This is a genomic window from Corynebacterium sp. H128 (assembly GCF_037482625.1).
Taxonomy (GTDB): Bacteria; Actinomycetota; Actinomycetes; order Mycobacteriales; family Mycobacteriaceae; genus Corynebacterium.
The window spans coordinates 344,394-402,064 of sequence record NZ_JBBHKW010000001.1; the positions used below are offsets into that span (position 1 = coordinate 344,394).

A 57,671-nucleotide genomic window follows, 5' to 3' on the forward strand; every position below is an offset into this window, starting at 1 on the left:
TCGGCCTGTTGCTGATCCTGCCTCCGACCCGGGCCTTGTTCCGGGGCATGCTCGCCAAGAAGCTGCGCGTCAAGGTGGAGAACTTGGGCATGCGCGGCTTCGAGGCCACCAATCGCTACCGTCAGGAGGCGAGTTACGGTAGCTTCAAGGACCCTAACAAGTCGGTTATCGACGAAGACGAGATCCAGCAGTGGTCCGACAATCTCGACCCCGAGGACTTTAAGTGAAGCTCCTGATTCGTCTTGCCCTCGCCGCCGGCGGGGGCTACTTGGGTTATGCCTCCTTCGAGCCTCTCGGCTGGTGGTGGGCAGGAATCCTCGGCCTCGCCCTGTTGTGTGTATCTCTCGCCCCGTGGGGGGATCACGAACCCCGCAAGCGCACCGGCGCCCTCCTTGGGCTTGTCTATGGGCTAGCGCTCTACCTGCCGTTACTGCCCTGGGTGGGCGAGTTCGTGGGCACGTTGCCGTGGGTGGCGCTCGCGGTCACGGAGTCGCTTTATTTCATCGTCTTTGGCGCCCTAGCCATCCCGATCGCTCGCTGGCGTCGCTGGGGCGGGCCGGGTCTCGCTCTCTGGTTCGTCGCCGCCGAATACGTTCGCAGCAACTGGCCCTTCGGGGGCTTCGCCTGGGGTCGCCTGGCATGGGGACAGATCGAGGGGCCGCTGGCGCACTGGGCGTCGATAGGCGGTCCCGCGTTGGTCACCTTCGTGGCCGTCCTCGCCGCCGCCTTGCTGGCTAGTCGACGACCAATCCAAGGAGTACTTGCCCTCGGCATCATCCTGTCGGGCCTGCTCATCCCTGCTGGCGGACACGATGTTGGCGACGTGAAGGTCGCCGCGATCCAGGGCAACGTGCCACGAATGGGGTTGGACTTTAATACGCAGCGGCGCGCGGTGCTCGCTAATCACGCACGAGAGACGGGCGAGGTCAAGGAACCTGTTGACTTGGTGATCTGGCCGGAGAACTCCTCGGACGTCAATCCTTTCGCCGACCCGCAGGCGCGGGCGCTCATCGAAGGCGCCGTGGTCAAGGTGGGAGCCCCCACGCTCGTGGGCACCATCACTGTCGACCAGGTCGGGCCTCGCAACACGATGGTCGTGTTCAATCCGGACGGATCGACAGGGGAGTACCACCACAAGAAGTTCCTGCAGCCGTTCGGCGAATACATGCCGTACCGGGACTTTTTCCGGAAGTTCTCCGAGTTTGTGGACCAAGCGGGCAACTTCCAGCCGGGCACCGGCAATGGCGTGGTGACCATGGGGGATGTCAAGGTGGGCATCGCCACCTGTTACGAGGTTGCCTTCGATGCGGCGGCGCGGACGGCCGTCGATAATGGCGCGCAGATCCTAACCACGCCGACTAACAACGCGACTTTTGGTTTTACGGACATGACCTACCAGCAGATGGCGATGAGTCGACTGCGCGCCATCGAGACCGATCGCGCCGTGGTCATCGCGGCGACATCTGGCTCCTCCGCGCTGATCCGGCCGGACGGTTCGATCATCTCCCAGACGAAGATCTTCCAGCCCGCAGTCTTGCAGGACACGCTGCCACTGCGAGATACGAAGACACTAGCGGTGCGTTACGGGACCTATCTGGAGCTGGCACTAGCCTCCTTCGGGGCAGTGTGCGCCCTCCTTGCTTTCCTGCGCAGCCGGAGAGCCGGGTAGACTGTTAACCGCGTTGAGAATCAATTACCAACTTGGGAGAAAACCACTGATGAGTAAGCCAAGCGACCTAACACTGGTCATCATTCCTACCTTTAATGAGCTGGAGAATCTGCCGCTCATCACTGGGCGTGTGCGCAAGGCAACGCCCGAGGTAGACATCCTCATTGTGGACGATAACTCCCCGGACGGCACCGGCGAGGCCGCAGACAAGCTCGCCGCCGAGGACAACCACATCAAGGTGTTGCACCGCACCGAGAAGACCGGCCTACTCGGCGCCTACCTCGCCGGCTTCAAGTGGGGCCTCGAGCAGGGCTACCAGGTCCTGTGCGAAATGGATGCGGACGGCTCCCATGCTCCAGAGCAGCTCCACCTGCTCCTGGAGAAGATCGACGCAGGCGCAGACCTTGTCATCGGCTCCCGCTATATCCCAGGCGGCAAAGTGGTTAACTGGCCGAAGAAGCGTTGGCTGCTGTCCAAGGGCGGCAACACCTACATCGGCCTAGCGCTAGGCACCGGGCTGTCCGATATGACCGCCGGATACCGCGCTTTCCGACGCGAATTGCTCGAATCCCTCGACTTCGATGAACTCTCCGCAGCCGGTTACATCTTCCAGGTAGACGTGGCTCGCCGCGCGGTCACGGACGGCTGGGATGTCGTAGAGGTCCCCATTACGTTCACCGAGCGCGAGATCGGCGAATCCAAGCTCGATGGTTCCTTTGTCAAGGATTCCTTGCTAGAGGTAACCAAGTGGGGCATCGCGCACCGTGGCGAGCAGATCAAGGACCTCGCCGAAGCAATGGTCGGATTGGCGAAGTACGAGCTAGAAAACAAGCGCAAGAAGCGTCTGTACTAGCTTGCGGTGTGATTTCGATCATTTCGATCCGGAATTGCCGCGAAATATGAGAAGCTAAGGAAGTCAACTTCCCTGATAGGGGAGGCTAGGGAGTGTAACCCTCGAAAAGTGAGGGGCAAGACCTGAGACGCTCATCGGCTTATGCCCGAGACCATGCGGTCTCGGGTCTTTTCTTTTCCCACAGCCTTTTCGGCAGGGTCCATCGGAAAGGAAAGATTGCCATGGTCACAAAGCAGGATTTTGCTCCACTGGCGCAGAGTGTGCTGGACGCGATCGGCGGTCCAGACAACGTTCGCACGTTCACGCACTGTGCCACCCGATTGCGGTTTAAGGTGGCCGACCCACGCCGCGTCGATGAATCCGCTGTATCAGATATCTCCGGGGTGCTCTCCCTTGTCAAAGCCGGTGGGCAGCACCAAGTGGTGATCGGTAACGACGTTCCCTTGGCTTACCAGGCGCTAGCGACATTACCCGGGATGGCGGCCAAGGCTACCAAGGACAGCTCAGCAACCCCGGCCGCGGATTCCGGCCCGAAGTCCAAGAACCCACTGAACGCCTTCATGGATTTGATCTCTGCGCTGTTCACACCTTTGGTGTGGTGCCTGGCAGGGCTCGGCCTGGGAAAGGCCTTCCTCGGGCTAGCCACCAACTTCGGCTGGTTAGCAGCTGACTCCGACACCTACCTGGTGTTCAACGCATGTTTTGATGCCTTCTTCTACTTCCTGCCGATCTTCATCGCCGATACGGCCGCACGGAAATTCAAGGTCAACACCTATATTGCGATGGCTACAGTCGCGCCGCTGGTCTACCCGGCGATCGTTGCCTTTTCGGAACGCAGCGACGTCCAGCTGTTCGGAATCCCAGTGTCCGCGGCTTCCTACACGTCCTCCGTTATCGCCCCGATTTTTGCGGTGTGGCTCGCAGGGTTCCTCCAACGTGGGCTGGAACGACTGCTCCCGGGAGCACTGCGTAACTTCCTCACCCCGCTCATCGTCGTGGCGGTCATGGTTCCCGTGGTGTTGCTGACCATTGGCCCTGCCACCGTGTGGGCATCTCAAACGATTGCAGACGGTATCAACTACCTCTTCGTCCACGCGCCTTGGCTCGGCGGCGCAGTGATGGGTGCGTTCTGGCAAGTCTTGGTGATCTTCGGACTGCACTGGGCCTTCGTCCCAGTCTTCTTGAATGAGCTGGCCATCGACGGGCATAGCTTCATGCTGGGGGCGCTTATGGCACCGGTCCTCGCACAAGCAGCCGCCGCACTAGCCGTGTTCCTGCGTACCAAGAACCAAAACCGCAAGAAGGTGGCCGGTGCCGGCGTCATCTCCGGCTTCCTCGCTGGTGTTACGGAACCTATCGTCTACGGTGTCAACCTGCCACTGAAGCTCCCGTTCTACGCTGGCTGCCTCGGCGGTGCCGTGGGTGGCGCGATTATCGCAATGGGCGGTAATGCAATGAACTCCTTCGTCTTCCCCTCGCTCATGGCGCTACCGGCTGCGATGCATTATGGCTCGTTTAACGCGCAGCTCCTTGGCTCCGGAGTCGCAATCCTGATCGCATTCATCGGATCGTGGGTATTGACTCCGTCCGCGGAGCGGCAGCATGAGATGGCAGCGACGGCTGTCGAAACGCACGTAGCGCCGACTACTAACACCATTTCCGCGCCTATCGACGGCAGGCTGATTCCACTCGATCAAGTCCCTGACAAGGTGTTCGCCTCGGGCGCGATGGGGGAGGGCGCGGCAATCGAACCGACAGGTGGCGGCGTGATTAACGTGATTGCACCGATCACTGGCACGGTGCTCGCCGCACCAAAGTCCGGGCATGCTTATGGAATCAAGGGGAATAATGGGGTGGAAGTGCTGGTCCACCTCGGGATCGACACAGTGCAATTGCGCGGAGAGGGGTTTAACATCGGCGTCGATAAGGGCGCGGTAGTCACCGCCGGGCAGGTCATCGGCACTGCAGACCTCGACGTAATCCGCCAGGCCGGATACCAAGCGACGACCATGCTGATCGTCACCAATTCCAAGAAGCTCACAAAGGTTTCGCCGCGTACCTCCGGTACTGCGTCCGCCGGTGAGCAACTCATCGACATCGAACTATAGGAGCAGACATGTTTCCAGATAACTTCCTGTGGGGCGGCGCGACAGCCGCAAACCAAATCGAAGGCGCCTATGACGAAGGGGGCAAGGGGCTATCGATCCAAGATGTGATGCCGGACGGCCTGGCCACTTTGTCTTCTCCCGAACCAACTCCCGAGAACCTCAAGCTCGTGGCCATCGATTTCTATCATCGCTACGCCGAAGACATCAAACTCTTTGCGGAAATGGGCTTTAAGACCTTCCGATTCTCCATCGCCTGGTCCCGAATTTTCCCCCGCGGTGACGAGGCCGAGCCGAATGAGGAAGGGCTGGCATTTTATGACCGAGTCCTCGACGAGCTGGAAAAGTATGGCATCGAGCCGTTGGTGACGCTCTCACACTATGAGACCCCCTTGGCGCTGGCCCGCGAATACGGCGGCTGGCGCGACCGCAGGCTCATCGACTTCTTCGCTCGCTACGCCCGCACCGTATTTGAGCGCTACCGGGGCCGCGTGAAGTACTGGCTCACCTTCAACGAGATCAATGCCATCCTGCACAATCCATTCATGGCCGGCGGCATCGAAGTCGCTCGCAAGGAAGTTACCTCCCAGGAGCTCTACCAGGCCATTCACCATGAGCTAGTGGCCAGTGCATTAGTCACCAAAATCGCGCACGAGATTGATCCGGAGAACCAGATCGGGTGCATGGTCATCGCGATCCCGCGCTATCCGCTGACCTCCAAACCCACCGACCAGCGGGCAGCGCAGTGGCAGTCCCAAGTGGACATGGCGTTCGGCGACATCCACGTTTACGGCGAATACCCCGCCGCGTTGCAACGCGTCTTCCGGGAAGAAGGCGTAGCCATCGAATGGGGGCCGAATGATGCCGCGCTGCTGAAAGAAAACACCGTCGACTTCGTATCCTTCTCCTATTACATGTCCGTAGGGGAGACCGCCGACCCGAGTTCTGCTACCACCGGTGGCGGAAATGTCATGGGTGGCTATGTCAACCCTGAGGTTCCAGTATCCGAGTGGGGCTGGGCTATCGACCCTGTGGGTTTGCGCATCATCGCGAATACGATGTGGGACCGCTGGCACAAGCCACTGTTCGTCGTCGAAAATGGTCTGGGAGCGCGCGATGAGCTTATCGACGGCGGCCCCGACGGCAAAACAGTCGCCGATGACTACCGCATCTCCTACCTGAATGACCATCTCTACCAGCTGGGGTTGGCAATTGGCGATGGGATTCCCGTGATGGGCTACACCACCTGGGGTTGCATCGACCTAGTTTCGGCATCAACCGCCCAAATGTCCAAACGCTACGGTTTCATCTATGTGGATCGTAATGATGACGGCACCGGGACGCTGGCACGCTACCGCAAGCAGTCCTTTGATTGGTACAAGCAGGTGATCGAGTCAAACGGTGCTTCGCTGAAGAAGCCTTCGGTAGGTTAGAAGCTGTGAAGGTGATCAGGGCATTGAACAACAACGTCGTGCTGTCTCAAAAGCCAGATGGCACGGAGGTTGTGCTCACCGGATGGGGAATAGGCTTCCAGAAGCGACCTGGTGATTCCATCGACGCAGCGGAAGCGACCCGGATCTTCGTCCCGGAGAGAGCGCTAGACACTCATCGCATGGCCGGGCTGCTCGCGGCGATCCCACTTGGCTACTTGGATATGGCAACTCGCGCGTTGGAAGCTGTTCGGAACCAGCTACCGGTGGCAGTATCGTCGGCCACCATAGTTTCCCTGGCAGATCACCTCCACATGGCAATGCAAAGGCTGCGTTTGGATCCAAGTCCACGCGCAAATCCTCTGGCTGCAGAAGTGGTCCATCTCTATCCCACCGAATTTGCTATCGCAGGTCAGATACTTGCGCAGATCAACCAGGAGATCGAGCCGCCACTGCCGGATTCTGAGAAGGTCGCCATCGCCTTACACCTGGTCAATGCGGGATTCCGCACGGCGGATTTAACTTCCACTTTCGCCATGACTGATGTGTTTCCTCAGCTCTTAGGTATCATCTCGGAGGCTTTCGACCTGGAAATTGACCCAACGGGCGTCAACGCCGCGCGCTTTATCACCCATATGCGTTACTTTTTCATCCGGGCCGCACACGGCCAACAACTGCAGGATGGGGCTGAGGCGCTGTGGGAGTCGTTAGCGGCCACTCAGCCTTTAGTGGTCGATTGTGCACAGAAGCTTGCTACGATCCTGCAGCTGCGCCTTGGCACGGAGCTCACAAAAGACGAAATCGCCTACCTAGCGCTGCACATTGCGCGATTGGTAGGCGATAGGTCGCCGGGGGATTAACCCTGGGCCTGCTGTGCGGCCTCTTCTTGTTGTTGCTTGAGTAGGCGGGCGGCGTTACGACGACGCTTGCGCAGCAGCTCCACGCGCTCTTCAAGCAGCGTGTCGAGTTCTTCTAGGCTACGACGCTCGCGCAGCATGTCCCAGTGGGTACGCGGCGGCTTGATTTCCTTAGAGTCTTGGCCTTCGCCCTCCATGAGGGTGCCCATTTGGCCGTTCTTGCACATCCAGGTGCTAGGAATTTCAGCATCGTCTGCGAAGGGGACCTCGTAAACCTCACCGGTATCGGTCTTGTATTTGACCAATTGGCGTGGCGCGAGGTCGTGGTCTCGATCCGTTTCATAAGAAACGGCGCCCATGCGGCTGCCACGAAGTACGCGATCTGCCATGTAAGTTCAGTCCTTTATTGTCTAGGGGACGGTACCCGATTGTTTGCACACCCACAAAAAGGTGGACACGGGAGAATATTTGGCCATTATAGCTGTTGTTGGTGCGTCTATGCACGTGGGGTTTAGGAAGAGGCCTGAAGAATAAGCTATGGTGAACTGCGTGAAACCGTATTCATCTTCGGCAGGCTCCGCTGTGGATTCTACGAAGGAAGTCACGTGTGCTTGGTGCGGAAAGCAGATCGATGCTTCTGGGCGTGGACGCCCAAAGAAGTATTGTGGCCAATCCTGCCGGCAACGAGCCTACGAGCAACGCAGTAACGTCGCAGGCACGAGTATCCCAGCCGAGGCAGTGATACTGCGTCCAGAAAAGGTTTCGCAGCTCAAGGATTCGCTCTTCGAACTGCGTTGCAGCGCGGAGGACATAGCGACGGCAGCGTCGGAAGGCGCAACCGGTGAAGAACTACGCGAGCTGTGTGAAGATTTAGTCGAGCTTACTCGCGCTATTGAGAAACTACGTTAGGTTGAAACCGAACATGCAGAAGACCTATAACAACAAACTGGTCATCGCGGCCGTTGTCGCGATCCTGACGATCGCTCTGGTCAGCGTAGTTCCCGTGGCATACAAGGCCTACATGACTCCTGGTGTGAAAACTGAGGGTATTACGGTCGAGGGGGCTAAGAATGCCTCTACGGATTTCAATGGCAATTGGACTGTGACAAAGGCAGCTCCTGGTAACCCGACCTCTGTGGGGTACACCTTTTGGGAGATCCTGCCGGGTGAGCGGCGCGCCACCTCGGGTAGCACTAAGGATGCCTCTGGAGATGTAGCTATTGAAAATGGCAAGCTCACCAAGGCCAACATTACTATTGACATGGCAACAATTGAAACGGACCGCCAGAAGCGCGACATCAACGTTCGCATGAAGCTACTGGAGACCGATTCCTATCCGACAGCCACCTTCGTCGCCGATGAGAACGCGAACGTAGATGTCAGCCACATCCCAGAAAATGCAAGCATCGGCCAAGTGACGGTTCCCGGCACGCTAACCATTCACGGCGTCTCCAAGCATATCGACGCCAAGCTGGACGTCCTGCGTACCGGAGAGAACCTTGTCGTGGGCGCAGCGATCCCGATTAATCGCTTGGACTACGGCGTAGAAACTCCAGATTTTGTGGCAGCGAAAATCGATGCCGAGGGCCATCTCAACATCCGCCTGGCACTGGAGAAGTAACTAATGCAGCAACGCATGATTCCGTGGCTTTGGCTACGACTCGTAGGAATCCTTGGGTTCTTTGTGTTCGTACTGACACGGGACATGCCGCTAGTAGCGTTCATTGCGCTGGCATTGTTCGTCTTAACAAGTTTTCAACTCAAATCTGCCTATCGAGCTAAGAGCGAGAACCCAGGGCAATAACGTCACTGTGACATTAAAGGCCACATAAGCGGCAAATGTAGCAATTGTCCGATAATGTACATTATGTCAAATAGGAGTTGTGGGTACAGCGTCCCCTAATCCGCTCGCCATGCCGCCCCGCATGCGTGCTCGCTCTTTTCCCACCGACCCGAGAACCTTCACGGGACACTGAAACCAAGTGCTGCATCAACTAAGGACGCAGTCACACCAAAAGCCGTCGAGCAAATGTTGGCCGCAACACTAGACGGCGATTATCTCCTTGGTTACACTCGGGCCTAAGTTTCCGAATCTGATTTATAGATTCAGTTACTTAATACTGCAACCTCACAACCTGAAGGAGATTTCAATGTTCACTGATCTAATGCTAGCGATTAATCACTTTCTCACCAACCTTACTGGCCTGTCGATGATGCCGATCGCGTTGAGCGCCATACCGTTTTTGCGGGCGGGTTATTAAGGCGCACAAAGAACGTGGCCGGAACCCAAGAGATACGCCCTAAGCTTCCAGAGAGAACCACCGCCTACCCTGCACAGTGCACTTGGCAACCATAGACTGAGCAACTATGACTGCTCGCTCTAAGATGCCCACCCACGCTGCACTTGAAGTGCTCACTGTATTCACCAGGCTCGGGCTCACATCTTTTGGTGGCCCGACTGCTCACTTGGGCTATTTCAAGACGGCATTCGTGGACGAACGTCGCTGGCTCAGCGAGGCTTCCTATGCCAACACTGTGGCCTTGTGCCAATTCTTACCGGGCCCAGCATCTTCACAAGTTGGAATGGTCATCGGATTTCGGCGAGCTGGGTATCTCGGCATGCTCATGGCATGGCTGGCTTTCACCCTGCCCTCTGCAGCTATTCTGACCGCATTCGCACTGTTACTCAAAGACAGCGACCTTGTTGATCCCAACAGTGGCTGGCTCAAAGGCCTCCTCGCTGCTGCCGTCGCAGTGGTCTTTCACGCAGTGGCGGGTATGGCTAGAAACTTGGCGCATTCCAAAGCCACCGCAACGATTGCCGTGGCGGCCGGGCTCGCGATACTCACGGCCCCGAGTCCGTGGACCCATATCGCAGTCATTGCTCTCGCCGCGCTGTTCGGAATACGTTTTTGCTCCGCCAGCGAGCCAAGTAGTACCGACGGTATCCATTCCGTGCCACGATCGGTCGCGCTTTCTTCTCTCACTGTGCTCGTCCTAGCTCTAGTGTCACTCCCCTTCCTCGCTAGGTTCACCGGCAGTCATCTAATTTCACTCATCAACGCATACTTCGGCTCCGGTGCGCTTGTCTTTGGCGGTGGCCACGTGGTGATGCCGCTATTGGAGCAACACACGGTAGCTACAGGCTGGGTCAGTGAAACAGAATTTCTGGCTGGCTATTCCGCAGCTCAGGCCGTCCCTGGTCCCCTTTTCACGTTCGCGTCTTTCCTAGGAGCGGCCGACATAGGTATTCCGGGAGCATTGCTGGCCACGATATCGATCTTCGCCCCGTCAGCACTGCTGGTGCTCTTCGGCCTGCATTATTGGGATCGACTCTCCCACTCGCTTGTCACCCGCAAAGCCTTCGCGGGCGCTAATGCTGCCGTCGTCGGCCTGCTCGCAGCCGCGCTCTACAACCCAGTGTTCACCCACGGTATTACCGGGATCCCTAGCCTGAGCATCACAGCACTGTGTTGGTTAGGAATGGCAAAGTGGCAGGTGCCTGCCTGGGCCATCGCTCTTGGCGCAGCGCTCGCAGGCTGGGTGCTGTTCTAGCTCGCTTAACGACGCCCCGAACGATTCCTACTGGTCAACGTCAGTTGCACCGCGTCTAGACATCCCAGCTGGAAGAGCGCTTCCAACAAGGCATAGTGGTAAATCCACATCCGGCGGAAAACCGGGTCATAGCCCGCGGCCGCGGCTTCTCGTAGGTTGCCCTCAAAGGTTTCTCGCTGCAATCTTAGGGTCGCTAGATAGTGGGCACCGAAGTGCTTTTCAGCGATGATCCGCAAGCCGGTTTCTTTATCGACGAGTTGGTGGATTTCTCTGGTCGTCGAGAAGCGAAGAGCCGGCCACACATAGCCGCGCAGGACCGACAGCGCCTCACGACTATTCGGCCCAAAGGTTTCCGTCGCCACTACTGTCTGCATGCCGATGAAGCCGCCGATGGTGAGCATCCGATCAAGGGAACGCAGGAACCCAACGCGACCGGTCTTGCCCATGTGCTCGAACTTCTCCAAGGACAGGATGCAGTCATAGCGACCACGCCAGTCCTCACGGGTCGGAATGGGATGCTCCAGCAAGTAAGGGTGGACGTGATCCGAGGCCCCGTTGAGGATAATAAATTCATCAAGGGCGAGGCGGTGTTCCTCATCTGAAGTGAGCACATCAACCGTGGCGCCACGTGCCGAGGCCTGCAGTGCCAAAGCACCGCCGGAACTTGGAAACTCCAGAACATCCGAGCCACTGCCAACGTGACTGGCATCCAGCACACTGTCTGCGGCGCGCAGCTGCGCATCACCCAGATCTGCCCGTTCCACATCTATCGGGGCCGCTAGCGAGGTGACATCCACGAAATGGGTCGCCGGTTCACTACCCCGCCCTGCACCCGAGACGAAGCTCTTCATCGCGGTGCGCACTGTCGTCGGCACACCAGAGGCAAACAACCCTCCGAACGTGCTCACCCCATCTGTGGAACACAGCTGAACTAGGTCCGAGGGCAGCTCAGCGCCGTCACCGCGGTCTTTTCCAGAAAGCCCACGGAAGGAACGCGGGGTACGCAGGGAAAAACCGCTGGCCAGGAGCTTTGCCAACACAGCAGGCAAGTCTTCTGCGGTCCACTCCCCGGCCATGTAGGACTCGGCTAGGCCCAGCCACCCAGACTCCGCTAGCCGAACAAACAGCTCCTCATGGAGGACAACCACGTCGGGGTGTGGCCCCTCAAGTGTTATTGCAGCCTTGGCACAGGCAGTGGCGAACAGTCGTTCTGCGCGACGCGTGCGCATGTTGAGGAGCATCCCAGGCTCTGGGACGTTGACGATCGCCGGCCAAGTCTCTGGATCAGCAGTCGAGAGATGATCGGGAATATAGGTTGCCACCGAGTTTGGCCTCCAATCATCGCTAACACGCGGGAACAGTGACAGCTTAGTTTGCCCGCTGGTGACACTAGAGAAGCGACACGGAAACGGCAGCTTTCCATAACGAAATTTTCGCCGTCTGACCTTGAATGTGACCACTATCCCAGCAGGGTCTACTATTAGTATGCAACCCGTTTTCTTCAGCATTCAGGAGCACCATTTTCATGACCGAGCAGCCTTTTCGCCCATCCGGTGGTCGCCACCACGTCGTCGTCATCGGATCCGGCTTCGGCGGATTGTTCGCGACCAAGCGCCTTAAGAAGGCCGATGTTGATGTCACCCTCATCGACCGCACCAATCACCACCTCTTCCAGCCACTGCTCTACCAAGTAGCAACTGGCCTGCTCGCCTCTGGCGAAATTGCTCCCGCGACTCGCCAGATCCTTGCCGAGCAGGACAATGCCTCCGTGGTCAAGGCGCGCGTGACTGACATCGATATCAAAGCACAGACCGTCACCACCCAGCTGGGCAACAACACCAAGATCTTTAGCTACGATTCCTTGATCGTTGCTGCTGGCGCCGGTCAGTCTTACTTCGGAAACGATCACTTCGCTGAGTTCGCACCGGGTATGAAGTCTATTGATGACGCCCTAGAGATCCGTGCCCGACTGATGGAGGCCTTCGAGCGCGCCGACATGACGGAGGACATGGAAAAGCGTGAGCGCTACATGACCTTCACCATCGTCGGTGCCGGCCCAACCGGTGTCGAGCTCGCTGGCCAGATTGCTGAAATGGCCAACCGCACTCTGAAGGATCAGTACAGCAACATCGATCCTTCCCAGGCCAAGATCATCCTGCTCGACGGCGCCCCACAGGTCCTGCCCCCATTCGGCAAGCGCTTGGGCCGCAATGCGCAGCGCCGCCTGGAAAAGCTCGGCGTCACCGTCGTGCTCAACTCCATGGTCACCGATGTCAACGAGCAGGCCATCACTGTTAAGAACATGAAGGACGAGTCCGTTCAGGTCATCCCATCCTTCTGCAAGATCTGGTCCGCAGGCGTCGCAGCTAGCCCACTGTCCAAGATGGTGGCCGAGCAGGCCGGTACGGAAACCGACCGCGCAGGTCGCGCGATTGTCAACGACGACCTCACTGTCGGCGACTACAAGAACGTCTTCCTGGTTGGTGACATGGCCAACTACGAGAACCTTCCGGGCGTTGCACAGGTAGCAATGCAGGGCGGCGAATACGCAGCCGAGCAGATCATCCTCGAGCTGGAGGGCCGCTCCAACACCGAACGCCCTAAGTTCGAGTACTTTGACAAGGGCTCCATGGCGACCGTCGCCCGCTACTCTGCAGTGGTGAAGATGGGCAAGATCGAGGCTACCGGCCTCATCGGCTGGCTCATGTGGCTCGCAGTGCACATCATGTTCCTGGTGGGCTACCGCAACCGTTGGACCGCCGCGTGGGCGTGGGGACTCAACGTTCTCTCCCCTAAGCGTTGGCAGATGACCGTTACTGACCAGCAGCGTAAGGCTCGCGGCTTCCTCGAGTAATAGCGCCCGCTTCCCTCATTCCCCCGTGGCCTCTGCGACAATCAACCGCTGCCACGGGGGTTAGTTATAGCTGCAAGGAGACGCAAACATGAACCGTGCTATCCCAAGAGTTTTAAGTATCGCCGGCACCGACCCAACCGGTGGCGCCGGTGTGCAAGCAGATTTGAAGGCAATCCTGGCCGCAGGTGGTTACGGCATGAGTGTGGTCACCGCACTGGTTGCGCAGAACACCCAAGGAGTGCGCAGCGTCCATATCCCGCCCGTGGACTTCCTCCTAGAACAATTACGTGCGGTCTCGGATGATGTGCACATCGACGTCATTAAGGTCGGGATGCTGGGAAACGCGGAGATCATTCGTACCGTCTCCGAGTGGTACGCGGACATCACTGCCCCACTGGTTCTCGACCCAGTGATGGTGGCAAGCTCCGGAGACCGCTTGCTGGATAGTTCGGCCGAAGCGGCCCTGCGCGAGCTGTGTGGCCAAGCCGACCTAATCACGCCCAATATTCCCGAACTAGAGGTGCTTAGCGCTGAGCACCTCGACACCGCCGAGGCAGCCCTCCAGGCAGCACAGAACTTCGCCGCTGCGACGGGAACGCACGTGGTGGTCAAGGGCGGTCATCTCTCCGGCAGTGAGGCCGGCAATTGGCTTGTCGACGCCACCGGCATCGTCACCCAGGTCTCCACCCCACGCATCCCGACCAAGAACACTCATGGCACCGGATGTTCCCTCAGCGCTGCTGTGGCCACCCGCTTCGGGCAGACGGGCGACTGGGCGGAGGCGTTGACGTGGGCTACGCATTGGCTCAGCGAGGCCATTGCGCACGCGGACGCACTCGAGGTGGGCCAGGGCAACGGCCCCGTGGACCACGGTGTGCGTCTGCGCGGGGCGAGCAGTTAGCGATTCAGTATCGCGACGATAAAGTCGGACTGGGGAGTGAAAGGCTGAATGTCCCACGTGCCGAGGAGCAGGTTTTCTTTCAGTCCCGCTGCGGCGCAGTCCGTGAGGAATTGGCGGTAGTGGTAGCCACGATTGGTGCCAAAGCCAATCACCAAGCGGCCTTCGGCGGACAGTTGCTTGCCTAAGGCGGCTAGAGCGGCCTGCCGCTCCGACACCGCGAGGAATGTCATCACGTTGCCGGCCGATACGATCACATCGAATGGCCCCTCCGGCACTTCGCCCTGGGCCAGGTCACCGACATGCCATTGGCAGTCCGGGAAATCGGCGCGGGCGTAGCCGATCAGAGTTTCGTCGATGTCCACACCGACCACGTCGTGTCCGCGACGCGCTAGTTCACCACCGACGCGTCCCGTCCCACAGCCGGCATCGAGGATGCGGGCGTTTCGGGGCGCGAGGGCGTCGATAAAGCGCGCCTCCCCATTGATGTCCCTGCCCTCTGCGGCAAAGTTCTTCCAACGTCGCGCATAGTTCTCGGAATGATCCGGATTGGCAGCGACGATTTGCTTCCAGGTACTCATATCAGCGAGCTTAGCCCCCGAGCACCATCGTCCGAAGCATGGTCTGCGCTAACAGCCGATCGCGGTGAAAACACTTGATCTCAAAAGTCTGGGTGCTGTGCCCCAGATGCACCGGAACCGCCTCCGCTTCGATGACACCTGAGCCACAGGAGGCAATGAAATTGGTGCTGTTATTGATCCCCACCACCGGGCGACCACCAGCAGCACACAGGCCCGCAATCGAACCAAGGGTTTCCCCAATGCTGCAGTACACGCCACCGTTCACTAGCCCTGCTACCTGCAGTAGATCCTGAGTCACGGGGATTTCAGCCTGCACCCGCTCGGTGCTGACGTGAACGAATCTGATTCCGATGAGCTGCGCGAAGCCCCGATTGGCCTCGCTGAGAGCTGCGAGTTCCTCCTGGCTCAATGGTCGTTCTTTGGCCTGCGCAAACAACTGGGAAATCTCCATGACTGGGATTCTAGACGGTTGCTGAACTAGCTCGCTGAGTGGAGCAGGTACGATGGGCATCATGACTGAGAACACCGGAAACACTGCCCGCGCTCACATCGGGGTTGTTGGTTTGGCCGTCATGGGCTCGAACCTGGCTCGCAACTTCGCATCACGTGGCCACACTGTCGCCGTCTTTAACCGCTCTTACGAGAAGACCGCAGTGCTCATGCACGAGTTTGGAGCCGACGGCGACTTTATCCCGGCAAAGACGATCGAAGAGTTCGTCGCTTCCCTGGAACGCCCCCGTCGCGCCATCATCATGGTGCAGGCCGGTGCCGCAACCGACGCAGTGATCAACCAGCTTGCCGACGCCATGGAGCCCGGCGACATCATCATCGACGGCGGAAACGCGCTGTACACCGACACGATTCGTCGTGAAAAGGAAATCTCCGCTCGTGGCCTGCACTTCGTGGGCGCTGGGATTTCCGGCGGCGAAGAAGGCGCACTGAACGGTCCCGCGATCATGCCAGGCGGCCCTAAAGAATCTTATGAGTCCCTTGGCCCGCTGCTGGAGTCCATTGCTGCAGTCGTCGATGGTGTTCCGTGCTGCACCCACATCGGAGCCGACGGCGCTGGACACTTTGTGAAGATGGTCCACAACGGCATCGAATACGCCGACATGCAGGTCATCGGCGAGGCCTACCACCTGCTGCGCTATGCCGCGAACATGGAGCCTGCCGAGATCGCAGCGGTGTTCAAGGAATGGAACACCGGCGATCTGGACTCCTACCTGGTAGAAATCACCGCTGAGGTGCTGTCCCAGGTGGATGCAGAAACGGGCAAGCCGCTTATCGACGTCATTGTCGATGCCGCTGGCCAAAAGGGCACCGGCCGTTGGACAGTGAAAGCCGCATTGGATCTCGGCATCGCTACCACTGGCATCGGTGAAGCCGTGTTCGCCCGCGCGCTCTCCGGTGCACGCTCGCAGCGCGCCGCGACGATGGGCAACCTGCCAACCGGCGAATTGAGCTCTTTGGAAGCGCTCGGAACTGATCGCGAGCAGTTCATCGAAGATGTCCGCCGTGCGCTCTACGCCTCCAAGCTGGTGGCTTATGCCCAAGGCTTCGATGAGATCAAGGCCGGTGCTCTGGAGAACGGCTGGGATGTGGATCCTCGTGACCTGGCTACCATCTGGCGTGGCGGCTGCATCATCCGCGCTAAGTTCCTCAACCGCATCAAGGAGGCATACGACACCAACCCGGATGTCGAGTCCCTGTTGCTCGACCCATATTTCAATGGCGAAATGGCAAACTTGATGGATTCTTGGCGTCGCGTGGTAGTTGCCTCGACCCAACTCGGCCTGCCTATCCCGGTCTTCGCCTCTTCCCTGTCATACTATGACTCCCTGCGTGCAGAGCGATTGCCAGCAGCCCTCATCCAGGGCCAGCGCGATTTCTTCGGCGCACACACCTACGAGCGCACCGACAAGTCGGGCCACTTCCACACCCTGTGGAGCGGCGATCGCTCTGAAATTGAGGCTTAAAACCTGTTGAATACCTTTTCCGACCTTGGTCTGCCAGTTCCTATTGTTCAGGAGCTGAACAATCAAGGCATCACCGCCCCGTTCCCGATCCAGGAAGCCGCTATCCCCAACGCTTTGGCGGGGCGGGACATCCTGGGCCGTGGCCCTACGGGTTCCGGTAAAACTTTTACCTTCGGCCTGCCGATGCTCACTCGGCTATCGCAGAGCGGTTCATCCCGGCCGAAACATCCGCGTGGCTTGATCCTCGCACCCACCCGCGAACTCGCTGCGCAGATCCAACAGCGTCTCGAACCGTTGGCTGCCACTCTAGGGCTGCGGATTATCGACGTCGTTGGTGGCGTAGCCATCAGCCGCAACATCAAGGCATTGAGCCGACCGGTAGACATTTTGGTGGCTACCCCGGGCCGCGCCCAGGACCTCATCAACCAGAAGCAGCTGTTTTTCGACGCCGTGGACATCACCGCCGTCGACGAAGCAGACCACATGGCTGACATGGGCTTCCTGCCCCAGGTTCGTAAGCTGCTAGATCTGACACCCGCGCAGGGGCAACGCTTGCTGTTCTCTGCGACGCTTGATGGTGACGTCGATAAGCTGGTAAAGCGCTACCTGCACGACCCGGTGACTCACTCGACCGCGCCTGTGGAGGCGTCGGTAGACACGATGACGCACTACCGTCTGCTGTGTGGCGACCGTGATCAGCGTGGCGAGGTCGTGCTGCAGATCGCGGCCCGCGAAGGCAAAACGATCATGTTCATGCGGACCAAGCATGGTGTGGACCGCCAGGTGAAGAAGCTGCGTCGCGTCGGCATCAACGCCGTCGGAATTCATGGTGACAAGGGCCAAAACACTCGCATCGCAGCGATCGAGGGTTTCACCTCCGGAGATGTACCCGTGTTGGTTGCCACCGACATCGCGGCCCGCGGTATCGACATTTCGGGGGTCTCGCTGGTGGTGCACATCGATCCGCCCGCCGAGCACAAGGCTTATCTGCACCGCTCGGGACGTACCGCGCGTGCGGGAACTTCCGGAGCCGTCGTCACGTTAGTCATGAGTGAGCAGCGTAAGGAAGTGGACACTTTGGTAAACAAGGCTGGAGTCTCCGCCCCGGAGGTCGATGTCCTCGCCCACCCCGGCAAGCTCGTCGATATTACGGGGGCGCGTCGCCCTAGTGGCACAGCCTTGCCTACACCAGGCCAGCAACAGCCAAGGAAGGCTGCAACCGGCCAGGGTGGTTCCGCTCCTCGACGTCGCACCAAGAAAACCCCGATCGCAACGCCACGTGGTCAAAAGGCCGCACCGCGTCGCAGTAAACGCAGATAAAGGACACCTCGCCCGCTACACATGGACATATTCATCAGCATCGTTTCACTGCTCGGATTCATCGCGCTGACCGCGGGAACCGGACTCTTTGTTGCCATCGAGTTTGCGCTCAGTGGTCTCGAGCGATCTTCGGTGGAAGAGCATGTGCGCATGAAGGACGACGGTCTAGCCCGCGCGGTCCAGCGCGACCATAACAACCTCTCCTTCGTGCTTTCGGGCGCCCAGCTGGGCATCACGATCACCACCCTGGCTACTGGTTTCCTTGCGGAGCCCATCCTGGCCCGTTACTTCACGCCCGTGCTCAAACTGGCGGGATTGGGTGAGTCCCTTGCTACGGCAGCAGCACTGGTCATCGCGATGATCGTGGCGACGCTGCTGTCCATGGTCTACGGCGAACTAGTACCTAAAAACTATGCCATCACCGAGCCCCTCCGGGCTGCCCGCTTTGCTAGCCGGCCAGTGCATGCCTTCAACATGGTGTTCAAATGGTTCATCGTCGGCATGAATTCCACTGCGAATGCGGTGCTGCGCAAATTCAACATCGAACCTGCTGATGAGTTGGCATCCGCCCGCTCCGCAGAAGAACTGCAGTCCTTGGTGCGTAACTCGGTGGAGCACGGAGAATTCGACCAGTCCAAAGCACGACTGGTGAATAACTCCCTGCAATTCGGCGAATCCAGCGCAGAAGACTTTATGACTCCGCGCTCGAAAATCGAAGCGTTGAGCGTAGACGATACCGTGGCGGATCTGCTGGAATTGGCCCGGGATACCGGACATTCCCGCTTCCCCGTCATCGACGGAGACCTCGATGACACTATCGGTGTCGTGCACGTCAAGAATGCTTTTGCAGTGCCCGTCGAGAAGCGGGCGACGGTGACGCTGCGCTCAATCGCACGCCCGGTGCCCGTCATCCCCGCCAGTCTCGATGGCGATTCCGTCCTGGAGGCTGTACGCTCGGCGGGCTCGCAGGTGGTGCTCGTAGCGGACGAATACGGCGGCACTGCCGGCTTGGTGACCATCGAGGACGTGGTCGAAGAGATCCTCGGCGAGGTCTATGACGAATACGATGACGCGGAGGCCGAACGTGACTTCGTTCGCGACGGCGCCGCCTGGACTGTTTCCGGGTTAGCCCGCATCGATGACATTCCGGAAACCATCGGCTATTACCCACCCGAGGGACCTTATGAGAGCCTCGGCGGGCTAATTATGACAGTCCTCGGCCGGATCCCCGAGGAAGGCGATCTAGTGGTGCTGCCGGATGCGGGCAATGACGCCTTCAACGAGTTTGAGTCCGGTATCCGCGGCAGGTGGACCGCGCTCGTGTTGGCGATGGACGGTCGCCGAGTCGACCGGGTCACCATCCAGCCGATCTCCAATGAACGCGCCGAGGAGCTGACACGATGAGTTTCACATCCGCCATCGCGCTGACCGTATTCTTGCTCGCGCTCAACGCCTTCTTCGTGGGCGCCGAATTCTCCCTGATCACCTCTCGCCGCGATCGCTTGGAAGCCCTCATCGCCCAGGGTAAGGGACGCGCCCGCCAGGTCCTAGCGGCCTCCGAAGACCTTTCGATGATGCTCGCCGGCGCCCAATTCGGCATCACCATCGCCTCGCTGATCCTCGGTAAAGTCGGCGAACCGGCGATCGCCCACCTCATCGAGGTTCCTTTCCACGCCGCCGGGCTACCCGACGCCCTGCTGCATCCCCTCTCCTTTGCGATTGCTCTACTCATCGTCACGATTCTGCACATTCTCTTCGGCGAGATGGTGCCTAAGAACATCGCGATCGCCGGCCCCGAGACAGTCGCTATGATGCTCGTTCCAGCACATATCCTCTTTGTGAAGTTCACCCGTCCGTTGCTGCATGCCATGAATTCCATGGCCCGACTGACACTCAAAATCTTCGGAGTGGAGCAACGCGATGAGCTCGACTCCACCGTCAACCAGCAGGAACTGGCCTCCATGATCCGGGAGTCCCGTTCGGAGGGGCTGCTGGATGCCGAGGAATCCGCCCGCCTGACTAAGGCACTGCGCTCCGATGCCCGCAGCATCAACGAGGTGCTCATCCCTATTGAGAACGCACGGATGCTGAATTTTGGCACCACGGGGCCTTCGCTGGGCGCGCTCATGGACGCTGTCAATGCCACCGGATATTCGCGCTTCCCAGTGACTGCCAAGGGCGGTAATCCCGTCGGATATGTGCATGTGAAGGACATCCTAGACCGTCTCGACGGCACCCAGGCCGAGCGCGATACCATCCTGCCACGCGCAAGTCTGCGCCCGTTGACCACGCTCGCAGCCAACACCTCACTCGATGAAGCGATGGCCACCATGCGCAAGCGCCGCGCCCACATGGCGCAGGTGCGAGACTCCGGCCAACTCATCGGCCTGATCACCCTCGAGGACCTCATCGAGGAATACGTGGGCACCGTTCGCGATGGGACGCATAAGGGTGCTTGAGTTACTTGAGCCGGCCCAGTGGCAACAGTTGCAGCAAGAACACCAGGATCGCGCGGAAGCGCTGACGCGGGAGCACCTGCGGCGTCGTAAAGCGGGCGAAACTCACCCGGTGTGGGACTTCCTGTTCAACTACTACCCGATCAAACCGGCGATTCTGGCGCGTTGGCACCCGGGTATCGGCCGCGCGCTGCTTATCGACGTCAAAAGCCCGCCCCCGCACCTAGACTGGCGCGACTACTGCCAGATCGAGACGGATGCTGGACCCGCAGTGACCGCCGATATCGCGGCCTTGCATGCGCGCCGGGGCGAATCCTTTGAGTTTATTGCGGAACTGCTCCGGCGTACGCAGGACAATCCCGCGCATTTCGATTGCTTCGGGCTGCACGAATGGGCCATGGTGTACCGAACCGAGCAACCTCGGCACTCACTCCCCTTGCGTCTGGGCCCGGAAGGAACAGCCCGGGTGGTGGAATCTCACAGCATTCGTTGCACTCATTACGATGCTTTCCGATTCTTCACCGAACCGGCCCGACCACTAAATTTCCGGGTGCTCAATCGCACTGACCAGGTCGAGTGCGAGCAGCGCGGCTGCTTGCACGCCGGGATGGACCTGTACAAGTGGGCGTACAAGCTCGGCCCGCTGGTTGCCGGGGATATCTGGCTGGATGCCTTCGAACTAGCGTGCGACATCCGCCAGCTGGATATGGAGGCCTCTGCCTACGATTGCCGTAGCCTCGGTCTGGGGATGGTGCCTATTGAAACCCCAGCTGGCAAGGCCGAATACGTGACACGCCAGCGCGCCCTCAGTGACTCTGCGGGCCCAATCAGGCAATATCTTATTAATGCATTAGACAGATTCAGCGTCGAAGCCGGGAGTTAAGTACATGGGTCGCCACAGTTCAGACAATCGCACCAGCGGAGTTGCCAAAGAGCTCATCTATGGTGTGATTGCCGTCGTTGTGGTCATCGCGCTCCTGGCAGCGTGGTTCCTCGTGCGTGGCAAGTCCGCCGATTCTCACGACAATAAAGCGCTGTGCCCCGCCGGCGACCTCAGTGTTCCCTTCGCCCTCCTCGGCGAGACGAAGGCCGCCACGAAGCTGCAGGACGAGTTCATCGCAACGCATCCGATGGTGCAGGACTATTGCATCACTGGCTTCAGCGAAGCTCCCCTGGCGGAAGCAGCACTGGTCTACAGCAATGACAGCGATGCTGGGACGAAGGCGCAGCTAGCAGCTGCACAGCAGTCTGCTGCCAGCAGCGACTGGCCCATTGTTTCACTGAGCGATATTGGAATCGCGGCGCCGCAGAGCTACCTGGATAAAAACAAACTGGAGTCCTGGGAGCAAGTACGCGATGTGGCCTTCCTGAAGGAACAACCGCTCGCCGCCGCTATCGCAGCAAAGGCCATGCAGGATGATGCCCCTCAGCTGGTGGCCTGCGACCAGGCGGTGGCGAAGAAGCAAGCAATCATCACTCCGAATGAGGATCTTCCTGCTGGTTATTCCTTCCAGGCGCCTCAGAATCCATCAGTGTTCAGCGTGCCAAACCGAGCTTTGGCTGTGAATCCTTCCTCCGCTACCAGTGAGGAGAAGGCGCGCGCGGCCGCCGAGTTTGTTCGCTATGCGGAAGAGCACTCCGCGAAGGTGGAGGGCCCAGCAGCGGATACGATTGCGGCCGCCGTCGCTGGACCTGCAACGCCTGCGGCACCAGCCACCACTACGCCAGCAGCCCAGAGCAAGGTATCTAATACGCTGGTCGTCCTGGACACCTCCGAGGGCATCAACCCGGTGTTCCCGGCAGTCTCTACCGCCCTGGCGGATAGGATTCGGAAGATTGGTGCCGCGGGCGCGCAAGTGGGCTTGTGGAACTATTCCTCGCCAATGTCCCCTGGTGTCACCCGCGGATGGCGGCCGAATGTCGGTCTGGAAGATACCAGCCGCGGTGAGAACGCCGCCACGGCGGTCACCCGCTTCGGAACTGGCGGTAAGCCGCTGACGCATGCGACGTTGGTGAGTGCGCTGCAGACCGCGCAGGATTATGCGAAGGAAAGCAACAAGCCGCAGAAGGTAGTCTTTGTCACCACTGGCACGGCAGATGCCGGTGCTGCCGGGCAATTGGATTCCGCATTGGCAGGCATCGATACCACCAAGGTGCAGCTCCAGGTGGTACACGTGGGCGATGGCGAAGTGGATAAGGAACTCAGCGACTGGGCTAGCTCACATGGTGGCGCCGCAGCCGTCGCTAGCAAGGACGCGGAGTTCGGTCCGGCGTTGGACAAGGCCTTCGGTAACTAATTCCTTAACTACAGCAAAAGCCACCGCCTTCCCCAGGGAGTTAACAAGGAAGGCGGTGGCTTTATCGTTGCTGCGGGTACTTAGCTTACGACGCGGCGACGACGACGTGCGGCAAGCTCGTCCGTGATAGAAGCGGTCTCGACGTCGACACGCTCGGAAGGGAAGGCAGAAATAGTGCCAGTAAGTTCCTTCATGATTCCCGGTACGGCGATACCAAAGACGCCCTGTCCGCCACCGAGCAGGTCAATGACCTCTTCGCTGGAACGGCACTCATACACGGTGGTGCCGTCGGAGACGAGCGTGATGTTGGCGAGGTCTTCCACGCCGAGGTCACGCAGCTTATCGACGGCCAGTCGGATGTTTTGCAGGGAGATACCAGTATCGAGCAGCCCCTTGACGATCTTCAGGACCAGGATGTCCTTGAAGGAGTACAGGCGCTGGGAACCGGAGCCGTGCGCACCGCGGATAGTGGGAACAACCAGCTTGGTGCGTGCCCAGTAATCGAGCTGGCGGTAAGTGATTCCGGCGACCTGGCAAGCGATCGGTACGCGGTAGCCGACCTCCTGGTCGGGGCCGACGTCGAACAGCGAACCCTGCACGGCGCGCTCTTCGAATTCTGCGGTGCGGTTATCCACGTAATTTCTCCCTTGTAATTATTTGCTCGTCGCAATACCACTTATCTTTAAGCAAGGTTAGACCAACGTCAAGTGTTCACCACCAGACACGCCCTAAACTTCAACCTCAAGTTTAGAGTTTAGGCCTAATGGGTCACTCTGTCACCTTTAATCACAGGCGTGTCATTAGTTTTCTTCTTTAACAAACAAAAAACCTGCCCACAGGCAGGTCACATGGTGATTCGACAAGAATTACTCATCGCCGAGTAAATCATCCTCGGATACGCCCAAACTGCGCATCAGCTCTTCAAAGTCGGCATCTGCTTGCGCGTCACCGAAGGAAGATTCCTCCCCTACTTCGGGTGCCTCCATAACCAAATCGAAATAGGAAGCAAGATCCGGGGCCGATACAAAGAGCGACGTTTGGTTCAAGACATCCTCGTCCACCAAGACCGGCGCCTGCACGATCCGAGCAATCACCAAGGCATCGCTCGCACGGGCATCGACCTCATCGCCATTAAGCAACACGATTGAAGCAATGAACACACCCTGGTGCTGACTGACAATACGGATCTCAGATACACCGCCACCCTGTTGCTGGTAGGCATCCACCAACAAGTCATAAGCATTAGGACGTCGTGGCGACATTCCGGAGTCGCGGATATCAAGCTCATCAGCTACCGCGGCGGCGATCCACATCGGAAGCACCAAACCACGATCGAGCCATTGTAGGAGCACGCAAGGAAACATCTCCGGCCCAATGGGCGTGACGCCACCGAACTCAACGGGAAGGAATGCCATAACTTTGGCCCTTAACCCAGCTGGTCGCGCAAAGAGCTCTTGACGAGCGAGGCATGCAAAGAAACGACGAGAGCCGTCAGCTGCTGGGAGAGTTCTTCCGCGCGCTCGCGAGCAGTATCACTCTTAGACTGCGCGATCGGACCAGCTACCTGAGCGATGAGGTCAGCCTGACGCTGGGCCGTATTTCGCAGGGAGCGCAGCTGCCGCACGTCAAAGCCGAATTCTTCCAGCGCAGCACAGGTGGACACCACCCGCACATCATCCGCGGTAAAGAATCCCGAACGGTCGCCACGGATCAAACCAGCAGCAGCGATAGTCGCAACCACCTCGGCGGTTACTCCCGCTTGCTCTGCAACATCATCATTGGTCAGGCGGGCAGCGCCGGGCGCCCGGAAGTTATCCGGGCTGATGATCGGGCTGGCTTCTTTGGCGCTCAACAGCGTAGTGACCGTGCCATTGTCCATCGCGTCGAGTTGCTCGCGGATCACCTTCAGCGGCAAGTAGTTGTCGCGCTGGGTCACCAAGATGTAGCGCAAGCGCTCCACGTCAGCCTCGGTGAAGCGTCGATAGCCGGAGGCGGTTCGTTGCGGGGCCACCAAGCCTTCCGATTCTAGGAACCGGATCTTAGAGACGGTGATGTCATCGAATTCTTGCTGCAAGCGGTCTAGCACCACACCGATAGACATCGTCTTCGGAGTCTTCGAGGTTTTAGATGCCCGTGCTGCCGCGGCCGACCTGGCGGGCTTCGGAGCTCGAGCTGCAGCTGCTGATGCTGGCTGAGTTACTGCGCTCACGCGTCACTTCACTTCGTGTGCTCGTAGGGACAGGGGACAATCGGCGCAAGGGACCAGCTTTTAAGCTGCGCCACGCGTGCGCCGATGAAAAGAAATCCTAGACCTTAGGGCCAGCGAGGAAAACCAAGCGGAACTTGCCAATCTGAACCTCGTCCCCAGTGGAAAGCACCTGGGAGTTCTTTGGCTCACGGTTCACATAGGTGCCGTTGAGGGATCCGACGTCCACAACCTCGAACTCGCCATCATTCATACGGAACTCTGCATGGCGACGAGAAACAGTCACATCATCCAGGAAGATATCGGACTCTGGGTGACGGCCTGCAGTGGTCGTGGCCTGATCCAAGAGGAAGCGAGAACCAGCATTCGGACCACGCTTAACCACTAACAGCGCTGCACCTGCAGGAAGATTGTCGTTACCCGCCACAGCTGGAGTGGAGCTCGCGCCGGATTCCATTTCCTTCAACAGGTCAGCACGAAAAACAGAGGTGGTCTCGACTGTTGCGTCAGGAATACCGGTGTTGTCGCTCATTATTCTTAAACCTCCGGGTTTGGATTACACCTACTAAGTAATGGCTCCATCATAGCGGGTGTTCCTACCCGTGGTGCACCACATGCCCTCCGAAACTGCCGAAAACTGGACTTTCCGCAGCTCAATTGAACATAGATCGAAAGCCATTAACCAGAGAACTTCCCGTTTCAGCGAGCGGATTGTCCCCCACCATGTAGGTCCACGTGGCGGATGGGCGAACCAAACCGGCGTTTTCGAGGTGGGCACCATCGGCGTCGATAAGCACCGTGCGGAAGGTGTCCGTGCTGTTGTCGACGGCCGCCTGCGCCAACTGCTTGAACTCGGTGACAGCAATGCGGTGGAACTCGTCGAGCGGCGTTTCGCGAGCGATGGCCCGCAGATGAATGGACTCGCGGACATCGTCGAGCAAGGCCAAGTGATCACTCCAGGAACGATCCAGGTGGAAGAGCATGATCTCACGGGCGGCCTGCTCCAGCACCGACTGTGGCAGCCCGCTCAGAGCCGCAGCCCGCTCCGGGGCACGCTCGGCGAGCTCGTCCCAGGCGCGTGGGGTATCCAGCAACGCTGCCCGACGTTCGTCGATGATCTGACGCTGGTCAGAAATCAGCTTGTTGTACTTCCAGGTCTGTGCGTGGATCTCCAGCAGCTGCCCTTCGGTAACCCGCTGGCAGTGATCCACGAATTGCTGCGCGCGCTTCGTATTAATCAGGCCGCTAGCATCCGGAGTGGCGGTGAGATTCTCCCCTTCCCCGCCGCTGGCGACCACGTCATCCTCCAGCGACACAAAGAACAGCGAGCTACCCGGATCACCCTGACGGCCGGCGCGGCCCCGCAACTGGTTATCCAGGCGGGACGTGCGGTGTCGGCCGGTACCGATAACTGCCAAGCCTCCCAGCGCAACAACCTTATCCCGGTCGGCCTCGTCCGCACCGCCGAGGCGAATATCGGTACCGCGGCCGGCCATCTGTGTGGACACTGTCACCCGCCCGATATCGCCAGCCTCCGCGATGATGCGGGCCTCCTCGGCATCATTCTTAGCGTTGAGCACGGAGGTTTCGATGTCGAACTCCGCCAAGGCGGCGGCAAGCCCCTCCGACTCGGCGACATCGTGTGTACCCACGAGCACCGGCTGGCCGGTGGCGCTCAGACGACGAATCTCGGCGACGATGGCACGATTCTTCTCCTCCGTCGTGGCGTAGATGCAGTCAGCTTGGTCGAAACGCTGCAACTCACGGTTGCGATCAATGACGGAAACATGCAGCCCATAGAATTGACGCAGCTGATCTGTGGCCTCCACCGCGGTGCCGGTCATGCCGCACACCAGCGGATAGCGCCCCATCAGTGCTTGCAGAGTAATCGAGTCCAGGATCCGGCCGCCGTCCGTCACAGCCAGCCCTTCCTTAGCTTCCACGGCGGCCTGAATCCCATCGGGCCAGCGCTGCAAATCCGCAACGCGCCCCTTGGAGGCGTCGATGAGCTGCACCTTGCCGTCGCGAACGATGTAGTGGACATCGCGGATGAGCAGGGCGCGGGCATGCAGCGCCAGGTTGACGTGCACGAGTGTGGTGCCGACGTGCTCGTCGTCGAAAAGCGAGTCGATGCCCAGTGCCTGTTCCACGCGACGTGCGCCCTCGTCGGTGAGGAAGGCGTTGCGGCCGTCGGAGTCAATCGTGAAGTCACGCTGTTCCACCAAGGTGCGCACCACCTGCGTGATCTGCCCGGTCGGCGCGGTGCCGGGTTCAGAACCTGCGAGCACCAGGGGTACCAGCGCTTCGTCGACCAGCACTGAGTCCGCCTCATCGACGATCGCGACGTCCGCGCCACGCTGTACAGCCTGGCGTCGGGAGGTGATCAGTTGATCGCGCAGCACGTCAAAGCCGATTTCATTGACCGGCCCATAAACGATGTCGCACTTGTATGCTTCTCGACGTGCCACCGCATCCATCTGCTCGGTGATGCTGGCAACTGTCAGCCCGAAGAACTCCATGAGCGGACGGTTCCACTCAGCATCGCGATGCGCGAGATAATCATTGACGGTAATCGAATGCACGCGCTTGCCCATGAGCGCATAACCGGTTGCTGCCATCGCCCCGACCAGGGTCTTCCCCTCACCGGTGGCCATATGCACCACATCGCCCTCCAAGAGGCGCAGCGTCGCCTGAGACTGCACAGCAAAGGGCTGAATCCCCAGGGTCCGCTTGGTAGCGATGCCGAGGATCGCCAAGAATTCCGCAGGATCGCTGAGCTCACCCGTCGACGTCACATCGCGCGCCCGCTGCGCCAACGCGGCATCATCGAGCTGCTCTAAAGCATTAGCGGCGGCTTGCGCCTTATCGACGATCGCCTGACTCCGCTTCTGGTTGCGCCCAGACTTTCCACCTAGCGCCTTCCACAGCCAATCCATCGCGACACCCTCTTTTCTCAAGCCATTGCTTATCCCCACAACTCTAACGCAGCTGGGCAGGACACCGGTGCGATCACTGCCGCGAGACTTTGATTAGGATTAGCGGGGATTACCCCCACTGTCTTGATCCATAGGTAGATGAAAGGACGCTACTGTCAAGTGCATTCCATCAGCGTTTCCTTCCCGAGCAGCGCCGGCTACAAAATCGCCGGCACCGTCGACATGCCCGAGACCACGCCCTTGGCCTGGGCAATGTTCTCGCACTGCTTCGCAGGCAGCCGCTTCACCCCAGCGGCATCTCGCACCTCCAAATGGCTAGCCGAACATGGCATCGCCTGTCTCCGCTTCGACTACCCCGGCCTCGGCCAATCTGAAGGCGACTTTGCAGATTCCTCCTTCACAATGAATGTGGCCGACCTGCAAGCCGCCGCCCAGTGGCTTGCCGAGAACTATCAAGCCCCACAGTTGCTGATCGGCCACTCCCTCGGTGGCGCAGTGGCGATTAAGGCTGCAAAGGATATGGCGTCGATACGCGCGGTTGCCACCATGGGCGCGCCTTTCGACCCCGCCCACTCCGTGCTGCACTTTGCCGACAAAATCGGCGAGGTGGACGAAAACGGCGCGGTACCAGTGACCTTGGGCGGCCGGGAAATCACGATTTCTCGCCCCTATCTGGAAGACCTCGCGGAGATTAACCCGGAGGAGTACATCGGCCGGCTCCGCAAGCCACTCCTGATCCTGCACTCCCCGGTCGACCAGACCGTCGGTATTGATTCTGCGCAGAAGATCTATCTGGTCGCGCGCTACCCGAAGTCCCTGGTCTCGCTGGATAAGGTCGACCATCTGATGACCCGCGAGGGTGCCGCGCAACATGCCGCCAGCATGATTTACACGTGGTTTAAGAAGTACCTTCCAGAGCCACAGCGCCCTGACCTGCCGGAGGCTGTCGCCGAGGCGCGCTCAACCCGCTCGACGAAGATGAGCGCCGTGGTAGCCACCGGCTCGCGCGAGCTCTTCACCGACCAACCGCGTTCCGGCGGCGGCAAAGACCTTGACATCTCCCCTACCTCATTGTTTGTCTCCGCGCTGGCTAGCGACGCCAATAATGCAGTGCGTGCCGCGGCGCAGGAACACCGGATTCGCGGCCTCGAGGACGTGCAGGTAACTGTGTCTGCATCGAATGGCGCCATCGAGCGGGAAGTCACCCTTGTCGGAGAGCTTTCAGACAGCGAACGTGCCACATTGGCTGCCGCGGTGGGCACTGGGGCCGTCGGTACGCTGCTCGGTGCTACCGTCAAGGACACCCTGCGGTGATCACTCACGACGCCCGTTGCCCCTGCGGGATCGGGTTAAGCTACGGCGAATGCTGCGCTCGCTACCACCGCGGGGCCACTGCACCTACTGCAGAAGCCCTGATGCGCTCGCGCTACACGGCCTTTGTCGTGCACGACGAGGACTATTTGTTGCGCACCTGGCATCCCGATACCAGGCCGAGCACCTTGGGTTTCGATGACACCGTGCAGTTCTACCGTCTCGACATCGTGGCCTGCGAAGGCGGCGGGCCACTCGATTCCGTTGGCGCCGTCGATTTCGAAGCCCACTTCCGCATTGGCGAGCAACGCGGAAGCCAGCAGGAACACTCCAGTTTCGCCAAGGTCAACGGATCCTGGCTCTATGTTGAGGAAGGCTAAACCTTGTCCCTAATCACCGTCTCTGCAGTGCTCCTTCGCGATGCAGCCGGCTGCATCCTCACCGTGCGCAAACGCGGCACCTCCTTGTTCATGTTCCCAGGCGGCAAACCAGAACCCGGAGAGACGGCAGAGGAAGCTGCGCGCAGGGAAGTTCGCGAGGAGCTGGGCCTGCAGCTCAGTTCTTTGCGCTATGTCGGATCCTTCAGCGCCCCGGCTGCCAACGAAGCAGACCACACCGTGTCCGCCGAGGTGTTCAGCGCTGTCAGTGTCGCAGAGCCACTGCCAGCTGCTGAGATTGAAGAAATGGCGTGGGTGGATCCAGCCGATCCACACGTCCCGCTGGCACCGCTGCTCGCCCAGCAGGTCTTCCCGATTCTGCCTGCGCCAGTGCGCGCCATCACCGTTTTCTGCGGCTCCGCCCACGGCAACTCCCCTGCCTACTCCAGCGCCGCGAAGGCACTCGGCACCGCGATGGCAGAAAACGGACTTGTATTGGTCTACGGCGGCGGCAAAGTCGGGCTCATGGGCGACATTGCCGACGCACACATCGCCGCAGGTGGTACTAGCCACGGGATCATCCCGCAGGGACTTGCTGACAAGGAACTCGCACATCCGGGCGTAAGCAACCTAGAAATAGTCACCACCATGCACGAACGTAAGGCCCGTATGGCTGAGCTTGGCGACGCCTTCGTGGCCATGCCCGGTGGCGCAGGCACCTTGGAAGAACTATTCGAGGCCTGGGTCTGGCAGATCCTCGGCATCCACCACATGCCGGTGGCCCTCTATGGACGCGACTTCTGGGCGCCACTGATGACCATGTTGGAGAAGATGCGCGATCAAGGGTTCATCGACGCCGCCTTCGTGGACGCGCTCATCGTCGTTGATAACCCCGATGAGCTGCTGCGCAGCATCCACTCCTGGACCCCACCCGCGGCGAAGTGGTCCTAGCGTTGTCATTCGGGTCGGGCGATTTAGTTGAATTACCCGACCCGAATGTTTTTCAAAATCGGCGAATGTTGTAGCCTAGAATTCGTTGCTTTTCTTAAAGGCAACAACGGGCTGTGGCGCAGTTTGGTAGCGCACTTGACTGGGGGTCAAGGGGTCGTCGGTTCGAATCCGGTCAGCCCGACATTTTCCTGGCCAGAGGGTTTTTTACACCTGCTGGGCCAGATTTTTCATTGTTAGCCCTGTTTTGAACGGTGGCGAATGCTGAAAATCGGAGTTGGTGACAGGGAAATTACCCTCAGGTACGGCACAAGCCCGTTTCAAAGCACCTGACAGATTGATGTACTCCACCCTTCACGCATTCCATGACGAGCTTGAAGCACTGGGCTGCCTGAGTAGAACGAGCCGAGAAATCGCGTTGGGCATCTGGCCGCCTCCGATCAAGACTGAGGACACCACAACCACGGTTGGCGATCTAGCCCGTTACTATCTCAAGGCGAAACACTGTGCTCGATGCCTATTAAGGAAACAGGTAACGAACTGGCAGCAGAGACTACGCGAGCTGTACATCGATACTTCCGAACCGGAACTACAAGGTGTACCGAATGGTGTGGTCAGTGTTCGCAGATGCCGGACAACCTGAGGATGGCGGCAATCATCTGCTTGCTCCACGGACTCAGGACCGGAGAGACACTAGCGCTCCAGCCTTCGACCTGAGCAGGGATCTGAGGCGAACCGTGGGTATCTGCTGGAGCTAGCCCCTCGGCGTGGTCGCCCTATTCCTAAACGCCCACCGGCCTGCCTGAAACTACCGCTTGCAAGATAATCAAGGTAGCCATCCCGAAAACAAGGAAACCTGGGAGTATAGCCCCTAAGCAGGCGAAAATCACAGATCTTTTGTAGATCCCATAGCCCAAACCGGCTACACAGCACGCCAGGGTAACTCCCAGATATGCGTTGTGTTGGCTCCAGCCAACAAGTGGAGCTATGTTGCAGAGAATCGAAACCACAATCAAGGCTCCCCATTCCAAGGGTGTTATTTTTCTATTCCACATATTCCTCGCTTTCGCTGTGGCCAAATCAGAGATCGCGCTAGCTTGGCAGCTTCATCTTTCTGTCCTCCCAGTTTTGGGGTGCGCGAGAATTTCTAAAGACGTCAGCTTAGGCTAATTCTCCGCATGAAAGGCACCGTACAGCTATTGGTGAAGTTTGTCATAAGCGGAAATCCGCCCGCCTTTAGCCTTGCGCCCCCGAAACCTACAGGTCATTGAAAAGGAATCGCGCGCAACAGCGGACGCTATTCCACGGAAAAGACTGGGTATTCTACTAGCATGACCACCCCGCCCCGTTCTGGCCAAGACACACCTCAGTTTCGCTCCGCCGAACACCGAACGCACACCGCACAGGCCTTTCAATCCGGCGCCCGCGAGTACGCCGATATACGGCCGGGATATCCTGCAGAGGCACTCGATCTCCTAATAGATATCGAAGGCCCGATTCTGGATGTAGGTGCTGGCACCGGGAAGCTCACCGAGCAATTATCGGGAGAAGTTTGGGCGCTGGATCCTAGTCGGGACATGGTGAAGCAGCTGCGGGCGTCGATAAGCGTGCCCGTGTGGCAGGCGACTGCGGAGGACACTGCCCTCTTAGCTGGCGCGGCCGCTGCTGTTACGAGCGCACAGACATGGCACTGGGTGGAGCCGGTTCGGGCTAGCTCCGAAATGGATCGCATCATCAAACCTGGTGGCGCGTTGGTGTTGTTGTGGAACACCCTTGATGTTCGCGAGCCGTGGGTGCATCGGCTAACGCGGATCATGCACGCTGGAGATATCCAGAAGCCGGGGTTCTACCCCGAAGTACATGCGCCGTGGCAACTCGCGCGGGAAGTCAGGACAAACTGGCGGCAGGCTCTCAAAGCTCAAGACCTGTTCCGGCTGATGTCCACGCGCGCCTATTGGCTACGCAACGGAGAACAGGTCAGGCAGAAGATGACTTCCAACCTGACCTGGTATCTCTATGAGCATCTAGGGTTCACACCCGAGCAACAGATCGAGTTGCCCTATCGTTGCGATGCTTTCCGTTACGAGCGTTAACCCGCTGGGTAGTAAGCGATGGTTGAAAACTGCTTGTCGTAGGCGAACAGGCCCTGGGCAGCACTTTGGAGATCGCGAGGCTCGGCAGCATTAGCGATGACCTTGTGCTCAGACACGGTCTCCCCTGTTGCTAGCGAGATCGTGCGGATCAAGTTGCTGCCATCAGAGTCATCGCCAGAAACATAGCTGAGGTTCTTGCCGTCGGTGACGGTGTGCTCAGAGACCACGCGAGATGGGATAGTCCAGGTGGCGGTACCTGTCGCCTCGATCGTGTCCGCGTCGGTGTTGCGAAGCTGAATGCCGTCGATGTCCTGCGCGATATCTACCACTTGCTCGGCAGTTGCCGGTTGCGCCAATGTTGCTTCTGGGGTGAGGGGCGTGCCCTCTTTGCTGAGTTCGAGCTCCGCGGCACCCATGACAACCTTCACAGTGTCAGCAACCTCGATCCGAGCGCCGTTGCCAGGAACCATGGCTTCGGCAGCGCGCGGCACGGCCACGGTCCACCGCTCAGCAGGGTTTTCAGGTGTTCCAGCTGCAACTTCAATCATTCCGGCACCGTTCGTGCGCGCTGAATAGAGCACGCCGTCAGCAAAACCGAAAGCCTCTGGGACGAATCCCGGATTGATCTCCGTGCCGAAGGCGGCTGCGGATGGGTTGAATGGGGCCCAGGTGCCGGAGTTCTGTCGGCACGGCAATGCCCCGCCGAGGTCGACTCGCTGGCATTCCAGGGAACGATCCTGCCAGAGCAGGCTACCGTCTTTCATAGAGAAGGCAGCGGTACCGGCGTCGTTAAGCACGGAGCTGCGCAGGCCTACCAACATCACATCGCCGATCTGTAGCGGGGCGACAGTGTCGGAGCCGTGCAGTGGGCCGAGGCGCATGCCGTCGATCTCCTTGTCCAGCGTGAGCGACCAAGCCGCATTGTCCGCAAGCCCATTCAAGTCGCCAGCAGTGGTGCCATCCGCGTTCGCGGGCACGGTGCCAGTAACCACCTGACTGGTAGTAGTCGATGGGAACGCGGAGGTGACCTCAGATGTGGTCTGGCCGGCAACTGAGCTGAAGACAGAGTCGGTGCCACGGTGAGCAGGAGAGGTGACGGTTTCAGCGTGGCTTACAGCGCAGCCCGCAGCGGTGGCCAGCACGGCAGTTAAGCCGAGCAAGCCCGCACCGCGCTTGACGACGGCAACAACACCATTGTAATCCTCGCGGGAAGCTCGAGCATTGATGGCTGCCGTGGTGTGCTGAAAATTCATCATTCCTACTTCATGGGCCTAACAGGGTTTATGCGGTGGCGCGAAAGCCTACAACTAGTCAATCGGGAAGGTTACAGATTCGTTAACAAATTTCGGATTTTTCTTGATCATTTCGTGATCAAAACAATAAATCAAGTTGTTGGACTTGACGTCATGCGACCATAATTGCCACATACCTACCAATGGTTTCACGTGAAACATTGACACCTCTAGGCACTTTAGTCACACGACTAACAAGTGTCCGAAGCATTCCAGAAACCATCAAGTCCCAAACCTTGATATTGCCACCTTGCTCTCCCAAGGTCGCGCCCCAGTATCCATGCTCACGCTGCAGTGTCCAACAATTTTGCAAAGCAAAGTGCCCGGGTTCTCCCACTAGCAGCTGGAGATCCCGGGCACTTACCCGACGTACGGTTACTTGCGGACGCGCTTTTCCCGCACTCGCACGGCAATCTTTACTGGGGTGCCATCGAAGCCGAAGCTCTCCCGGAACATGCGTTCCAGGTAGCGGCGATAGCCCGCCTCAAGGAAGCCAGTGGTGAACAAGACGATCACCGGTGGTCGCGTGGAAGCCTGGGTGGCAAACAACACGCGCGGCAAACGTCCGCCCCGCATCGGAGGTGGATTCTGTGCGATCACAGCGCGCAGCCAGTTATTCAGCTGGCCGGTACTCACGCGCTTATCCCACGCCTCCAGCGCCTCAATCATTGCGGGCTCGAGACGCTGCAATGCGCGACCGGTAGATGCGGAGATGTTGATGCGCTTCACCCATGGGATGTGGTTCAGCTGAATGTCGATTTCACGGTCAAGCAGCTCGCGGCGATCCTCGTCAACCAGATCCCACTTGTTGAACGCGATGACCAGTGCCCGACCAGATTCGATGATCATGGACAGCACGCGTTGGTCTTGCTCTGAGATGGCCTCGGAGGCGTCGATAAGCATGACGCACACCTCGGCAGCGTCGATGACGCCCCGGGTACGCAAGGAGGCATAATACTCGTGCCCCTGCGCGTTTTTGACCTTCTTGCGCAGCCCGGCGGTGTCGATGAACTTCCACAACTGCTTGTCCAGCTGAACGAGGGAGTCCACCGGGTCGACGGTGGTACCAGCCACATTATCGACGACCGATCGTTCTTCACCAGTGATCTTGTTCAGCAGCGAAGACTTGCCCACGTTTGGCTTGCCGACGAGTGCAACGCGGCGCGGCCCCTGCACAATCGAAGGATTGCGCGGCTCCGCTGGGAAGGAAGCGACGACCTTGTCCAGCACATCAGCGCCACCGCGACCATGCTGCGCAGACACTGGGTATGGCTCGCCAAGGCCGAGGGCCCAGAACTCAGCGACATCTGCAAGCTGGTTGTCAGAGTCAGCCTTATTGGCCACCAGGATTACTGGAACTTCAGCGCGTTGCAGATTACGAGCCATAACGGAATCGGTTTCGGTGATGCCCACCTTGGTGTCTACCACCATGATGATGACGTCTGCTGTCTTCATGGCAGTTTCTGCTTGGCGTGCGATCGCACCGTGAATGCCGCGGGCGTCGGGATCCCAGCCGCCGGTATCCTGCACCCAAAAGCGCTGGCCAGTCCACTCTGCGAGATAGGAGATGCGGTCCCGAGTCACGCCCGGATGGTCCTCCACCACGGCCTCGCGGCGAGCCAAGAAACGGTTGGTCAAGGAAGACTTTCCCACGTTCGGCCGGCCCACGATGGCCACGGTGCACAGGTTTTCTTCTTCAAAGGTCAGCGGGGTGAGGCCGAATTCGCGTTCGACTTCATCCCATTCTTCTTCATCGTGCTCTTCCCCGAAGTCGGCCTCGCCGAACTCCGAGTCATCAAAATCATCGTCAGTTTCGAAGCTGAAATCATCTTCATCGAAATCTGCCGCAGCATAGCCGCCGCCTGGGGCCACTACTTCTTCGTCTGTGTAGGCCTTATCGGCTGAAATTTCGCCACCCTGGGTGTGGTAGACGAACATGGTTTCTGGTTCGTCGTGGAGGTCGCGATCTTTGGAGCTCATAGTTATGCCCCTTCCTGGGTGTTACTTGCTGACACTCGTGCCAGCTCAATCAGCGAATCGACGACCTGTTCAAAGGTCATTTCCGAGGTATCCACGATGGTGGCATCCTCTGCAGGGCGCAATGGTGAGACTGCGCGCTGCGAATCTAGCTCATCACGACGTTGGACGTCGGCAAGCACGGTTTCATAGTCCGCGGTGCGTCCAGCCGCCGTGTCTTGTTCAAAACGACGACGGGCACGTACTTCGGCGGAAGCAGTAAGAAAAATCTTCACTGGGGCGTTCACCAGCACCTCGGTGCCAATGTCCCGGCCGTCGACAATGCAGCGATGCGCCTCAGCGGACAATGCGCGCTGCAACGCCACCAAGTTCTCGCGGACCTGTGGGTAGGCGGAAACCTGGGACACCTGCTGGGTTACCTCGGGGCCGCGGATCTCAGCAGAAACGTCCTCGCCAGCGAGCAGCACCTCGGAAGATTGCGGGTCATCATTGACCATGAGTGGCAGGGACGCAGTTGCAGCAACGACAGCAGCCTCGTCGGCGGGATCAATGCCCTGTCGCAACACATGCAAGGTAGCCACGCGGTACATCGCGCCGGTATCCAGGTATTTTGCGTCAAGCTGCGTTGCGACGGCGCGACACGCAGTCGACTTACCGGCGCCCGAAGGGCCATCCACAGCCATGATCAAACCGCCTTGCGGCATGTTTGAAATCATCACATCTCCACCACCTTGTACAGGCTGGCCAATTCAGCGGAGTTGAGGGCACGGATCGCGCCTGGAGTCTGCTCGCCGAGTTGGACGGTGTGAATCTTGGTACGCACGAGGCGTTCGACCGGGAAGCCAGATTCCTTGAGCAGACGACGCACAATGTGCTTGCGGCCTTCATGGATGTCCACGCGGACGATGGACTTGCCCTGCCACACCTCGATGATCTGGGCGCTGTCTGCCTTCGCAGGGCCATCATCGAGCTCGATCCCCTTTTTCAGCGCGCGAATATCAGCCGGCTTCATTTCACCGATGACGGTAGCGAGGTAGGTTTTGTTGACCTCGTAGCTTGGGTGCATGAGTCGGTTGGCCAGCTCGCCGTCGTTGGTGAGCAGGATCAGACCTTCCGTGTTCGCGTCGAGGCGTCCAACGTGGAAGAGTCGCTGACCTGCATCGAGCTTTTCACCAACAATGTCACCGATACAAGGGCGACCCATGTCATCGTGCATCGTCGACTGCACGCCGAAAGGCTTGTTCAGGACGAAGTACTGCAGGTCCTCGCTGATGCGGATGCGAACGCCGTCGACACGCACGATGGCGGTGTCTGGATCGATACGCATGCCCTGGGTCATCACGATTTTGCCGTTAACCTCAACGCGACCTTGTTCGATGAGCTTTTCCGCCATGCGACGGGAAGCAACGCCGGCCTGAGCCAGCACCTTCTGCAGCCGAATTCCTTCGCCATCTCCCGCAAAGGAGTGATTCTCGGAAACATGCTGGTGGCGGGAGGGTTTCGCCTTAGAGACATAGATGTTGGCGGCGGTTTCTTTAGAGCGGTTTTCGCCACGGCGAGGGCGAGAAGAAGCGCTACGGCCCTTAGGGGCCTGCCTTTTCTTGTCCGGTGTGCCGTCTCGGCGAGCGGGTGTGGTCACGAAATGTGTCCTATCTATGCGGTTATGAAGTTCGCCCCAGAGCCTAGCTCACCAGCGTTGGACTTGTCACCTTCTCCGGCAGCTGAAGTGTTGCCGCCACCTCCCGAAGGTGCGCCAGGCACCCCTCCGGCAGCGACCCCAGGTAGGGCACCTGCGTAACGACGCCCAGTTCATCCAGATTCAATTGCGTGGCCAAGTCTGGATCGATCGGCACTCGCCCACCGATTAGACCCAGTACTTCGAGCCCACGTCGCTGCGCTGCTTCGACGGTGAGTTCTGCGCTGTTAAGCGAGCCAAGCTGCGTGGAGGTCACCACGATCAAAGGCGCGTCCAGTTCCTGCGCGAGGTCCGCGAGGGTCCAGTCGTCGGCAAGCCGCACGAGCAGTCCTCCGGCGCCCTCGACGAGGAGCACTCGATTCGGTCCATCGAAGCTGCGGATCCACGCCGCGACCTCGGGGAGCAAGGCTTGTTTCATTCCGGCCCGTCGTGCTGAGAGGTTCGGGGCGAGCGGCTCTGGGTAGCGCGCAAACTCGAAGGTAGCAAGTCCAGTAAGCGTGTGCACGGTGTTCGCATCGCCTTGCCCAGCTGGCTCCCCAGTTTGTAGGGGCTTCAGCGCTACTACTTCCCAGCCCTCCTGCTGGAGGCGCAAGCCCAATGCTGCGGTGGCGATCGTCTTGCCAACGTCGGTATTGGTGCCGGTGATACACAGGATCATCGCGAGCCTCCCACCGCTGCGGCTACTCCCCGCACAATCTGAGCAATCTGAGCTTCACTACTGATATAGGGTGGCATGCAGTAAATCAGCCTCCCGAAGGGGCGGAGCCACACCCCTTCTGCAACGGCAGCCGCGGTAGCTGCAGCCATATCCACCGGCTCTTTCATCTCCACCACGCCGATTGCCCCGAGCACCCGCACGTCCTGCACTCCGGGCAACTCCCGCAGTGGCAGCAAACCCGCGCAGAGCTGCGCCTGGATCCGGGCGACATCCTCGCGCCAAGTTCCAGTTTCTATCAGCTCAACTGCTGCATCGGCCACGGCGCAAGCCAGCGGATTTCCCATGAAAGTGGGGCCATGCATGAGAGCGCCACCGCCCTCCGGGGTCTGAATCGCCTCCGCCACTTTCGCGGAGCTGAGCGTGGCAGCTAGCGTCATGAACCCGCCGGTCAGAGCTTTGCCAACACACATGATGTCCGGCTTTACCCCGGCGGACTCACACGCAAATAGCGCGCCGGTACGCCCAAACCCGGTGGCGATCTCATCCGCAATGAATAGGATCCCATGCTCAGTACATAGTCGGCGCACCTCTGCCACCAGCGAAGGCTCGTGGAAGCGCATGCCACCGGCCCCTTGTACCACCGGCTCAATGATCACCGCAGCAATCGTGTCGTCGATGCAGCGCTCAAAGTTCTCCACGTACTCCGCTATCGGCTGACCCAGCGCGGGTGGCGCTGGCGCGAACTTCTGCTCCGCGATCGTCCCCCGCCACAGCGCATGCATCCCGCCCTCCGGGTCACACACCGACATCGGCGCAAAAGTATCCCCGTGATAACCGCCGCGCCAGGTCAGCAGTTTTGTTCGCTCCGGGTGACCAATACCGCGCTGATACTGCAGCGCCATCTTGATGGCTACCTCCACTGATACCGAACCCGAATCGGCATAAAAGACCTTATCCAGGCCGGTCAGCCGCACCAGGCGCTCCCCTAGTCGCACTGCCGGCTCATGGGTGAGCCCGCCAAACATGACATGACTCATGCGATCAATCTGGCTCTTAGCTGCAGCCACAAGCGCGGGGTGCGAATGGCCGTGCGCGGCCGCCCACCAGGAACTCATGGCGTCGATAAGCACGCGCCCGTCGGTGAGGTTAAGGTGCACGCCGCTTGCCGACGCCACCGGCAACGGATCCATCAGCGCAGGCGTCGGGGCGTAAGGGTGCCAGAGGTGAGCTTGATCGAATGCGACGATGTCTGCTGGTTGCATGTGAACTCCGTTTCGTTAAACGGTGTTCAAGTTTAGTAGTCTTCGTCGATGGAATCCACATCAGGTAGCAACGGAGCCAAATCCGGCAGCCGATGCAAGCCATCAATGCCCAATTGCTCCAGGAAGAGCTCCGTGGTCTCATATTGATGCGCGTGTCCCTCAGACTCCACCTCCCGGATGAGTCCGCGCAGCTCCAACGTCCGCATCACACCATCCACATTCACGCCACGCACCGCAGCGACCTGCGCACGCGTCACCGGCTGCCGATACGCCACCACCGCGAGCGTCTCCAACGCCGCCCGCGAAAGCTTCGATTGACTCCCGTCCAGCACGAGCTTCTCGACGGCCCCAGCATTTTCCTTCCGGGTGTACAGCCGCCACCCCTCAGTACTTTCCCGCAGGTCAATACCGCTACCCCGCTCGTTGAGCTCGGCCTGCCACTGTTTCAGCGCGGACTCAACCGCGACTGCCTCCACCTCGAGCACCCGCGCAAGGGCCGCGCACGTAATCGGCGAATCAACCACGAGCAACATCGATTCGATCTGGGAGCGCAGCGGGGAGATGAACGGGAGGGTCATAGTGAGTTAGCTTAACGACATTTCAGCGACACCAGTACCAGCCAGGCGGGAGTAGTATGTGGTTGGAATCCCATTTCAACAATGAGACCGAGGTTGACCACTATGGCTCGGGCAACGACCAAAGCTGATCTACTAGTCTCCGCGCAAGGCAGCTTCCACAAGTTAAACGAACTTGTGGAGTCGCTTACGGAAACGGAACTCTCCACGCCTTTCGACTTTGCTTCTGATCCCGCCAAAAAGGAAGCCCATTGGTCTAGAGATAAGCGTTTACGGGACATCTACATCCATCTTTACGAATGGCATAAACTGCTATTAACGTGGGTATCTTCCAATCTGTCCGGCACGGCAGCACCGTTTTTGCCTGAACCATATAATTGGCGCACTTATGGAAAGATGAACATCGAATTCTGGGAAAAACACCAAGCCACTGACACTGAAAAAGCCAGAAATATGTTTCTGGAAACCCACTCACAAGTGATAAAGCTAGCTGAAGAATTCACTAACGATGAGCTGTTTTCCAAAGGAGCTTTCTCTTGGGTAGGTGGCAGCACGTTAGGTTCGTACTTCGTCAGCGCAACCGCAAGCCACTACGACTGGGCAATGAAGAAATTGCGAGCTCACAGAAAACACTGCAAATAGGGGCGCAGCCTAAGCGCTCTCAATCGGCTTTCCAGAATTCAGCGCACCCCACTCCGACCACGAGCCGTCATAGACTTTGATGTCCGTGTGGCCTACTACGGTGGCCGCCAGCGCATCAATACAGGCAGTGATACCCGAACCGCAGCTAAACAACAGCGGCTGTGGTGCTGGCAATAACCGCTCGAGTTCGGCCGGGTCTTTGAACTTCTTGTCTGCACCCAGTAGATCCTGGAACGGCACGTTCACGCTGCCCGGAATGTGCCCTGCACGCATACCGCCCCGTGGCTCTGGCTCACTACCCGAAAAGCGACCTGCGCTACGCGCGTCGACGACCAGTCGATCATCGTCTGGCTGAGCAAATACCTCGCGCGGCTGTGCGGTGATGCGACCAGGTGGCACGTTGCTCTGCTGGATCGGCTCAGTAGCGAACCCGGCATCTTGCCAGGCCGATAACCCACCGTCGAGCACGACTACATTCTGCAAGCCAGCTGCTAACGCCAGCCACCAGATCCGCGGCGAGTACATGATGCCGTGGCGGTCATAAACCACCACCACTGAATCGTCGGACACCCCGTGCGATTCGAAGATCTTTTGGATATTCTCTGGCGCGGTATGTGGCAACTCCGCGGCGGGATCGGAGAACTCCTGATCAATGTCAGCTAAGCGCGCACCGGGAATCGCTGTCTCAAGCGACTTGTCTGGGCGTCCCGCGGAAGCACAGAACAGGACGAGGTCAGGGTCGTTCAGGTGCTCGGCGAGCCAATGGACGTCGACAAGCGGCGAAGTAGCGGTCATGCCACCCAGTTTAGTTCCAGTTTGCGGCCGCCACTACGGCCGGATCCACCTCGATGCCCGTCCACGCAACGCGCAGCTCACCCAGCGATTCTTCCTGGGAAACCCCGATGGCGCGGGCCTTGTACAGCTCGAGCAGTGCCAAGAAGCGGCCGATCTTCTCCATAGAGAGCGAACAGTCGCGGGTCAGCGTGGCAAAACTGAGCCACGTATCCTTCCCTGCCAAGCGGAGGGTGTCCAACACTCGCCCGGCTTGTTCTGGCACGGACACGGCAACTTGATGAATATGATCGGTGCCCACCAGTTCGGGCGCCTTCGGCCGGAACGCGCCGGCGGCGATCTCTGCGAACTCCGCCAGCGACTTCCCCAAGGTCACCGGTGGCAGCAGATCGACGAATTGTTCCTCCAACGAGACTGTACGCGGGTAACGACGCTGGGCACGCAGTTGCCACTGCGCGAACATCTCCGCCACCTGTTTATAGGCCTTGTACTGCAGGAGTCGCGCAAAAAGTAGATCTCGGGTTTCCAGCAGTGCGAGGTCCTCGATGTCATCGACCTCGCCGCGCGGGATGAGCCGGGCTGCTTTGAGATCCAACAAAGTAGAGGCCACGAGGAGGAACTCGGTGACTTCGTCGAGGTCTGCGGTCTCTCCGAGGGCGCGGGTGTAGGCGATGAAATCATCGGTGACGGTAGAGATTGCCACCTCAGTCACGTCCAGTTTCTTCGCCGAGATCAACTGCAACAGCAGGTCGAAGGGACCTTCAAAGTTCTGCAAAGCAACTTGGAAGCCCGTGATCTCGGGTTGCTCGGCAACGCCGTCGGGAAGCGGGGGCGATACCCGGGGCGGGATTTTAGGAGGTGCGCTCAATGACTTCGCGGGCAAGATTGCGGTATTGCTCGGCCCCCTGGGACTTCGGGGCCCACGTGATGATCGGCTCGCCCGCCACGGAAGTTTCTGGGAAGCGGACCGTGCGGGTGATCACGGTGTCAAAGACTTGGTCACCAAATACCTCAACAACACGGGTCATCACTTCCCGGGCATGCGAGGTACGGCGGTCGAACATCGTCACCAAAATGCCGAGCACATCAAGGTCAAAGTTCAAGCGGTCGCGGACCTTTTCCACGGTGTCTGTCAACAGCGCGAGGCCACGCAGGGAGAAATACTCACACTCCATCGGGATGATCACGCCATGGGCACACGCGAGCGCGTTGACGGTGAGCAACCCCAGGGAAGGCTGGCAATCCAAGATGATGTAGTCATAGTCCTTCATCACCGGGCGCAGCACTCGCGCGAGCGTCTGCTCGCGGCCAACTTCATTCACCAACTGGATTTCCGCAGCGGATAAGTCGATGTTAGCTGGCACTAGATCCAGTCCAGACACGTTTGTCTTGTGGATCGCGTGGAAGATCGAAGTGTGATGATCCACCAACAGGTTGTAGATGGTCAGATCTAGCTCGTCGTGTGGCACACCCAGACCTGCGGACAGCGCGCCCTGTGGATCCAGATCGACCAGCAACACCTTGCGTCCCGCTTCCGCGAGGCACGCACCCAAGTTGATCGTCGAGGTGGTCTTCCCGACGCCGCCCTTTTGGTTACACATCGCCAAAATTTTGGCCGGGCCGTGGGTATCCAGTGGCGCAGGCTCAGGGAATTCGCGAATCGGGCGCCCCGTAAGACCCAATTCGGGCTGCGGTGCATCGAACAGCGCGGACTTCCCACCCTGATTCGAATTCGCCATGAATCAACCCTTCTTCCTTGACTTCACCCTCATGTTTTCAGAGGGCGAGGTAAATTACAACCTTGTTGTTCCTAGAATACAGTCCCCACCCCGAATTGGGAGAGCGTGACGCGCCAAATTTTGCTGGTACAGCCTCAACACTTGACAATGCTTCAAGCCCGCGGATGCGCTGTATCCCACACTGTACGCAAATTAGTCGCCGTGACATGAGTATAGATCTGCGTGGTGGTGACCGAAGAATGCCCCAGCAACTCCTGCACCACCCTCACATCCGCCCCGCCCTCCAACAGGTGAGTGGCAAAAGAATGGCGCAGAGTATGCGGCGAGATGTCTTTAGAAATCCCCGCCCGCGCAGCCGAGTCCTTGATGATCCCCCACGCACTCTGTCGCGACAACGCCCCACCACGCTTATTCAACAGCGCCACATGGGTCTTGCCCTTAGACAACGCCGGACGCCCACGCACCAAATAATCGGATACCGCCCGCGCCGCATGCGAGCCAAGCGGAACTAGCCGCTGTTTATCACCTTTGCCCGTCACGGTAAGCATCTCCTCGTGCCCCTTAAGCTCATCAACCGTCAACGCAGTGATCTCCGAGATACGAGCGCCGGTGCCATAAAGCAGTTCGAGCAGAGCCTTATCGCGCAGCCCGATGGGAGTTTCGGTGGAGATGGCGTCGATAAGCGCACTCACCTCCGCCACACTCAGCGTATCCGGCAGGTGCTGGCCGGTAGCGGGCGGCGAGACACCGGCGGCCACATCAACATCGAGTGCCCCTTCCGCGACGGCGAATTTGTGCAGTCCCCGCGCCACAACGAGTGCTCGACCGCTTGACGACGCCGCCAACGGCTTCCGCCCAGTACTCGGATCCCCGCGTCGCAAATCAGCCAGATAATTCTCTAAGTCATTGGCGGTCACCGCCGCCAAGTCAGCGATTCCCGCGGCCGAGAGCCAGTCCAGGTATCGCTGCACGTCACGCCGATAATTACTTAACGTGTTCGCGGAGACTCCTCGCTCGACGGCAAGATGACTCAGCCACTCGGAGGCTAGCGCTGCCGCGGAACTCATATCCGCTTCATGTCTGCGCGCAGACCTGCTGCCTTACGACGCCGCGGCAGAGAGTTCGGACGCAAAGCAAAAGGCTCAGCAACTGAGCGACCCGGCCGAGAGGTACGCAGCAAGTGCGCTGCGGTCATGATGGCGGCGATCGCGATACCGTTTTCTACTTCACCGCTGAGCACCATTTCCACCGCCTCATCGAGGCTGAACCATCTCAGCTCCATATCGGCCTCCTCGTGCTCAGGCTCGGGACGTTCAATCTCAGTTAGCCCGGTAGCCAGATACACACGGATGGCTTCTTCGCAAAAGCCCGGGCTGCTCACGAGGTCCACCACGAGCGACCAATCGCTGGCAGCCAAACCGGCTTCCTCTTGCAGCTCGCGCCGCGCGCACTCGAGCGGGTCTTCATCCGCCACATCCAGGATGCCGGCCGGCAGTTCCCACAGCCGTTTCTGCACACACTGACGCCATTGACGCACCAGCGGTACCTGCTCACCATCCCACGCGAAGATGGCGACGGCGCCAAAGTGCTCCACGATCTCCCGGCTAGCAACCTCACCACCGGGCATGACCACCTCATCGCGACGCACCGCGATGATAGGCGAATCTAACAGCAGCTCGCTGCTCTTAACCTCGAAGTTGTGCATGCCCTACAGTTTAGGCTTGCCAGGAGAAACCGCATCTACATCGCTCGCAGTGCCGTAATCGCCCTGCTTGTTTTCGAGCTGCTCCCGCGCGGAAAGGATGGTGGCGATCCGCCCGAAAGCGCGGTCGACTGAATCGACAGTAGAGACGCCGGACTGCGCGTCCTTGCGCAGGATACCCACCACTCCGGTTTCTGCGGCCGTCTTTACGCGACCGGCCACAACAACGCCGTTTGCGCTCTTGTCCAGCGCCTTAGCAAAGGTCGCCTGGTGAACTGCTGCGAAGTTGGCATCTCCAACCCCATCGGAATCACCCGTCACAAGGATGACCACCTGCGCCGGCAGGATGGTGCCGTCCTTGTAGCTGATGTATTCAGAGTCGCGCAGGGCGCCGAGCAGCAACGCCCGCTCGTCGGTTTCCGCCAAAGGCTTGCCATCATCTTTGTTCAGGAGCAACGCAGCACCGAGGGCTTCGCCCGCGTGTGTTCCCGGGTCAAGCTGCGTAGTAGAAAGCTTCGCCCCCGCTGGCAGTGTATGGGCCGCGACAGACTTCAACGTGTCCGCGCCGTCCTTGCTAAAGAACTTCTCCTCTAGCTTGATGATGCCCGCGTCCTTAGCACCAGCCTTACCGCGCATCGCAGCAATCGCATCCACATCCTCTTGGGCTGCGTCAGCGGTGTGGAAGATAAGCACTGGCCGATCCTTGAGCGCATCGGTCACGGTTTCATTCGCCGTCGCTTCGATGTAGGAGTCGGCGGCGTCAGCCTGTGCATCAGCGATCGCAGCATCTGATTTTGCGGTAGCTAGTTCCCGCACCGCATTGTTGCCTTCTTCGTTCGGGCCACCGGGAAGATTCGGTGCCAGCACGTAGGTGCCAAACAAGACACCCAGAGCAACGCCGAACGCTAGACCTGCTACTCCGGCGCCGGAACGGCGCTTATTCTTAGCCATGTCTCAAATCCCCTTACTTAAACAGACCCTGGAACGCGAGCGCGATGTTGTTCCACGTATCAATGAGGTTGTCCACGAAGGCGCCGTCACCGGACAGTCCCGCGATAGCGATGATGACGGCTAGGGCAGCCAGGATCCCCAGCATTGCCCAGATCCAACCGCCACCACCGGTGGGCTTGACGGTGTAGAGATCGGAGATGGTATCGCCGTCGACAAGCTTGCCGCCCAGCTTGGTGCGCGTCAGCAGGGCCGACGGCGTGGCATAAGCGTGTCCAGCAAAAATCTCGGCTAAGTCCAACTTGGAACCTGCCGCCACGATGATGTCAGCCTCGTGATAGTCGGCTAGCAGCAGCGCAAGGTCGGTAGCCGAATTGGATGCTGCGGGGAAGGTCATTGCACCAATGCCCAAGTCCTGGATGCGCTCCAGGCCCGGGGCGTGCCCATCAGGGGCGGCCGGCAGTACGACGCGAGCGCCGGAGCGCAGCGCATCATTACCGATGTTGGAAGGGTCGCCAACGATGAGGCTCGGGGTATATCCAGATTCCACTAAGGTATCCGCGGCACCGTCAACGCCGATCAGGACTGGCTCGTATTCGCGGATGAAGTTACGCAGGCGCTTCAGCTGATCGCGGTGCCCCTGGCCTGGGCTCAGCACCAGCACCTTTCGACCAGCCATGTTGACACCAGTTTCCGGGATGCCGAGGCCGTCGATCAGCAGCGGCGATTCCGAATGCAGGAATTGGATGGTGTTGCCGAAGAATGCCTCCATGTGGTCCACCAGCGACTGCTGGGCGTCACCAAAGGCTGCCTCCGCAAGTGCTGGGGTCACCACGGTGCCGTTGGCCACAGAGCGCTCGCCGACGAACACTTGGCCGTCATCGGTCACCCGGGCTTTCTTGCCATCCTTGATGCCCTCGCGGATGTTCTCCCCCACGTTTTCGACCAGCATAATGCCAGCGTCCAGCAGGATTTGTGGCCCGAAATTCGGCATCGTGCCAGTAGTAAACTGCGCGATGTTGATGATGGCCGCAGGCTTCTTATCCGCTAATTGTTGGGCAAAAGCACGCCCGACGTCGGGTGCGTCGATGAGCGCGATGTCACCGGCAGCTAGGCGCTTGAGGCCTTTGCCACCGTGTGTCACGTCGCGGAGCGTCGCGGCCAGTCCGGGCAGGTCGGAGTTGCGAGAAAACAGACTCATGCGCCTTATTGTGCTGGTTGTGCGCACGTGTTGGTGCTAGGCGCGCGGAAGCCGGTGCTATTTTTGCCGGAATTCCTGCGCATCTGCGCGCGCCCGGCTCAACAACTCCAGCGCGTGGGCTTTTCCGGTCTCGGTGTCATCGAGCCCGGCGAGCATGCGGGACAGCTCCACCACACGCCGCTCGTCGCTGAGGTTTTCCACCCCGGAGCGTTGCGCCACATCGGATACTTCTTTAGACACGTGCAGGTGGGTGTCAGCGTAGGCCGCCACCTGTGGCAGGTGAGTGACCACGATGACCTGGCAGTATGTGGCAAGGCGCGCTAATCGACGCCCAATCTCCACCGCCGCTCGGCCACCCACGCCCGCATCCACCTCATCAAACACGAGGGTGCCCCCCTTGCTGCCGGCAGAAAGAATCACTTCCAGGGCCAACATGACGCGAGAGAGTTCACCGCCAGATGCGGAGGTCGCCAGCGGTCGCGCTTCCAGCTCCGGGGCACCAGCGAGCCGGAATTCCACGGTGTCCATACCCGTGCGGCTCGGGGTGGCTTCGCCCAGGGTGGCTTCGAAGCGAGACTTCGGCATGGCCAATCCCTGGATTTCGGTAGTGACTTCCTGGTTCAGCGCCGTGGCGGCCGCCTTCCGTGCAGCCCGGAGCTGCTGTGCAGCCGCCACCATGTCTTTTTCTGCCTGCGCGACTTCTTGCTTGAGTTTGTCTAAGGCCTCGCTGGATACGTCGATGCTACGGAGCTTGGATTCTGCCTTGGACTGCCAGGCCAACACCCCGTCCACATCTGGCGCGTATTTGCGCGTGAGGGACTTCAGTTCCTGCTGGCGCTGCAGGCTGGTTTCGAGGGCGTCTGGGTCTGTGGGGAGGCTCTCTAGGTAGCTGCCCAGTTCCCGGGAGATCTCGCTGAGTTCGCTGGTGATGGCGCCTAGTCGCTCCCCCAGTTCCGCCAAGGCACTGTCATCTGAGCCCCGTAACGCGGCCTCAGCCCGACCGAGGAGATCGGCCGCCCCGAGTACCTCGGAGTCCTCGACACCGTCGATGGCACTGAGTGCGCTGGCGGCGCTTTCTCGCAGCCCGTCAACATCCTGCAGGCGACGAATCAACTGGAGCAGCTCCGCGTCTTCCCCAGGGGTCGGCGCTACCTCCGCGATTTCCGCTATGGCGAAGCGGAGCCGGTCCACCTCTTGAGCTAATTCTCGCCGCTTCTCGGTGCGTTCCTTCAAGTCCTTCGCCAGCTTCCGCCAAGTGCGGTACAACTGCTCGTAGCTGGCCCGCAGCTCGGGGATCGCCGAGTCATAGCGGTCGAGGGCTTCGAGTTGCGCTTCTGGGACTAGGAGCCGGAGCTGGTCATTTTGGCCATGGATGGTCAGTACTTCTGCCGCGAAGTCGTGCAGCGTGGCGGCGGGAACAGCGCGCCCTCCGAGATGCGCCTTGGAACGGCCACCGGAATTGACCACTCGGGTGGCCAAGACTTCACCAGACTCGTCGGTGCGAGCCCCAGCATCGTCGAGTAGCTGCGCCACCTGCCCGGCAGCCTGCTTGCTCAGGTCATCGACGAGGAATCTGCCTTCGACCACAGCTTGCTCAGCACCAGTACGCACCCGGGAGGCGTCAGCGCGGGAGCCACTGAGCAGCCGCAGCCCGGTTACCACCATGGTTTTACCGGCACCGGTCTCACCCGTGAGTACCGTGAATCCCGGGGAGAATTCGAGCTCCGCCTTCGGGATGACGCCGAGGTTCTCAATTGCGATGTCTGCGAGCATAGCTGTCTACCTTAGTCCTCGACGGGGCCGCGCCAGCCGTCGACAGGCAGGCGGAACTTGCGTACCAGCCGGTCAGTAAAAGGCAGATCGTCCAGGCGTACCCAGCGCACCGGTCGCTCACCGCGGCGCACTTCCACGCGCGAACCCGGGGGCATGTGCACGCTTCGGAAACCATCCATGATCGCGATCGCGGCAGCGTTCCGAGACTCTACCGCAACCCGGGAATGTGGGCTGACTACCAGTGGTTTAGCAAACAGCGCATGGGCGTTATTCGGCACCACCAACATTGCGTCTAGTTCCGGCCATAGCACCGGGCCGCCAGCGGAGAAGGCGTATGCGGTCGAGCCGGTGGGCGTAGATATGAGCACGCCATCGCAGCCGAAGCTGCTGACAGGGCGGGAGTCTACTTCCAAGGTCGCATCCAGCACGCCACGGCGATTGAGGTTTTCTACACTCACCTCGTTGAGCGCCCAGCCACGCTCGATGACATTACGTTCGGAGTCTCGGATCACCACTTTCAGCGTCATCCGGTCTTCGACCCGGTAGTCCTTGGCGATCACCCTCCGGATCGCTTCCTCCATGGAATCGCTTTCCCATTCCGCGAGGAAACCGATATGCCCAAGATTGATTCCGAGCACCGGCAGATCGGCGGAATGAGCCAGGTCGGCGGCGCGGAGGAAGGTGCCGTCGCCGCCCAGCACCAGCACCAACTCGACACCTTCAGTGGCAGCTTCGACATGCCCATAGTTTCGGAATTCAGAGAGCACCGGATGCTTGCGGATTACTTCCGCATCGGGCCCCACGATGAGTCGCACGCCGATGCCCGCATCCCGGAGCTGGGTCGCCGCCTGCGCAGCGGAGTCCAGGTTCGTCTTGCGCCCGGTGTGTGGCACGAGCAGTACTTCACGTTCGGTCATTGCGGGCCCTCCTCAATAGCGGTGCGCACCAATTCGCGCACCTCGGCCTCGGTTTTTGCGTTGTCGCCACCATCCTTGCGCAGCCACAGGAAATACTCCACGTTGCCCGAGGGGCCCGGCAGCGGCGAGGCCACCACGCCCTTGAGACTGAGTCCTAGCTTTTGTGCCGCCAGTGCAACGTCCCCAGTCACTTCTGCGCGCAGCTCGGCGCTCTTCACCACGCCGCCCTTACCCAGACGCTCCTTGCCCACTTCGAATTGGGGCTTGACCATCGGCAGTAGGTCTGCGCCATCATTAAGAACGCTGACGATTGCTGGCAGCACGAGGTTCAGTGAGATGAATGACAGGTCGCCGACCATTGCCTCGCACGGCCCGCCGGTCTGCTCCAGCGTGAGATTTCTGATGTTGGTGCGGTCCAGTACGCGCACGCGGTCATCGTTCTGCAAGCGCCAGATGAGCTGGCCGTACCCGACATCCACGGAAACGACTTCCCGGGCGTCGCGACGCAGGCACACGTCTGTAAAACCACCGGTAGACGCGCCCGCGTCGAGGACCTTCTTAGCCTTGAGACTCAAGCCCCGTGGTTCGAAAGCAGCCAGCGCACCGAGCAGCTTGTGTGCGCCTCTCGACGCCCAGTCGTCCCCGACCTCCTCATCCACCCGTATCGAAGCATCTGGTTCCACGACGGTCGCCGGTTTTAGCGCCAGCATACCGCCCACATAGACATGACGGCCCCGGATGAGTTCCGTGGCGTGTTCGCGGGAGCGAGCGATCTTGCGGCGCACCAGCTCGGCATCCAGCCTCCTACGAGCTACCATCTTCGCGTCTCCTCCTGCTACTGCAATGCTTTGTGAACGATCTCGTGGGCCTGGGCGAGCTGCTCGGCTTCTTCCTTCAGCGAAGAGGTCGGCTCGCCCAGCACCTCGGCAACCGCCTGGTCGATGTCTTCCGGGGTGGTGGTGGGTTGCCGCGGATCCCGGGGAACTGGTGTTATCGCCACTGGGCTACCGCCTGCTGCGCAGCATCGCCTTCCGCCAGGATGGAGGTCACTTCGGCGTCCACAGCCCAGGCCGCCGCCACGGCGGAACGGAAGGCTTGGATCGAGGTGCCGGCAGGATCGCCACCGCTGAGCGTGAGGGTGTGGCCGTCGATACGCGCCGCGAAGCCGCCTTGTACGCCGGGCCTCAACTCCGCTGGGTCCTGGAACAGGGCCTGCATTGATTCCGCGATGAGGGTTGCCCGTTGACTCGGTGGCGCATTCAGGATGTCGCGATGCCCGCTCACACCCGTGATGACCTGCAACGTATCCATTCCCGCGGCTACGCCTCCAGCGATGTCCGTATCCAGACGGTCTCCAACCGCGAGTGGCCGCGTGGATCCGAGCCTCGCCGCAGACAGCCGGAACATCTCCGGTTCTGGCTTGCCGGCAGAGCGCGGTGTTACACCGGTGGCACTGACGACGGCCGCAACCATCGAACCATTGCCCACGTGCAGGCCCCGTTCCATCGGCAGGGTGGTATCAAGATTGGAGGCAAGGTAGACCGCTCCCTGACGGATAGCGAGGGCGGCTTCGGACAGCTCAGCCCACCCAGTTTCCGGGTTGTGCCCGTGCAGCACTGCTGCTGGGCGGTCATCTGCGGTGGTGGTGACGCGGAATCCGGCCTGCTTTGCAAGCTCGCGGAAGGATTCAGTACCTAACACCAGGACGGTTGCGCCCGGCTCGCACACTGCTTCGGCCATGAGAACTGCTGCTTGCGCAGAGGTCATGACGTCGGCTGGCGAAGCCTTCAAGCCGAGGGCGCCTAGCTGCTCCGCGACGACCTGTGGTGCCTTGGAAGCGTTGTTGGTCACGTACATAGCGGGCATGCCGGAATCGCGAATGGACTCCACCGCATGCTCGATCGCGCGGCCACCCTCCCAGATAGTGCCGTCTAGGTCCAGCAGCAGGGCATCATAGGTGTCGACTAAACTCATGCACCCAACTCTAATCGACGCCACTCCAGCGGGGTTAAGCCAGCTCCGCTAGTCGCTCCTTGGCGTCCAAGAAGCCATCTTCATCGGCGCGGTCAGCAGCCTCGAACCACTGCTTGGCCTCATCCTTGCGATCAACTCGCAGCAGCGCATCAGCATAGGCGTAGAGCAAGCGAGAAGCACTAACTCCCGCCGCATCCTGCTGAGGATGCAACTTCGACAGCTCGGTGACAGCAGCCTCGTCTTGGCCTAGGTCGTGACGGGCTCCAGCGACGACGATCGCCAACTCAATGCGCGTTTCTTCATCCAGCTGCTCGCCAGCAACCTCACGTGCCAGCTCGATGGCCTTCTCCGGGCGCTCCAATGCACGTTCGCAATCGGCCATGACGGCGATCAGCCCTGAGCCGCCGCTCATTCGGCGCGCTGCCCGCAACTCGGACAGGGCTTCTTTCCATTCACCAGCATGGTAAGCGGCGATGCCGGCAGTCTCGCGCACTACGGATACTCGGCCACCACGATCCTTTGCGGCCCGGGCGTGGCGCAGTGCCAGCTTTGGGTCGTCCGCAAGCAGGGTGGCCGCCATGATCATGTGCTTTGCGACGGCGTCTGCATTATCCTTCGCCAGGCTTCTCAGGTCCTGGAGGACGGATGGGTCAAGATCCTTAGCATCCAGGTCGGCCGGCAAATCAGGCTCGTTTTGGCGGCTCGCAATGCGTTCTTCTCGGAAGCCAGCACGGTTCGGGCCGGCATGGAATTTGCCGTCGTTACGTCCAGCTCCGCCGCGCTGAGCGTGGCGACGCTCCCCCTCACGTCGCTCCCCACGGTCGCTGCGCTCATCGCGACGTCCTTCAGATCGTCGCTCAGATCCGCCGGGGCGCGAGCTGCCACCACGTGAAGAGTTTCCGTTGCGTGAGTTGTAGTCACCCATAGTCTGTGAGGACCTTCCAATTTGTCGAGCTGTTAAGTTAGATTTCTATTGTAGGACGCAAAGCACAAAAAGGGGTGTGTATAAGCGCTATTGCTTATACACACCCCTTCGTATTTGTTTATCTAGTTTTTAGGCCGGCGGTGACCTACTCTCCCACACCCTCCCAGGTGCAGTACCATCGGCGCAGAAGGGCTTAGCTTCCGGGTTCGGAATGGGACCGGGCGTTTCCCCAACGCTAACAACCACCGACACAATCAACAACACAAACACACACAACACGTGTGCTGTGTCAGACACTGCACAATGAACACGAACAATTCTTTTTCTTTATTTCCGGCAAGACACGTCACATAATACTTTTAGCGTTACCCACAATGGGGTTTTGTCTTGGTCAATTAGTACCAGTCACCTCCATGAGTTGCCCCACTTCCAGATCTGGCCTATCAACCCCCTAATCTAGAGGGAACCTCAAAAGAAACCTTATCTCGAAACAGGCTTCCCGCTTAGATGCTTTCAGCGGTTATCCCTTCCGTACGTAGCCAACCAGCCATGCACCTGGCGGTACAACTGGCACACCAGAGGTACGTCCGTCCCGGTCCTCTCGTACTAGGGACAGCCTTTCTCAAGTTTCAACGCGCGCGGCGGATAGAGACCGAACTGTCTCACGACGTTCTAAACCCAGCTCGCGTGCCGCTTTAATGGGCGAACAGCCCAACCCTTGGGACCTACTCCAGCCCCAGGATGCGACGAGCCGACATCGAGGTGCCAAACCATCCCGTCGATATGGACTCTTGGGGAAGATCAGCCTGTTATCCCCGGGGTACCTTTTATCCGTTGAGCGACACCGCATCCACAAGCCAGTGCCGGATCACTAGTCCCGACTTTCGTCCCTGCTCGACCTGTCAGTCTCACAGTCAAGCTCCCTTGTGCACTTACACTCACCACCTGATTGCCAACCAGGCTGAGGAAACCTTTGGGCGCCTCCGTTACTCTTTAGGAGGCAACCGCCCCAGTTAAACTACCCACCAGGCACTGTCCCTAACCCAGATCATGGGCCGAGGTTGAGGTATCTACTACGATCAGAGTGGTATTTCAACAACGACTCAACAACACCTAGCGATGCTGCATCACAGTCTCCCACCTATCCTACACAAACCGCACCAAACACCAATACCAAGCTATAGTGAAGGTCCCGGGGTCTTTTCGTCCTGCCGCGCGTAACGAGCATCTTTACTCGTACTGCAATTTCACCGGGCCTGTGGTTGAGACAGCAGGGAAGTCGTTACGCCATTCGTGCAGGTCGGAACTTACCCGACAAGGAATTTCGCTACCTTAGGATGGTTATAGTTACCACCGCCGTTTACTGGGGCTTAAATTCTCCGCTTCGGCTAATAGCCTAACAGGTCCTCTTAACCTTCCAGCACCGGGCAGGCGTCAGTCCGTATACATCGACTTATCGTCTTCGCACGGACCTGTGTTTTTAATAAACAGTCGCTTCCCTCTATTCTCTGCGACCACAACCAGCTCACACCGAAAAGATGATCACCAGCCATGGCCCCCCTTCTCCCGAAGTTACGGGGGCATTTTGCCGAGTTCCTTAACCACAGTTCACCCGAACGCCTTAGTATTCTCTACCTGACTACCTGTGTCGGTTTAGGGTACGGGCCGAATATGCACATCGCTAGAGGCTTTTCTCGACAGTACAGGATCACCAACATCAACTTAAAAAGTCTACGCATCACGCCTCACCCATAACGCGGTCCCGGATTTACCTAGGCCGCGGGCTACACGCTTACACCACAATCCAATAAGTGGCTCGGCTACCTCACTGCGTCACCCCATCACTTAGCTACTACCAGATCAGGCCCCACGCATCCACAACACCAGACCAACAAAGTTGGACCAGATATGCTTCAGGGTGGTTAGTATCACTGATTCACCATGGTCGCACACACTCGGGTACGGGAATATCAACCCGTTATCCATCGACTACGCCTGTCGGCCTCGCCTTAGGCCCCGACTCACCCTGGGAAGACGAGCTTGACCCAGGAACCCTTAGTCATCCGGCGGATAGGATTCTCACCTATCAATTCGTTACTCATGCCTGCATTCTCACTCGCGTACACTCCACACCAGGTTACCCGGATGCTTCAACGCAGTACACGACGCTCCCCTACCCAACATATAAATATATTGCCGCGGTTTCGGTGGTGTGCTTGAGCCCCACTACATTGTCGGCGCAGAACCACTCGACCAGTGAGCTATTACGCACTCTTTCAAGGATGGCTGCTTCTAAGCCAACCTCCTGGCTGTCTAAGCGATCCCACATCCTTTTCCACTTAGCACACTCTTAGGGACCTTAACCGGCGATCTGGGCTGTTTCCCTCTCGACTACGAAGCTTATCCCCCGCAGTCTCACTGCTGCACTAACTTAACCGGCATTCGGAGTTTGGCTGACGTCGCTAAGATTGTAGTCCCGCTAAACCAACCAGTAGCTCTACCTCCGGCAAGCACCATACAACGCTGCACCTAAATGCATTTCGGGGAGAACCAGCTATCACGGAGTTTGATTGGCCTTTCACCCCTACCCACAACTCATCCCCTCAGTTTTCAACCTAAGTGGGTTCGCGCCTCCACAACCTCTTACAGCTGCTTCACACTGGCCATGGGTAGATCACCCCGCTTCGGGTCCAAGACATGCCACTAAACACACTAGTTAGTATTCGCTTTCGCTACGACTACCCCACAACGGGTTAACCTCGCGACATGCCGCTGACTCGCAGGCTCATTCTTCAAAAGGCACGCCATCACCCCAAAAGGGCTCTGACGGATTGTAAGCACACGGTTTCAGGTACTATTTCACTCCCCTCCCGGGGTACTTTTCACCATTCCCTCACGGTACTAATCCGCTATCGGTCACACTGAGTATTCAGGCTTACCGGGTGGTCCCGGCAGATTCACAGCAGATTTCACGAGCCCGCTGCTACTCGGGGAAAATTATCACACAACAACCAGTCATTTTCAGGTACCGGGCTCTCACCGTCTACGGCAGGCGTTTCCACACCACTTCCCCTAACAACCAATCCATCATGAGTGGCACGGCAGCACCACAACAATAAAACCCCACAACCCCGCACACGCAACCCCTGCCGGGTATCACACGCATACAGTTTAGCCAAAAATCCACGTTCGCTCGCCGCTACTAACGGAATCACAATTGTTTTCTTCTCCTACGGGTACTGAGATGTTTCACTTCCCCGCGTAACCTCCACACCCACTATGAATTCATGGGCAGGTAACCACACATCACTGCGGCTGGGTTTCCCCATTCGGACACCCTCGGATCAACGCTCTATTGGCAACTCCCCGAGGCTTATCGCAGCCTTACACGTCCTTCATCGGCTCAGTATGCCAAGGCATCCACCGTGTGCCCTAAGTAACAAAACACCATAAAGGCAACACAAAAATACTAAAACACTTACAAAAAATAAAGATGAAAAATTGCTCGCGTCCACTATACAGTTCTCACACAACACACCCACCCACCAACAACCACCACACACAAAGCGCAGCAACCATCACCAGATGAATCAACAGGAAACAACACAAACACATGTCATCCCAGACACCCAACAGCATGCCAAGCACCCACAACAAAGAATTTTCTGGTCGCACCACACGCCACCTAACGGCACGCGGGTTGGTCTCCACCCGATTCAAAATAAACCAACAGCAGAACACTCGCCCACTACATTGGCATATCAACGGCCTACAACTGCAGGCCAAAAAGCTCCTTAGAAAGGAGGTGATCCAGCCGCACCTTCCGGTACGGCTACCTTGTTACGACTTCGTCCCAATCACCGATCCCACCTTCGACAGCTCCCCCCAAAAAGGTTGGGCCACTGGCTTCGGGTGTTACCGACTTTCATGACGTGACGGGCGGTGTGTACAAGGCCCGGGAACGTATTCACCGCAGCGTTGCTGATCTGCGATTACTAGCGACTCCGACTTCATGGGGTCGAGTTGCAGACCCCAATCCGAACTGAGGCCGGCTTTCAGCGATTAGCTCACCCTCACAGGCTCGCGACGCGTTGTACCGACCATTGTAGCATGTGTGAAGCCCTGGACATAAGGGGCATGATGATTTGACGTCATCCCCACCTTCCTCCGAGTTAACCCCGGCAGTCTCTCATGAGTCCCCGCCATAACGCGCTGGCAACATAAGACAAGGGTTGCGCTCGTTGCGGGACTTAACCCAACATCTCACGACACGAGCTGACGACAACCATGCACCACCTGTACACCAGCCACAAGGGAAACTACATCTCTGCAGCGATCTGGTGTATGTCAAGCCCAGGTAAGGTTCTTCGCGTTGCATCGAATTAATCCACATGCTCCGCCGCTTGTGCGGGCCCCCGTCAATTCCTTTGAGTTTTAGCCTTGCGGCCGTACTCCCCAGGCGGGGCGCTTAATGCGTTAGCTACGGCACAGAAGTCGTGGAAGACCCCTACACCTAGCGCCCACCGTTTACAGCATGGACTACCAGGGTATCTAATCCTGTTCGCTCCCCATGCTTTCGCTCCTCAGCGTCAGTTACTGCCCAGAGACCTGCCTTCGCCATTGGTGTTCCTCCTGATATCTGCGCATTTCACCGCTACACCAGGAATTCCAGTCTCCCCTACAGCACTCAAGTTATGCCCGTATCGCCTGCACGCCCGAAGTTAAGCCCCGGGATTTCACAGACGACGCGACAAACCACCTACGAGCTCTTTACGCCCAGTAATTCCGGACAACGCTCGCACCCTACGTATTACCGCGGCTGCTGGCACGTAGTTAGCCGGTGCTTCTTATACAGGTACCGTCACAAAAGCTTCGT

Annotated in this window: 50 protein-coding genes, 1 tRNA gene, 3 rRNA genes and 1 pseudogene (2 of these 55 cut by a window edge); 23 read left to right on the forward strand and 32 right to left on the reverse strand. The window is 59.2% G+C overall.

Annotation, left to right across the window (positions count from 1 at the left end):
- From WG915_RS01595 to WG915_RS01620, 6 genes are all read left to right on the forward strand, one after another.
- Window positions 1-227 carry the final stretch of an FxsA family protein gene (locus WG915_RS01595; protein WP_339563607.1) on the forward strand. 271 nt of this gene lie to the left of the window's left edge, so the window shows 227 of its 498 coding nt (coding positions 272-498); its start codon lies beyond the left edge, outside the window; the stop codon is at window positions 225-227.
- A complete protein-coding gene (gene lnt / locus WG915_RS01600) occupies window positions 224-1,669 on the forward strand; it encodes an apolipoprotein N-acyltransferase (RefSeq protein WP_339563608.1) in 1,446 nt (481 codons plus the stop codon). Before WG915_RS01595 ends, lnt begins: the two co-directional genes overlap by 4 nt.
- A 49-nt stretch (window positions 1,670-1,718) precedes the next feature.
- Window positions 1,719-2,522 (forward strand): polyprenol monophosphomannose synthase, encoded by an 804-nt coding sequence (locus tag WG915_RS01605; RefSeq protein WP_339563609.1) that lies wholly within the window; start codon window positions 1,719-1,721, stop codon window positions 2,520-2,522.
- A 221-nt stretch (window positions 2,523-2,743) separates the two neighbouring features.
- The gene (locus WG915_RS01610) at window positions 2,744-4,630 is read left to right on the forward strand and encodes a beta-glucoside-specific PTS transporter subunit IIABC (protein WP_339563610.1); all 1,887 of its coding nucleotides are present in this window, start codon (window positions 2,744-2,746) and stop codon (window positions 4,628-4,630) included.
- Between the two features lie 8 nt (window positions 4,631-4,638).
- On the forward strand, window positions 4,639-6,060 hold the full coding sequence (ascB, locus tag WG915_RS01615; protein ID WP_339563611.1) for a 6-phospho-beta-glucosidase: 1,422 nt from the start codon (window positions 4,639-4,641) through the stop codon (window positions 6,058-6,060).
- 5 nt (window positions 6,061-6,065) lie between these two features.
- A complete protein-coding gene (locus WG915_RS01620) occupies window positions 6,066-6,917 on the forward strand; it encodes a PRD domain-containing protein (RefSeq protein ID WP_339563612.1) in 852 nt (283 codons plus the stop codon).
- On the opposite strand, the gene WG915_RS01625 is transcribed toward WG915_RS01620, so the two are convergent.
- Window positions 6,914-7,303, reverse strand: a complete 390-nt coding sequence (locus WG915_RS01625; RefSeq protein ID WP_339563613.1) for an RNA polymerase-binding protein RbpA — start codon at window positions 7,301-7,303, stop codon at window positions 6,914-6,916. The genes WG915_RS01620 and WG915_RS01625 overlap by 4 nt on opposite strands.
- 193 nt (window positions 7,304-7,496) lie before the next feature.
- Here WG915_RS01625 and WG915_RS01630 point away from each other — a divergent pair, with 193 nt between their 5' ends.
- From WG915_RS01630 to chrA, 3 genes are all read left to right on the forward strand, one after another.
- Complete coding sequence (locus WG915_RS01630) at window positions 7,497-7,823, forward strand: hypothetical protein (RefSeq protein WP_445227762.1); 327 nt, start codon at window positions 7,497-7,499, stop codon at window positions 7,821-7,823.
- 13 nt (window positions 7,824-7,836) lie between these two features.
- Window positions 7,837-8,535: a YceI family protein gene (locus tag WG915_RS01635; RefSeq protein ID WP_339563615.1), complete on the forward strand. Its 699-nt coding sequence runs from the start codon at window positions 7,837-7,839 to the stop codon at window positions 8,533-8,535.
- A 746-nt stretch (window positions 8,536-9,281) separates the two neighbouring features.
- On the forward strand, window positions 9,282-10,469 hold the full coding sequence (chrA, locus tag WG915_RS01640) for a chromate efflux transporter (protein ID WP_445227758.1): 1,188 nt from the start codon (window positions 9,282-9,284) through the stop codon (window positions 10,467-10,469).
- A 5-nt stretch (window positions 10,470-10,474) separates the two neighbouring features.
- Here the strand turns inward: chrA and WG915_RS01645 are convergent, their stop codons facing one another.
- Window positions 10,475-11,791: a class I SAM-dependent methyltransferase gene (locus WG915_RS01645; RefSeq protein ID WP_339563616.1), complete on the reverse strand. Its 1,317-nt coding sequence runs from the start codon at window positions 11,789-11,791 to the stop codon at window positions 10,475-10,477.
- Between the two features lie 203 nt (window positions 11,792-11,994).
- Between WG915_RS01645 and WG915_RS01650 the strand changes: the two genes are divergently transcribed.
- Window positions 11,995-13,323 (forward strand): NAD(P)/FAD-dependent oxidoreductase, encoded by a 1,329-nt coding sequence (locus tag WG915_RS01650; RefSeq protein WP_339563617.1) that lies wholly within the window; start codon window positions 11,995-11,997, stop codon window positions 13,321-13,323.
- An 88-nt stretch (window positions 13,324-13,411) separates the two neighbouring features.
- Window positions 13,412-14,224: a bifunctional hydroxymethylpyrimidine kinase/phosphomethylpyrimidine kinase gene (gene thiD / locus WG915_RS01655; protein ID WP_339563618.1), complete on the forward strand. Its 813-nt coding sequence runs from the start codon at window positions 13,412-13,414 to the stop codon at window positions 14,222-14,224.
- Here the strand turns inward: thiD and WG915_RS01660 are convergent.
- Both WG915_RS01660 and WG915_RS01665 read right to left on the reverse strand, forming a co-directional pair.
- Complete coding sequence (locus WG915_RS01660) at window positions 14,221-14,802, reverse strand: class I SAM-dependent methyltransferase (protein ID WP_339563619.1); 582 nt, start codon at window positions 14,800-14,802, stop codon at window positions 14,221-14,223. The two genes, thiD and WG915_RS01660, sit on opposite strands and share 4 nt — an antisense overlap.
- Window positions 14,803-14,812: 10 nt before the next feature.
- Window positions 14,813-15,253, reverse strand: a complete 441-nt coding sequence (locus WG915_RS01665) for a PaaI family thioesterase (RefSeq protein WP_339563620.1) — start codon at window positions 15,251-15,253, stop codon at window positions 14,813-14,815.
- 61 nt (window positions 15,254-15,314) lie between these two features.
- On the opposite strand from WG915_RS01665, the gene gndA reads away from it, so the two are divergent.
- The 6 genes from gndA to WG915_RS01695 are packed head-to-tail and all read left to right on the forward strand — an operon-like array spanning window position 15,315 to window position 22,851.
- Entirely contained in the window at window positions 15,315-16,778 is a 1,464-nt protein-coding gene (gene gndA, locus WG915_RS01670) for an NADP-dependent phosphogluconate dehydrogenase (RefSeq protein ID WP_339563621.1), read from the forward strand.
- Between the two features lie 6 nt (window positions 16,779-16,784).
- Window positions 16,785-18,098 (forward strand): DEAD/DEAH box helicase, encoded by a 1,314-nt coding sequence (locus WG915_RS01675; protein WP_339563622.1) that lies wholly within the window; start codon window positions 16,785-16,787, stop codon window positions 18,096-18,098.
- Between the two features lie 21 nt (window positions 18,099-18,119).
- The gene (locus WG915_RS01680) at window positions 18,120-19,502 is read left to right on the forward strand and encodes a hemolysin family protein (RefSeq protein ID WP_339563623.1); all 1,383 of its coding nucleotides are present in this window, start codon (window positions 18,120-18,122) and stop codon (window positions 19,500-19,502) included.
- A complete protein-coding gene (locus WG915_RS01685) occupies window positions 19,499-20,557 on the forward strand; it encodes a hemolysin family protein (protein WP_339563624.1) in 1,059 nt (352 codons plus the stop codon). Before WG915_RS01680 ends, WG915_RS01685 begins: the two co-directional genes overlap by 4 nt.
- Window positions 20,535-21,437 (forward strand): 3-methyladenine DNA glycosylase, encoded by a 903-nt coding sequence (locus WG915_RS01690; protein WP_445227759.1) that lies wholly within the window; start codon window positions 20,535-20,537, stop codon window positions 21,435-21,437. Before WG915_RS01685 ends, WG915_RS01690 begins: the two co-directional genes overlap by 23 nt.
- A gap of 4 nt (window positions 21,438-21,441) precedes the next feature.
- Window positions 21,442-22,851, forward strand: coding sequence for a vWA domain-containing protein (locus tag WG915_RS01695; protein ID WP_339563626.1), 1,410 nt, complete (start codon window positions 21,442-21,444; stop codon window positions 22,849-22,851).
- 80 nt (window positions 22,852-22,931) lie between these two features.
- On the opposite strand, the gene WG915_RS01700 is transcribed toward WG915_RS01695, so the two are convergent.
- The 5 genes from WG915_RS01700 to secA2 form a co-directional block, all read right to left on the reverse strand.
- Window positions 22,932-23,486, reverse strand: a complete 555-nt coding sequence (locus WG915_RS01700) for a MerR family transcriptional regulator (protein ID WP_339563627.1) — start codon at window positions 23,484-23,486, stop codon at window positions 22,932-22,934.
- A 231-nt stretch (window positions 23,487-23,717) separates the two neighbouring features.
- Entirely contained in the window at window positions 23,718-24,266 is a 549-nt protein-coding gene (locus tag WG915_RS01705; RefSeq protein WP_339563628.1) for a bifunctional nuclease family protein, read from the reverse strand.
- Between the two features lie 11 nt (window positions 24,267-24,277).
- Window positions 24,278-25,060 carry a transcriptional regulator FtsR gene (ftsR, locus tag WG915_RS01710; RefSeq protein WP_339563629.1) on the reverse strand — a complete coding sequence of 261 codons (783 nt, stop codon included), beginning with the start codon at window positions 25,058-25,060 and terminating at the stop codon, window positions 24,278-24,280.
- Window positions 25,061-25,157: 97 nt separating this feature from the next.
- Window positions 25,158-25,589 carry an oxoglutarate dehydrogenase inhibitor Odhl gene (gene odhI, locus WG915_RS01715; RefSeq protein WP_339563630.1) on the reverse strand — a complete coding sequence of 144 codons (432 nt, stop codon included), beginning with the start codon at window positions 25,587-25,589 and terminating at the stop codon, window positions 25,158-25,160.
- Between the two features lie 121 nt (window positions 25,590-25,710).
- The gene (secA2, locus tag WG915_RS01720) at window positions 25,711-27,993 is read right to left on the reverse strand and encodes an accessory Sec system translocase SecA2 (protein ID WP_339563631.1); all 2,283 of its coding nucleotides are present in this window, start codon (window positions 27,991-27,993) and stop codon (window positions 25,711-25,713) included.
- Between the two features lie 159 nt (window positions 27,994-28,152).
- Here secA2 and WG915_RS01725 point away from each other — a divergent pair, with 159 nt between their 5' ends.
- The 5 genes from WG915_RS01725 to WG915_RS01745 all read left to right on the forward strand — a co-directional run bounded on the left by WG915_RS01725 (window position 28,153) and on the right by WG915_RS01745 (window position 32,722).
- On the forward strand, window positions 28,153-29,307 hold the full coding sequence (locus tag WG915_RS01725; RefSeq protein ID WP_339563632.1) for a bifunctional alpha/beta hydrolase/OsmC family protein: 1,155 nt from the start codon (window positions 28,153-28,155) through the stop codon (window positions 29,305-29,307).
- A complete protein-coding gene (locus tag WG915_RS01730) occupies window positions 29,304-29,684 on the forward strand; it encodes a YchJ family protein (protein WP_339563633.1) in 381 nt (126 codons plus the stop codon). The genes WG915_RS01725 and WG915_RS01730 overlap by 4 nt, the downstream gene beginning before the upstream one ends.
- Window positions 29,685-29,687: 3 nt before the next feature.
- On the forward strand, window positions 29,688-30,632 hold the full coding sequence (locus WG915_RS01735) for a TIGR00730 family Rossman fold protein (RefSeq protein ID WP_339563634.1): 945 nt from the start codon (window positions 29,688-29,690) through the stop codon (window positions 30,630-30,632).
- Between the two features lie 107 nt (window positions 30,633-30,739).
- Window positions 30,740-30,813, forward strand: a tRNA-Pro gene (locus tag WG915_RS01740).
- Between the two features lie 1,147 nt (window positions 30,814-31,960).
- On the forward strand, window positions 31,961-32,722 hold the full coding sequence (locus WG915_RS01745) for a class I SAM-dependent methyltransferase (RefSeq protein WP_339563635.1): 762 nt from the start codon (window positions 31,961-31,963) through the stop codon (window positions 32,720-32,722).
- On the opposite strand, the gene WG915_RS01750 is transcribed toward WG915_RS01745, so the two are convergent.
- From WG915_RS01750 to scpB, 7 genes are all read right to left on the reverse strand, one after another.
- Window positions 32,719-33,978: a hypothetical protein gene (locus WG915_RS01750; protein ID WP_339563636.1), complete on the reverse strand. Its 1,260-nt coding sequence runs from the start codon at window positions 33,976-33,978 to the stop codon at window positions 32,719-32,721. The two genes, WG915_RS01745 and WG915_RS01750, sit on opposite strands and share 4 nt — an antisense overlap.
- Window positions 33,979-34,389: 411 nt before the next feature.
- Window positions 34,390-35,994 (reverse strand): ribosome biogenesis GTPase Der, encoded by a 1,605-nt coding sequence (der, locus tag WG915_RS01755; protein WP_339563637.1) that lies wholly within the window; start codon window positions 35,992-35,994, stop codon window positions 34,390-34,392.
- Window positions 35,995-35,996: 2 nt separating this feature from the next.
- Window positions 35,997-36,707 carry a (d)CMP kinase gene (cmk, locus tag WG915_RS01760; protein WP_339563669.1) on the reverse strand — a complete coding sequence of 237 codons (711 nt, stop codon included), beginning with the start codon at window positions 36,705-36,707 and terminating at the stop codon, window positions 35,997-35,999.
- Window positions 36,707-37,510, reverse strand: a complete 804-nt coding sequence (locus WG915_RS01765) for a pseudouridine synthase (RefSeq protein WP_445227763.1) — start codon at window positions 37,508-37,510, stop codon at window positions 36,707-36,709. The genes cmk and WG915_RS01765 overlap by 1 nt, the downstream gene beginning before the upstream one ends.
- 163 nt (window positions 37,511-37,673) lie before the next feature.
- Window positions 37,674-38,345: a dethiobiotin synthase gene (gene bioD, locus WG915_RS01770; protein WP_339563639.1), complete on the reverse strand. Its 672-nt coding sequence runs from the start codon at window positions 38,343-38,345 to the stop codon at window positions 37,674-37,676.
- Window positions 38,342-39,607: an adenosylmethionine--8-amino-7-oxononanoate transaminase gene (locus tag WG915_RS01775; protein WP_339563640.1), complete on the reverse strand. Its 1,266-nt coding sequence runs from the start codon at window positions 39,605-39,607 to the stop codon at window positions 38,342-38,344. Before WG915_RS01775 ends, bioD begins: the two co-directional genes overlap by 4 nt.
- A 32-nt stretch (window positions 39,608-39,639) precedes the next feature.
- A complete protein-coding gene (gene scpB / locus WG915_RS01780) occupies window positions 39,640-40,185 on the reverse strand; it encodes an SMC-Scp complex subunit ScpB (RefSeq protein WP_339563641.1) in 546 nt (181 codons plus the stop codon).
- Window positions 40,186-40,287: 102 nt separating this feature from the next.
- On the opposite strand from scpB, the gene WG915_RS01785 reads away from it, so the two are divergent.
- Window positions 40,288-40,824, forward strand: coding sequence for a ClbS/DfsB family four-helix bundle protein (locus tag WG915_RS01785; RefSeq protein ID WP_339563642.1), 537 nt, complete (start codon window positions 40,288-40,290; stop codon window positions 40,822-40,824).
- A gap of 9 nt (window positions 40,825-40,833) precedes the next feature.
- Here WG915_RS01785 and WG915_RS01790 read toward each other — a convergent pair whose 3' ends face one another.
- The 16 genes and pseudogenes from WG915_RS01790 to WG915_RS01865 all read right to left on the reverse strand — a co-directional run.
- The gene (locus WG915_RS01790; RefSeq protein ID WP_339563643.1) at window positions 40,834-41,619 is read right to left on the reverse strand and encodes a sulfurtransferase; all 786 of its coding nucleotides are present in this window, start codon (window positions 41,617-41,619) and stop codon (window positions 40,834-40,836) included.
- 10 nt (window positions 41,620-41,629) lie between these two features.
- A complete protein-coding gene (locus tag WG915_RS01795) occupies window positions 41,630-42,466 on the reverse strand; it encodes a segregation and condensation protein A (RefSeq protein WP_339563670.1) in 837 nt (278 codons plus the stop codon).
- A 1-nt stretch (window position 42,467) separates the two neighbouring features.
- Window positions 42,468-43,355, reverse strand: coding sequence for a ParA family protein (locus WG915_RS01800; protein ID WP_339563644.1), 888 nt, complete (start codon window positions 43,353-43,355; stop codon window positions 42,468-42,470).
- Window positions 43,356-43,507: 152 nt separating this feature from the next.
- Complete coding sequence (xerD, locus tag WG915_RS01805) at window positions 43,508-44,422, reverse strand: site-specific tyrosine recombinase XerD (protein WP_339563645.1); 915 nt, start codon at window positions 44,420-44,422, stop codon at window positions 43,508-43,510.
- Window positions 44,419-45,060 carry an NUDIX hydrolase gene (locus WG915_RS01810; protein ID WP_339563646.1) on the reverse strand — a complete coding sequence of 214 codons (642 nt, stop codon included), beginning with the start codon at window positions 45,058-45,060 and terminating at the stop codon, window positions 44,419-44,421. Before WG915_RS01810 ends, xerD begins: the two co-directional genes overlap by 4 nt.
- 3 nt (window positions 45,061-45,063) lie before the next feature.
- Window positions 45,064-46,008, reverse strand: a complete 945-nt coding sequence (locus WG915_RS01815; protein ID WP_339563647.1) for a copper transporter — start codon at window positions 46,006-46,008, stop codon at window positions 45,064-45,066.
- 13 nt (window positions 46,009-46,021) lie between these two features.
- Window positions 46,022-47,215 (reverse strand): putative cytokinetic ring protein SteA, encoded by a 1,194-nt coding sequence (gene steA / locus WG915_RS01820; RefSeq protein WP_339563671.1) that lies wholly within the window; start codon window positions 47,213-47,215, stop codon window positions 46,022-46,024.
- Between the two features lie 48 nt (window positions 47,216-47,263).
- A complete protein-coding gene (gene recN / locus WG915_RS01825) occupies window positions 47,264-48,979 on the reverse strand; it encodes a DNA repair protein RecN (protein WP_339563648.1) in 1,716 nt (571 codons plus the stop codon).
- Between the two features lie 11 nt (window positions 48,980-48,990).
- Complete coding sequence (locus tag WG915_RS01830) at window positions 48,991-49,896, reverse strand: NAD kinase (RefSeq protein ID WP_339563649.1); 906 nt, start codon at window positions 49,894-49,896, stop codon at window positions 48,991-48,993.
- Window positions 49,893-50,714, reverse strand: coding sequence for a TlyA family RNA methyltransferase (locus WG915_RS01835; protein ID WP_339563650.1), 822 nt, complete (start codon window positions 50,712-50,714; stop codon window positions 49,893-49,895). The genes WG915_RS01830 and WG915_RS01835 overlap by 4 nt, the downstream gene beginning before the upstream one ends.
- A gap of 17 nt (window positions 50,715-50,731) precedes the next feature.
- A complete protein-coding gene (locus tag WG915_RS01840; RefSeq protein ID WP_339563651.1) occupies window positions 50,732-50,896 on the reverse strand; it encodes a hypothetical protein in 165 nt (54 codons plus the stop codon).
- Entirely contained in the window at window positions 50,887-51,870 is a 984-nt protein-coding gene (locus WG915_RS01845; RefSeq protein ID WP_339563652.1) for an HAD-IIA family hydrolase, read from the reverse strand. The genes WG915_RS01840 and WG915_RS01845 overlap by 10 nt, the downstream gene beginning before the upstream one ends.
- Window positions 51,871-51,904: 34 nt before the next feature.
- Window positions 51,905-52,813: pseudogene (locus WG915_RS01850) on the reverse strand (hypothetical protein); the annotation flags it as partial.
- A 114-nt stretch (window positions 52,814-52,927) separates the two neighbouring features.
- Window positions 52,928-53,045 (reverse strand): 5S ribosomal RNA (gene rrf / locus WG915_RS01855).
- A gap of 126 nt (window positions 53,046-53,171) precedes the next feature.
- A 23S ribosomal RNA gene (locus WG915_RS01860) occupies window positions 53,172-56,242 on the reverse strand.
- A gap of 351 nt (window positions 56,243-56,593) precedes the next feature.
- A 16S ribosomal RNA gene (locus WG915_RS01865) occupies window positions 56,594-57,671 on the reverse strand (it continues 441 nt past the right edge of the window).
- The 16S, 23S and 5S rRNA genes sit together here, the layout of an rRNA operon.

Coding starts and splice junctions, on each gene's coding strand:
- WG915_RS01605 (WP_339563609.1), top strand. CDS start 1,719: ATGAGTAAGCCAAGCGACCTAACACTGGTCATCATTCCTACCTTTAAT.
- WG915_RS01610 (WP_339563610.1), top strand. CDS start 2,744: ATGGTCACAAAGCAGGATTTTGCTCCACTGGCGCAGAGTGTGCTGGAC.
- ascB (WP_339563611.1), top strand. CDS start 4,639: ATGTTTCCAGATAACTTCCTGTGGGGCGGCGCGACAGCCGCAAACCAA.
- WG915_RS01625 (WP_339563613.1), bottom strand. CDS start 7,303: ATGGCAGATCGCGTACTTCGTGGCAGCCGCATGGGCGCCGTTTCTTAT.
- WG915_RS01635 (WP_339563615.1), top strand. CDS start 7,837: ATGCAGAAGACCTATAACAACAAACTGGTCATCGCGGCCGTTGTCGCG.
- chrA (WP_445227758.1), top strand. CDS start 9,282: ATGACTGCTCGCTCTAAGATGCCCACCCACGCTGCACTTGAAGTGCTC.
- WG915_RS01650 (WP_339563617.1), top strand. CDS start 11,995: ATGACCGAGCAGCCTTTTCGCCCATCCGGTGGTCGCCACCACGTCGTC.
- thiD (WP_339563618.1), top strand. CDS start 13,412: ATGAACCGTGCTATCCCAAGAGTTTTAAGTATCGCCGGCACCGACCCA.
- WG915_RS01660 (WP_339563619.1), bottom strand. CDS start 14,802: ATGAGTACCTGGAAGCAAATCGTCGCTGCCAATCCGGATCATTCCGAG.
- WG915_RS01665 (WP_339563620.1), bottom strand. CDS start 15,253: ATGGAGATTTCCCAGTTGTTTGCGCAGGCCAAAGAACGACCATTGAGC.
- gndA (WP_339563621.1), top strand. CDS start 15,315: ATGACTGAGAACACCGGAAACACTGCCCGCGCTCACATCGGGGTTGTT.
- WG915_RS01680 (WP_339563623.1), top strand. CDS start 18,120: ATGGACATATTCATCAGCATCGTTTCACTGCTCGGATTCATCGCGCTG.
- WG915_RS01685 (WP_339563624.1), top strand. CDS start 19,499: ATGAGTTTCACATCCGCCATCGCGCTGACCGTATTCTTGCTCGCGCTC.
- WG915_RS01690 (WP_445227759.1), top strand. CDS start 20,535: ATGGGACGCATAAGGGTGCTTGAGTTACTTGAGCCGGCCCAGTGGCAA.
- WG915_RS01695 (WP_339563626.1), top strand. CDS start 21,442: ATGGGTCGCCACAGTTCAGACAATCGCACCAGCGGAGTTGCCAAAGAG.
- WG915_RS01705 (WP_339563628.1), bottom strand. CDS start 24,266: ATGGCATTCCTTCCCGTTGAGTTCGGTGGCGTCACGCCCATTGGGCCG.
- odhI (WP_339563630.1), bottom strand. CDS start 25,589: ATGAGCGACAACACCGGTATTCCTGACGCAACAGTCGAGACCACCTCT.
- secA2 (WP_339563631.1), bottom strand. CDS start 27,993: ATGGATTGGCTGTGGAAGGCGCTAGGTGGAAAGTCTGGGCGCAACCAG.
- WG915_RS01745 (WP_339563635.1), top strand. CDS start 31,961: ATGACCACCCCGCCCCGTTCTGGCCAAGACACACCTCAGTTTCGCTCC.
- WG915_RS01750 (WP_339563636.1), bottom strand. CDS start 33,978: ATGATGAATTTTCAGCACACCACGGCAGCCATCAATGCTCGAGCTTCC.
- der (WP_339563637.1), bottom strand. CDS start 35,994: ATGAGCTCCAAAGATCGCGACCTCCACGACGAACCAGAAACCATGTTC.
- cmk (WP_339563669.1), bottom strand. CDS start 36,707: ATGATTTCAAACATGCCGCAAGGCGGTTTGATCATGGCTGTGGATGGC.
- bioD (WP_339563639.1), bottom strand. CDS start 38,345: ATGATCCTGTGTATCACCGGCACCAATACCGACGTTGGCAAGACGATC.
- WG915_RS01775 (WP_339563640.1), bottom strand. CDS start 39,607: ATGCAACCAGCAGACATCGTCGCATTCGATCAAGCTCACCTCTGGCAC.
- scpB (WP_339563641.1), bottom strand. CDS start 40,185: ATGACCCTCCCGTTCATCTCCCCGCTGCGCTCCCAGATCGAATCGATG.
- WG915_RS01785 (WP_339563642.1), top strand. CDS start 40,288: ATGGCTCGGGCAACGACCAAAGCTGATCTACTAGTCTCCGCGCAAGGC.
- WG915_RS01790 (WP_339563643.1), bottom strand. CDS start 41,619: ATGACCGCTACTTCGCCGCTTGTCGACGTCCATTGGCTCGCCGAGCAC.
- WG915_RS01800 (WP_339563644.1), bottom strand. CDS start 43,355: ATGGCGAATTCGAATCAGGGTGGGAAGTCCGCGCTGTTCGATGCACCG.
- xerD (WP_339563645.1), bottom strand. CDS start 44,422: ATGAGTTCCGCGGCAGCGCTAGCCTCCGAGTGGCTGAGTCATCTTGCC.
- WG915_RS01810 (WP_339563646.1), bottom strand. CDS start 45,060: ATGCACAACTTCGAGGTTAAGAGCAGCGAGCTGCTGTTAGATTCGCCT.
- WG915_RS01815 (WP_339563647.1), bottom strand. CDS start 46,008: ATGGCTAAGAATAAGCGCCGTTCCGGCGCCGGAGTAGCAGGTCTAGCG.
- recN (WP_339563648.1), bottom strand. CDS start 48,979: ATGCTCGCAGACATCGCAATTGAGAACCTCGGCGTCATCCCGAAGGCG.
- WG915_RS01830 (WP_339563649.1), bottom strand. CDS start 49,896: ATGACCGAACGTGAAGTACTGCTCGTGCCACACACCGGGCGCAAGACG.
- WG915_RS01835 (WP_339563650.1), bottom strand. CDS start 50,714: ATGGTAGCTCGTAGGAGGCTGGATGCCGAGCTGGTGCGCCGCAAGATC.
- WG915_RS01845 (WP_339563652.1), bottom strand. CDS start 51,870: ATGAGTTTAGTCGACACCTATGATGCCCTGCTGCTGGACCTAGACGGC.